The organism is Novosphingobium lindaniclasticum LE124, from assembly GCF_000445125.1.
Taxonomy (GTDB): domain Bacteria; phylum Pseudomonadota; class Alphaproteobacteria; order Sphingomonadales; family Sphingomonadaceae; genus Novosphingobium; species Novosphingobium lindaniclasticum.
On the sequence record NZ_ATHL01000034.1, the window covers coordinates 1 to 43101 of the forward strand.

The 43101-nt window shown below is 64.2% G+C and carries 38 protein-coding genes and 1 riboswitch; of the genes, 19 read left to right on the plus strand and 19 right to left on the minus strand.

Annotated features, from left to right (window positions below):
* Positions 1-59: 59 nt before the first annotated feature.
* The 4 genes from L284_RS28690 to L284_RS28705 all read right to left on the minus strand — a co-directional run bounded on the left by L284_RS28690 (position 60) and on the right by L284_RS28705 (position 3790).
* The gene (locus tag L284_RS28690) at positions 60-836 is read right to left on the minus strand and encodes an L-fucose dehydrogenase (RefSeq protein WP_021232732.1); all 777 of its coding nucleotides are present in this window, start codon (positions 834-836) and stop codon (positions 60-62) included.
* Positions 836-2107, minus strand: coding sequence for an L-fuconate dehydratase (locus L284_RS28695; protein ID WP_021232733.1), 1272 nt, complete (start codon positions 2105-2107; stop codon positions 836-838). The genes L284_RS28690 and L284_RS28695 overlap by 1 nt, the downstream gene beginning before the upstream one ends.
* Positions 2104-2847 carry an SDR family oxidoreductase gene (locus L284_RS28700; RefSeq protein WP_031341515.1) on the minus strand — a complete coding sequence of 248 codons (744 nt, stop codon included), beginning with the start codon at positions 2845-2847 and terminating at the stop codon, positions 2104-2106. Before L284_RS28700 ends, L284_RS28695 begins: the two co-directional genes overlap by 4 nt.
* 64 nt (positions 2848-2911) lie before the next feature.
* On the minus strand, positions 2912-3790 hold the full coding sequence (locus L284_RS28705) for an amidohydrolase family protein (protein ID WP_021232735.1): 879 nt from the start codon (positions 3788-3790) through the stop codon (positions 2912-2914).
* Between the two features lie 236 nt (positions 3791-4026).
* On the opposite strand from L284_RS28705, the gene fucP reads away from it, so the two are divergent.
* Positions 4027-5286 (plus strand): L-fucose:H+ symporter permease, encoded by a 1260-nt coding sequence (gene fucP, locus L284_RS28710; RefSeq protein ID WP_021232736.1) that lies wholly within the window; start codon positions 4027-4029, stop codon positions 5284-5286.
* Positions 5287-5476: 190 nt separating this feature from the next.
* Here fucP and L284_RS28715 read toward each other — a convergent pair whose 3' ends face one another.
* The 3 genes from L284_RS28715 to L284_RS28725 all read right to left on the minus strand — a co-directional run bounded on the left by L284_RS28715 (position 5477) and on the right by L284_RS28725 (position 8724).
* Positions 5477-6298, minus strand: a complete 822-nt coding sequence (locus L284_RS28715; protein WP_235054300.1) for a glycosyltransferase — start codon at positions 6296-6298, stop codon at positions 5477-5479.
* A gap of 246 nt (positions 6299-6544) precedes the next feature.
* A complete protein-coding gene (locus tag L284_RS49000; protein WP_031341517.1) occupies positions 6545-7054 on the minus strand; it encodes an acyltransferase in 510 nt (169 codons plus the stop codon).
* Between the two features lie 164 nt (positions 7055-7218).
* The gene (locus L284_RS28725) at positions 7219-8724 is read right to left on the minus strand and encodes a TolC family outer membrane protein (RefSeq protein WP_021232739.1); all 1506 of its coding nucleotides are present in this window, start codon (positions 8722-8724) and stop codon (positions 7219-7221) included.
* Positions 8725-8957: 233 nt separating this feature from the next.
* Between L284_RS28725 and L284_RS28730 the strand changes: the two genes are divergently transcribed.
* The 7 genes from L284_RS28730 to L284_RS28760 all read left to right on the plus strand — a co-directional run bounded on the left by L284_RS28730 (position 8958) and on the right by L284_RS28760 (position 18889).
* On the plus strand, positions 8958-10790 hold the full coding sequence (locus tag L284_RS28730) for a type I secretion system permease/ATPase (protein ID WP_021232740.1): 1833 nt from the start codon (positions 8958-8960) through the stop codon (positions 10788-10790).
* Entirely contained in the window at positions 10787-12145 is a 1359-nt protein-coding gene (locus L284_RS28735) for an HlyD family type I secretion periplasmic adaptor subunit (protein WP_235054297.1), read from the plus strand. The genes L284_RS28730 and L284_RS28735 overlap by 4 nt, the downstream gene beginning before the upstream one ends.
* Positions 12146-12336: 191 nt before the next feature.
* Positions 12337-13614: an outer membrane beta-barrel protein gene (locus L284_RS28740; RefSeq protein ID WP_021232742.1), complete on the plus strand. Its 1278-nt coding sequence runs from the start codon at positions 12337-12339 to the stop codon at positions 13612-13614.
* Positions 13547-15877: a GumC family protein gene (locus tag L284_RS28745; RefSeq protein ID WP_081673888.1), complete on the plus strand. Its 2331-nt coding sequence runs from the start codon at positions 13547-13549 to the stop codon at positions 15875-15877. Before L284_RS28740 ends, L284_RS28745 begins: the two co-directional genes overlap by 68 nt.
* 56 nt (positions 15878-15933) lie before the next feature.
* The gene (locus L284_RS28750; RefSeq protein ID WP_327194200.1) at positions 15934-17001 is read left to right on the plus strand and encodes a glycosyltransferase; all 1068 of its coding nucleotides are present in this window, start codon (positions 15934-15936) and stop codon (positions 16999-17001) included.
* 32 nt (positions 17002-17033) lie between these two features.
* Positions 17034-17582: a polysaccharide biosynthesis/export family protein gene (locus L284_RS28755; protein WP_021232745.1), complete on the plus strand. Its 549-nt coding sequence runs from the start codon at positions 17034-17036 to the stop codon at positions 17580-17582.
* An 11-nt stretch (positions 17583-17593) separates the two neighbouring features.
* On the plus strand, positions 17594-18889 hold the full coding sequence (locus L284_RS28760) for a glycosyltransferase family 4 protein (RefSeq protein ID WP_021232746.1): 1296 nt from the start codon (positions 17594-17596) through the stop codon (positions 18887-18889).
* A 21-nt stretch (positions 18890-18910) separates the two neighbouring features.
* Here L284_RS28760 and pnuC read toward each other — a convergent pair whose 3' ends face one another.
* From pnuC to L284_RS28775, 3 genes are all read right to left on the minus strand, one after another.
* On the minus strand, positions 18911-19471 hold the full coding sequence (gene pnuC, locus L284_RS28765; RefSeq protein WP_021232747.1) for a nicotinamide riboside transporter PnuC: 561 nt from the start codon (positions 19469-19471) through the stop codon (positions 18911-18913).
* Positions 19471-20565 (minus strand): phosphotransferase enzyme family protein, encoded by a 1095-nt coding sequence (locus L284_RS28770; RefSeq protein WP_031341524.1) that lies wholly within the window; start codon positions 20563-20565, stop codon positions 19471-19473. The genes pnuC and L284_RS28770 overlap by 1 nt, the downstream gene beginning before the upstream one ends.
* 80 nt (positions 20566-20645) lie before the next feature.
* Entirely contained in the window at positions 20646-22928 is a 2283-nt protein-coding gene (locus tag L284_RS28775; RefSeq protein WP_040712505.1) for a TonB-dependent receptor, read from the minus strand.
* Positions 22929-22995: 67 nt separating this feature from the next.
* Positions 22996-23105: riboswitch (TPP riboswitch) on the minus strand.
* A gap of 395 nt (positions 23106-23500) precedes the next feature.
* Between L284_RS28775 and epsC the strand changes: the two genes are divergently transcribed.
* Entirely contained in the window at positions 23501-24463 is a 963-nt protein-coding gene (epsC, locus tag L284_RS28780; RefSeq protein WP_052018320.1) for a serine O-acetyltransferase EpsC, read from the plus strand.
* A gap of 279 nt (positions 24464-24742) precedes the next feature.
* Positions 24743-25453 (plus strand): prephenate dehydrogenase/arogenate dehydrogenase family protein, encoded by a 711-nt coding sequence (locus tag L284_RS28785; protein WP_021232751.1) that lies wholly within the window; start codon positions 24743-24745, stop codon positions 25451-25453.
* Here the strand turns inward: L284_RS28785 and L284_RS28790 are convergent.
* Genes L284_RS28790 through L284_RS28800 form a run of 3 tightly spaced genes read right to left on the minus strand, consistent with a single transcriptional unit; the run spans position 25443 to position 28614 of the window.
* Positions 25443-26333 carry an exonuclease domain-containing protein gene (locus L284_RS28790; protein WP_021232752.1) on the minus strand — a complete coding sequence of 297 codons (891 nt, stop codon included), beginning with the start codon at positions 26331-26333 and terminating at the stop codon, positions 25443-25445. The two genes, L284_RS28785 and L284_RS28790, sit on opposite strands and share 11 nt — an antisense overlap.
* Positions 26334-26390: 57 nt before the next feature.
* Entirely contained in the window at positions 26391-27167 is a 777-nt protein-coding gene (locus tag L284_RS28795; RefSeq protein ID WP_031341529.1) for a ThuA domain-containing protein, read from the minus strand.
* A 4-nt stretch (positions 27168-27171) separates the two neighbouring features.
* Positions 27172-28614: an aromatic ring-hydroxylating oxygenase subunit alpha gene (locus tag L284_RS28800; RefSeq protein ID WP_021232754.1), complete on the minus strand. Its 1443-nt coding sequence runs from the start codon at positions 28612-28614 to the stop codon at positions 27172-27174.
* Between the two features lie 149 nt (positions 28615-28763).
* Between L284_RS28800 and L284_RS28805 the strand changes: the two genes are divergently transcribed.
* From L284_RS28805 to L284_RS28830, 6 genes are all read left to right on the plus strand, one after another.
* Positions 28764-29543, plus strand: a complete 780-nt coding sequence (locus L284_RS28805) for an SDR family NAD(P)-dependent oxidoreductase (protein ID WP_021232755.1) — start codon at positions 28764-28766, stop codon at positions 29541-29543.
* Positions 29540-30358 carry a glucose 1-dehydrogenase gene (locus L284_RS28810; RefSeq protein WP_021232756.1) on the plus strand — a complete coding sequence of 273 codons (819 nt, stop codon included), beginning with the start codon at positions 29540-29542 and terminating at the stop codon, positions 30356-30358. Before L284_RS28805 ends, L284_RS28810 begins: the two co-directional genes overlap by 4 nt.
* Before the next feature lie 25 nt (positions 30359-30383).
* Entirely contained in the window at positions 30384-31175 is a 792-nt protein-coding gene (locus L284_RS28815) for an SDR family NAD(P)-dependent oxidoreductase (protein WP_021232757.1), read from the plus strand.
* Between the two features lie 68 nt (positions 31176-31243).
* Positions 31244-32905: an FAD-dependent oxidoreductase gene (locus tag L284_RS28820; protein ID WP_021232758.1), complete on the plus strand. Its 1662-nt coding sequence runs from the start codon at positions 31244-31246 to the stop codon at positions 32903-32905.
* A 178-nt stretch (positions 32906-33083) separates the two neighbouring features.
* On the plus strand, positions 33084-33593 hold the full coding sequence (locus tag L284_RS28825; protein WP_031341530.1) for a VOC family protein: 510 nt from the start codon (positions 33084-33086) through the stop codon (positions 33591-33593).
* Between the two features lie 12 nt (positions 33594-33605).
* Entirely contained in the window at positions 33606-33977 is a 372-nt protein-coding gene (locus L284_RS28830; RefSeq protein ID WP_021232760.1) for a putative quinol monooxygenase, read from the plus strand.
* Here L284_RS28830 and L284_RS28835 read toward each other — a convergent pair.
* The 3 genes from L284_RS28835 to L284_RS28845 are packed head-to-tail and all read right to left on the minus strand — an operon-like array spanning position 33958 to position 36253.
* Positions 33958-34386 carry a nuclear transport factor 2 family protein gene (locus L284_RS28835; RefSeq protein ID WP_021232761.1) on the minus strand — a complete coding sequence of 143 codons (429 nt, stop codon included), beginning with the start codon at positions 34384-34386 and terminating at the stop codon, positions 33958-33960. The genes L284_RS28830 and L284_RS28835 overlap by 20 nt on opposite strands.
* On the minus strand, positions 34383-35699 hold the full coding sequence (locus tag L284_RS28840; RefSeq protein ID WP_021232762.1) for an aromatic ring-hydroxylating oxygenase subunit alpha: 1317 nt from the start codon (positions 35697-35699) through the stop codon (positions 34383-34385). Before L284_RS28840 ends, L284_RS28835 begins: the two co-directional genes overlap by 4 nt.
* Positions 35696-36253, minus strand: coding sequence for a nuclear transport factor 2 family protein (locus tag L284_RS28845; protein ID WP_021232763.1), 558 nt, complete (start codon positions 36251-36253; stop codon positions 35696-35698). Before L284_RS28845 ends, L284_RS28840 begins: the two co-directional genes overlap by 4 nt.
* Before the next feature lie 356 nt (positions 36254-36609).
* On the opposite strand from L284_RS28845, the gene L284_RS28850 reads away from it, so the two are divergent.
* Positions 36610-37296, plus strand: a complete 687-nt coding sequence (locus L284_RS28850; RefSeq protein ID WP_021232764.1) for an SDR family oxidoreductase — start codon at positions 36610-36612, stop codon at positions 37294-37296.
* Between the two features lie 6 nt (positions 37297-37302).
* On the opposite strand, the gene L284_RS28855 is transcribed toward L284_RS28850, so the two are convergent.
* Positions 37303-38097, minus strand: coding sequence for a sugar phosphate isomerase/epimerase family protein (locus L284_RS28855; RefSeq protein WP_021232765.1), 795 nt, complete (start codon positions 38095-38097; stop codon positions 37303-37305).
* A gap of 14 nt (positions 38098-38111) precedes the next feature.
* Positions 38112-39290, minus strand: a complete 1179-nt coding sequence (locus L284_RS28860) for an aromatic ring-hydroxylating oxygenase subunit alpha (RefSeq protein ID WP_021232766.1) — start codon at positions 39288-39290, stop codon at positions 38112-38114.
* Between the two features lie 143 nt (positions 39291-39433).
* On the opposite strand from L284_RS28860, the gene L284_RS28865 reads away from it, so the two are divergent.
* On the plus strand, positions 39434-41050 hold the full coding sequence (locus tag L284_RS28865; protein WP_021232767.1) for an AMP-binding protein: 1617 nt from the start codon (positions 39434-39436) through the stop codon (positions 41048-41050).
* Positions 41051-41195: 145 nt separating this feature from the next.
* Here the strand turns inward: L284_RS28865 and L284_RS28870 are convergent, their stop codons facing one another.
* Positions 41196-41990, minus strand: a complete 795-nt coding sequence (locus tag L284_RS28870; RefSeq protein WP_021232768.1) for an SDR family NAD(P)-dependent oxidoreductase — start codon at positions 41988-41990, stop codon at positions 41196-41198.
* 142 nt (positions 41991-42132) lie between these two features.
* On the opposite strand from L284_RS28870, the gene L284_RS28875 reads away from it, so the two are divergent.
* Entirely contained in the window at positions 42133-42891 is a 759-nt protein-coding gene (locus tag L284_RS28875; RefSeq protein WP_031341534.1) for an SDR family NAD(P)-dependent oxidoreductase, read from the plus strand.
* The last annotated feature ends 210 nt before the right edge of the window (positions 42892-43101 follow it).

The following is a 43101-nucleotide window of genomic DNA, read 5'->3' on the forward strand; positions in this document are numbered from 1 at the left end:
TTGTCGCACACACAACATACAATGAAGCTTACTTTAGTTCCAGATGACTAGAACCGCAATCAGCCGAGCGAACGGTCAAGATGGGTATAGCCGCCGTCGGGGAACACCCATTGTCCTGTGGTATGGCTCGATCTTGCCGAGAGCAGGAACAGCACGGTATCGGCAATCTCGCGATCAGTCGTCATGCGCCGCCCCAGCGGAATGCGGCGCGAGATTTCCGCCAGCTTGGCCTCGGGATCGTCGAAACGGTCGATCCAACGCGCGTAAAGCGGCGTCATGACTTCCGCCGGCACGACCGCATTCACGCGGATGCCGTCCGCCACCAGTGCCGCCGCCCATTCGCGAGTCAGGCCAAGCTGTGCGGCCTTCGAGGCGACATAGCCGCTGGTCCCCCCCTGCCCGGTCACCGCCGTTTTCGAAGAGACGTTCACGATCGCGCCTTTGCTGGCGCGCAAGTGAGGCAGGCAGTGATGGGCCATGCCGTAGTAATGCGCGAGATTGGCCTGGACGGAAGCCATGAACGCCGCCGTCCCCGCTTCCAGGCCCACGCCGTCGTTGGCGCCGGCATTGTTGACCAGGCCGTGAATGCCGCCCCTCGCTTCGGCGATCCGCGTCACGGCGGCGGCGCAGGCCGCGTCGTCGGTGAGATCGACCTGCAGGAAGATCGTTTCGGGCTGGAGCGCGCGGACCCGTTCCTCGAACTCCGGCTTCAGCGAACTGCGTCCGAGGATGGCCGGGATCGCGCCTTCGGCCGCCAAGCCCAGGGACACCGCCCCGCCGATACCGGCACCGCCCCCGGTCACCGCCACGACTTTGCCTTGCAGTTCCAGGTCCATCAGTCCACCCGATAATGCGCGATGGATTGCGGCTTCATCTCGATCGAGAAGCCCGGCCGCTGCGGCGGCATGTAGGCGGCATCGCGGATCACGCAGGGATCGACGAAGTGTTCGTGCAGATGATCGACATATTCGATGACTCGGTCCTCCATCGTGCCTGAGAAGCACAGATAGTCGATCATCGACAAGTGCTGCACATATTCGCAGAGGCCGACGCCGCCGGCATGGGGGCAGACCGGCAAGTCGTATTTGGCGGCCATGAGCAGGACCGCCAGGATTTCGTTGACGCCGCCGATGCGGCAACTGTCGATCTGCACCACGTCGATGGCGCCGCGCATGATGAACTGCTTGAACAGCACCCGGTTCTGGCACATTTCGCCCGACGCCACGCGGATCGGGTGGATCGCCCGGCGAATGGCGCGGTGCGCTTCGACATCGTCCGGGCTGGTCGGTTCCTCGATGAACCACGGTTCCGCAAAGGAGAGCGCCTTGACCCAGTCGATCGCCTCATCCGTTTCCCAGATCTGGTTGGCATCGATCATCAGCCGGCAGTCCGGCCCGACGGCCTCTCGGGCGATGCGCAGCCGGCGGATGTCGTCCTCCAGATCGCGACCGACCTTGAGCTTGACGTGACGAAACCCGGCATCCACCGCATCGCGGGCGAGACGGCGCAGCTTGTCGTCGGAATAGCCCAGCCACCCCGCGGACGTCGTGTAGCAGGGATAGCCTTGCGCCATCAGCCGCTCCCGGCGCCCGGCCTTCCCCTCGGCACGCGCGGTCAACAATTCGCGCGCTTCTTCCGGCGTGATGCAGTCGGTGATGTAGCGGAAATCGATGCAGCGCACGATCTCTTCGGGGCTCATCTCGCCCACGAGCTGCCACACCGGTTTGCCCTCGGCCTTCGCCCAGAGATCCCACACGGCGTTCACCACCGCGCCGGTGGCCAGGTGCATCGCGCCTTTGTCGGGACCGATCCAGCGCAGCTGGCTGTCGCCGGTCACATGGCGCCAGAAGCCGGCGGGATCCTCTCGCACCCCGTCGAGATCGAGGCCGACGACGAGCGGCTGCAGGGCCTCGATCGCCGCGACGCAGATCTCGTTGCCGCGGCCGATCGTGAAAGTGAGGCCATGGCCTTCCAAGCCGTCGTCAGTTTCGAGGACGACATAAGCGGCGGAATAGTCGGGATCGGGATTCATGGCATCCGACCCGTCCAGCGCATGGCTGGTCGGGAAACGGACGTCCGCCGTGCGCAAGCCGATGATGCGGGTCATTCTACCGTCCATCCCCCGTCGATCACGGCCGTCGTACCGGTCGTGAAGGCGCTTTCGTCCGATGCCAGGTGGAGCGCAAGCGCGGCGATCTCCTCCGGGCGCCCAAGGCGGCCGATCGGCTGCCTGCGCGCGAAAGCGGCCCGGGTGTCCGCAAAGCTTGCGCCGTCGGCCTGGGCCTGCGCCTGCATGCGTGCGCGCAGCGAAGGGCTCTCGACCGTGCCGGGGCAGATCGCGTTGCAGCGTACTCCCTCCGCCACGAAATCGGCGGCGACCGACTTGGTAAGGCCGATCACCGCCGCCTTGCTCGCCCCATATGCGAAACGATTGCGGACGCCGATGATCGAAGAGGCCACGGAGGATATGTTCACGATCGAACCCGAGCGCCGCGCCGTCATCCCCGGCAGATAAGCCTTGACCATGCGGAACATCGCCGTGGCATTGAGATCGAGCGAGGCCGCCCACTGTGTCTCGGTGCATTCGAGCACGGTACCGGAGAAGACGATCCCGGCGCAGTTCACCAGGACGTCGCAGTCCCCCGTGCTCTCCGCCAGCGCCGGGATCGCCGCAGGATCGGTGAGGTCCGCCAGATGGCAGATCGCCTCCACCAGGGTGGCAAGGCCATCGGGGTCGCGGTCCACTGCGTGAACTTCGGCACCTTCGGCCACGAAGCGCTCCGCGATGGCCCGGCCGATCCCCGCCGCGGCGGCCGTGACCACAGCCTTCTTTCCGGCAAGTCTCATGATGGTTCCTTTGTGCGGCACGCTTGGCTGGGGCAGACGCAGAGCATCGGGACGAACGCGCTGATCATGGGACGGCCTCTCCCTGGTCCTGCAGGGCAAGGCGCCGGTAGGCGCGCCGGGCGTTGCCGCCCCAGATCGCCGCCTGCTCCTCGGCCGAGAGTTGCGCGACCGCCTGTTCGACCAGCGCATGCACACGGGCATAAGGGGCGGCGAGTTGGCACACCGGCCAATCTGAACCGAAGATCAGCCGGTCGGCACCGAAACGGTCGAGAAGATGGTCCATGTACCGCAGCACATCCCGTTCCGACCAATCCGCATGGCACGCTTCGGTAACCAGGCCGGAGAGCTTGCAGAACACCGGATAGTCCCGCGCGACGGCGGCGATGCGGCCCGCCCACGGCTCCCATTCCGCTTCGGCAATGGCGGGCTTGGCGCCATGGTCGATGACGATCGCCCCTTCGCCCACCGTAAGGACCGCATCGAGGAAGGCGGGAAGGTGTTCCAGCTGCGGCGCGCGGATCAGCAGGTCGTACGTCAGGCCTGCCGCCAGTACCGCGCCTATGCCGCGCTGGAAATCGGCGCGCAGCAGGTAGAGCGGGTCCGGCTCCGCCTGCACGAAATGGCGAAAACCCAGGAGCTTCGGCGCCGCCGCCAAGGCCGCGATGCGATTCGCCGCGCGATCCGCCGTGAGATCCGTCCAGCCGATCACACCGGCGATCCAGGGGTGGGTCTGGGCAAGCTCGAGCAGCCAGAGCGTTTCCTCCTCGCTCTCACGAGCCTGCACGGCGATCGAGCCTGCCAAGCCCGCAGCGCGCAACGCCTTTTCGAGGTCTTGCGGGCCGTAGTCCCGCGCCAGCACCGAAGCGGGGTCGATCCAGGCATGGTCTTCCGGCGCGTATCGCCAGAAATGCTGATGCGCATCGATGCGTCCGTCGATCCCCACAATACCGCTCCCACCAGCCGCTATCGCATTTGACAGCGTATTCTATATGTGAAAACTAACGTCAGATTTGAAAAGAACAAGCCTGAAAAAGGCCGGGCCGTGTAGCGAGGCAGCGCCCGCTGAAAGACGTTGTTGGAGGCCGAAGTCCGCGACACAATGGGCAAAAGCCCGACACGGCAAACGGAGAGGAACGCTGGATGGGAATGACTATGCCTGCACCAGGAATTCCCGCGGACATGGCGGAGGAGCCGCAGGGAGGGCGCTTCGTCACGCCGGGATTCATGGCCGGTTTCGCGCTGGTCACGGCGGTGTTCTTCGCCTGGGCTCTCGCGAACAACCTCAACGACATCCTCATCCGGCAATTTCAGAAAGCCCTGGCACTCTCCCGCACCGAAGCCGGGTTCATCCAGTTCGTTTTCTATCTGGCCTATTTCCTATGGGCCGTTCCCGCAGGACTCCTGCTGCGACGCTTCGGCTACCGCGCGGGCCTGCTCCTGGGGCTGGGGCTCTATGCCGCCGGAGCGCTGCTGTTCTATCCGGCTGCCGAACTGCACCGTTACGGCGCTTTCCTGCTGGCGCTGTTCGTACTGGCTTCCGGCGCCGCATTCCTGGAAACCGCCGCCAATCCCTTCATCGCCCGCTTCGGCTCTCCCGAGCGCGCTTCGCAGCGGCTGACGCTGGCGCAGGCCTTCAACGGCCTCGGCGCGGTGATGGCGCCGCTGGTGGGAGGAATCTTCATCTTCTCGGGCGTCGAGCACAGCCCCGACCAGATCGCCGCGATGTCCGAGGCTCAGCTCCAGCTCTACCGCGCGTCGGAGGCCGCGATGGTCCAGGGACCGTACCTGGTCCTGGCCCTGCTCGTCATTCTCCTGGGCCTGGCCCTGGCCAAAGTGCGCCTGCCCACCGTCGCGCAGGACACCGGCCTCACGGAAGGCGGAGGGCATCTCCGGGCAGTGGTGCGCAACGGCCAGCTAAGGGCCGCGGTGGTCGCGCAATTCTTCTACGTCGGGGCGCAAGTGGGGATCTGGAGCTACTTCGTCGATTTCGTCAAGCATCTCATGCCCGACACCCCGGAGAAAACGGCCGCGTTCTACCTCTCCGGCAGCCTGCTGCTGTTCATGGTCGGCCGCTTCGTCGGCGCCGGGCTGATGCACCGGATACGGCCGACACGGCTCCTGGGGGTGTTCGCGCTCTGCAATGCGGGGCTGATGGTCCTGGCCATGACATTGGGGGGCGGCGCGGCGGTGGCCGCTCTGGGACTGGCCAGCTTCTTCATGTCCATCATGTTCCCGACGATATTCGCCCTGGGCATCCGCGACCTGGACGAAGGCACTGCATTGGGATCCTCGCTGATCATTATGGCGATCATAGGCGGAGCGGTCTTCCCCCCGCTCATGGGCCTGGTCAGCGAGCGATCCGACCTGCAGATCGCGCTGGTCCTACCCCTGCTCTGCTTCGCCGCCGTCGCCATTTTCGCAAAGGCAGCGCGGGATTGAAGGCTGTTGAACACTACGACGCTATGTGGCTTTCCTGCGGTCGCCGCCTTGTCGATCCGAAGCGACAAGGCGTGCGGACCAGCCAAACACGAGGATCGTTGAATGTCGACGGCTTTGCAGTCACTGCCTCGGACCCGATTTCCTCACCCGGATAGATCTTGGCTGAACCCTATTCGGCGCACTCCACGACTTACAGAGCTTCGATCCGTTCCGGCAGTACCCGTCCAAGCAAGATGTCGCGAGCGGCAATCCAGTTGCCTTTCGTGCGTCCAGCTCGATCGATCCAAGGCTCAGGCCTGAGCGCCCGGGCATGATTTGCCAGGACATTGCGAACGATCAGTCGCGCTGCGAAGCCGATCGACATAGTGCCCTTGCGAACAAGATAGATCGGGTTGACCACCTGGGAATAGCCTAGCCGCACTCCGGAGGTACGGCCATACTTGACCCCTTGGTGAACCCCGGAAAAGGCGAAAGTCTTGACGATCCTTCCTCGGGCCGACAGCGAAGACGCGAAGTCTATATCTTCCTGCCATCCATAAAGACGCAGCCGCTCGTCGAACCGGCATTCTCCGATAGCGGAAGCACGATAGGCCATGTTGCAGCCGTAGAGCCCTTCAAGGCTGGTAACGATGCAGTTCGGGCTGAAATCCTTCTTTTCGTGCTTTGCGAGTAGGTCTCGAGCTACATCAAGGGGAATGCCCGGTCCTTTTATGCCATCGCGAATGACATTGCCCGTGGCTCCGACCACATCCGGGTGAGCGGCGAAGAACCGTTTGATACGGTCGATGCTGTCCTTGGACGGAACGAAATCGTCATCGTAAAAGACGATGAGATCGTAGCGATCGCCAAGGTGATCCAGGCCGCGATTGCGTTGCGCACAGAGGCCCTTGTCGCCGCGCAGCACCTGGACATCGGGTTGGTCCTGGTAGCCTGCCGGAATGTCGGCATCGCTGACGACGGAAAAGACCAGCAGATCGGGGCGGCAGGTCTGCTCCTGCATGAGATGGTGCATCTGCGCCACGAGTTGCGGCCGACCGAGGCTGGCCACGACCACGGCGACACGGAAATGGCTGCCGTCAGGGATAGCGTTCATAAAAAAGCCTTTGGTCGCCGGTCAATCGCTCGTTCTGGAAACCTGCAAAAATGCGCGAAGCCATTGATCGGGTCATTGACCGGGAAGGGCTGCAATCCCGCTGACCCGAGCATAGTCGTGCGCGCAAGGGGCGCTTCATCCGCGACCCTGCAACTCCAGCGCCGTTCATGGAACACGCTCTGAAATGTCGCGCAAGAACCGAGCCGGAACGCCGCCCACCAAAGTTTTTGGCGGCACGTCCTGTGTCACTATGGCGCCGGCAGCGACCACGGCGCCGCGGCCGATGGTAACTCCCGGTAGAATGATCGCGCCTGCACCGATCCAGACATGGTCCTGCAGGACGACCGGTGCCGTCACCGTTGCACGGCTGCGACCGTGTTCGAATGTGAGTTCATGCGAACTCGTCTCGAAAGCGACCCCGGGTGCGATCTGCGCGAAGCGGCCGATGGTGATCCCCCCTTCCCCGCCAAACCGGACGTTGGCATTCAGGAACGATCGCGACCCGATGGCGATACGTCCTCCGGAACCGGGCGGGGTTATAGTGACGGGCCCCATGACTATGACTTTGGAAGACAGCCTCAGCCCGGCCCACCGCAGCGCCTCATGGCGCGCCCGCGTACCGATCCGCCCTTTCGGCAGATGGTTCGCAATCCACAGGAACAGTGCTTCCCTCATCATAGACGACCTTGCGGTGGAGTTGGATCGCCGCGGAGCGCGGATCGGACGGCTCCACCCTGTCGATTCAGCCGTCCAGCAGCAAGACGTCGATGGATCCGGATTCGCGCCTTCTCGGCATGAACTGGTCCACATTGGAGGACAAGCTGGTGCATTCCACCTGTTCACTGCGCCGATTCAGTTAAGGGACCATTCGATACCGGCTGGAGAGGCACCTCCTTACCCTTCAGCCCCTCGAATTCAAGGGCGTACTCGAGTTGCACCCTGGCTTTGGGCACCGAGGCGGTCTGGGCAAGGCGGTCCAAGGGCTCAAGCAGGGGCCGTAACGGCAAGCCCGCGGCCTTGCTCTGCCCGCGCGGCCGCATGTTGGGATCGTCAGCACGGTCACGTGAAAACATGTCGATCCGCAGAATACCCGCGTCTCGCAAAACGGCGACGTGCAGAGCATAGGCATCCGATCGGGCCTGAACGGCGGCCGTCCGCGCCGAGAGCAGATCGTTGGTGACGTCCAGAACGTCGCGCAGCGTTCGAATTCCCGCAGTCTCCTGACGCTCGACACCGTCCAGCGCACGCTCGGCCGCGGCGACCGCCGCGTCGAACCGGGGCAAGGATCCTCCGATCGCTTCAAGCCTCGACCAATCTGCCGCCAGGCGTTCGCGCATCTCGCGCCGGGCCTGCTCCACGAACTGCTGATCCGCAAGGTTGCGGTCCTTCGCCGCGCGCAAGGCCGAAGACATTTGCCCCCCCGTGTAAAGCGGCATGTTCATTCTCACTCCGACCGACACCGATTCCTGCCGGTACCTGTTCTGGTAGGGCGTTATCGGTGCCCGCAGGGCCGAAGCATAACCGCTCACCTGCGGCATCATCTCCGCCCGCGCGGTAGCGACAGCCGCGCGTGACCCGGTCTCGGCGAACCTGGAAGCCGCGAGCGTGGGATTGTACGTTTCCGCTTGCGCGTAGAGCGTCTCCAACACCGGCAGATGCGGCAGCGCCGGCAAAGGCGAGAGACTATCGGGATAGCGTCCGACGAGGTTGCGATACCGCGCCGCGCTTACCAGGACGTCGGCCCGTGATGAAATCACACGGCCCGCCGCCAATTCAAGGCGGTTCAAAGTCTGGTCCACATCAGGCGCAGTCGAATCGCGCAGGCGATAGCGTGAAAGGGTCTGATCCCGTTGCCTTAGCAACAATTGATAGATCTCTGAAGCCACGGCATAAAGTTCGATATCCCTTTGCAGGAAGACATAGGCCGTCACCACGTCGGAAATCATCTGCTGGTTCGCCTCTTCCAGCTTCGCGCGAACGGCCAGGCTGTTTGCCGTTGCGGCATCGACAGCCGCGGAAAGCCGGCCAGAGGTAAAGAGAGGCTGCGAAAGCGCCAATTCCGCCGTTGTGCCAAAGCCTTCGTCCTGTGAGGATGTGAGGCCGCCGCGGATCCGGGCGTCTGTATATTCGTGCTGAGCGGAAAGGCTCAAGGTGGGGCCATAGGCGCCTCGGGTCTGGACCACGCCTTCGTCCGCGGCGCGGCTCAAGTCGCGCGCGCCTTCCAGCGAGGGATTGTTCCGATAGGCAGCGGTCAGCGCGTCCTCCAGCGTCTCGGCATGTCCCGCGGAACTGACGAGAACGAAGGTCAGCAGGCATCCGCCTCTAATTCGGCGCCATTGCGACAAGTATTTCCCCTTAGATTGCTGTCACGACTGGAATTCACCGCCAGGCTGAACGCGCCAAAACTGATCTAATCGCGCTAGAGGTCTATCTGCGCAGGTGGTCTAATGCAGCGGGAGATTGTTCCAGACAGGACGTATTCGGGGGAACCGCGAAACTGCCCCGAGCAAGTCTGACGGGAACGAATCCTCCATGCTTAGCCAAAAGCAGAAACGTCCTGCGATCTACCGAGGGAGCCATGACCATCTTCGCCCTTCGCCTGTCTTCCGAACTCAAGGCGGCCATTTCGCCGCTAAGGCGAGCGCTGGCGCCCGTCCTTGTCATCAGCAGCGTCTATAACCTTCTGCTGCTGTCGGGCTCGTTCTTCATGCTGCTCGTCTACGACGACGTTCTGCCCAGCCGAAGCGTGCCTTCGCTCGTCAGCCTGCTGGTTCTCGTGATCGTCGCCTACGGGTTCCAAGCTCTGCTGGACGTGACCCGCGGGCGCATCATGGTCCATCTTGGATCCTTCTTCATGAAATCCGTGAGCGAGCGCGTCCTCGACGTGATCTCGCGCTATGAACTGGCGCGCGGCCCGATGCCCCAGGGTACGCAGATCGTTCGCGACGCGGAGACGGTACGCAGCTACCTTTCAGGGCCCGGTCCGCTGGCGATCCTCGATCTGCCATGGATCGTCGTCTATCTTCTGGTGCTGAGCATTTTCCATTGGAGCATCGGCCTTCTGTCGCTGCTCGGCGTTGCCGTCCTCGTGATTCTCATGCTCGTCAACAACCGGGTCACGGCCCCCTTGGCGCAGGCTACGATGCGCACCTCCGCCAGCCGTTATGCCCTCGCCGAAACGACCCGGCGCAATGCCGAAACGCTCAAGGCCCTGGGGATGGACAGCGCAAGGCGACGCCAGTGGGACAGACTCGAAAGCGAATATCTTCAGGCCAACGAACGGTTCTCGTACATCTCCAGCACCCTGAGCGGGGTCACGAAATCGTTTCGCATGTTGCTGCAATCGGCGACGCTTGCGCTGGGCGCCTTTCTCGTCATCGAAGGCAGCGCCACGGGGGGGGTGATCATTGCAGGGTCGATCCTCTCGGCCCGCGCGCTTGCACCGGTCGAGCAGGTCATCTCCAACTGGAAAGCCATGATCGCCGCACGGCTCGCCCTGTCCCGCATGAAGGACTTGCTCGATGCTCTCCCCCGGAGGATCGCCCCCATGGGCCTGGAGCCGCCTTGCCGCAGCTTGGAGGTGCGCGCAGTTGCTGCCGCGCCGCCGGGCACGCAGCGGGTCACTCTGGCGGATGTGACGTTCGCCCTGGCGAGCGGAGACGCTTTGGCCGTCGTTGGGCGTAGCGGATCCGGCAAAACCGCGCTGGCGCGGGTGCTTTGCGGCGTGTGGCCCGTGCTTCGCGGATCGGTGCGGCTCGACGGGGCGACGCTGGACCAGTGGCCTGCCGATCAGATCGCGGATATCGTCGGATATGTGCCCCAGTCGATCGAGCTTCTGGAAGGCACGATTGCCCAGAACATCGCCCGCTTTCGCGAACCACCAGACAGGGACGCGATCATCCGTGCGGCGCAAGCAGCCGACTGCCACGAGTTGATCGTCAGGCTGGCGGGCGGCTACGACTATCTCATCGGTGCTCAGGGCGCAGGACTTTCCGCCGGTCAGCAGCAGCGGATCGCCTTGGCCCGCGCGCTGCACGGCAACCCTTTCCTCGTCATCCTCGACGAACCGAACAGCAACCTCGACCATGAAGGCGAGGCGGCGTTAGGCAAGGCGATCATGGCGGTTCGAGAGCGTGGCGGGATCGTCGTCGTCATCGCTCATCGCCCGAACGTGATCGCCAACGTCAGCCATATCATGGTCATGAACAGCGGCCGTATCGAACGTTTCGAGACGCGCGCGCAATTCGAAGATCGTGTGCGCCCGCTTCGCCCGGCCGAGCAGCGCAAGGAGGCGGCCACAAGGGACACCGGTGCGCAGGGTCCGGAAGCTCTTCAAACAGGCAAAGACGAAGCAAGGCCGGGCAAAGCCCTGCCCGAAAGCGCAGATGCCGGTGCGGGATACAAAGATTGAACCACGCAATGCACTTGTCCCGCCCTGCCATACAGGCTGCCGCAATCCCGCAACCCTTATTTCCCGACCGGGACGCCGGACTGTCGCGCCTGTTCAAGTTGGGGCTTTCTTCTGTTGCCATATTGGTCGTGGGAACCGGTTGCCTGATCGGCTTCCTGCCGATGGCAGGGGCCGTCATCTCTCCCGGAGAAGTCACGGTCGAGAGCCATATCAAAGAGATATCGCACCCATTCGGCGGCGTGGCCGCTGCAATACTGGTCAGGGACGGCGATACCGTTCGCCGAGGACAGCCACTCATCCGGCTTGACGGCCGCGTTTCCGGCGCGGTGGATCAGTATACGGGCTTGGGCCTGAGCCAACTCCTTGCCAAGGCGGCAAGACTGCGCGCCGTTCAGGCCGGGGCGACGGCGGTCGATTTCCCAGCGGAACTGCAAGCTCGCCAGCAAAGCGATCGCTCGGTCGGCATCATCATGGCAGATGAACGCCGCAGCTTCAGGCTGGCCAGCGAAGCAAGAGCGCTTCAGGTCCGGCAACTTCGTGCGCGCATTGCCCAATCGGAAGCGGAAATCGCCTCGTTCAACGGCCAGGAGAGCGCCTATAAACGGCAGTCGTCTCTCGTTCGCCAGGAACTGCAACAGACCCGCGAGCTCTATAACAGCAGGCTGACCACGCTCGACCGTCTCAATGCCCTCGAGCGGGCAGCGGTCGGCGTGGAGGCACAAAGATCGACGGCAGGATCGAGCGTCGCCGGCGCTCTGGCGCGCATCGCCGAACTTCGTTCGCAGATCGCTTCCGTGGAAAGCAATGCCAGAAATGAAGCCGCCCTGGAATTGGCCCAGGTCGAAAGTGCCGTTTCGGAGCTGCGCAAGGAAAGCGCTGTGGCAAGCGACCAGAACGATCGCACCGTCATCCGGTCTCCGCAGGACGGGATAGTCGACAAGCTTCTGACAAGAACCTTAGGCAGCGCAGTGCGCGCGAACGAGACGCTGATGGAGATCGTCCCATTGCGCGATCGTCTGGTCGTTCGCGCGCATGTCCGTGTGACGGACATCGACAAAGTCTCTCAAGGTCAAACCGCGCATCTGCGCTTCACCGCTCTCAATGCCCGCACAACGCCCGAACTTGCCGGCACCGTCCTGCAAGTCGCGGCCGATCGTACCGTCGATAAAGCCACGAACGAGGCCTACTATCCGGTGACAATCGCCATTTCGGATGCAGAATTGTCAAAGCTGGAAAACGCCCGGCTTTCCGTGGGAATGCCGGTAGAAGTGTTCATCCAGACAGAGCAGCGAACGATCCTGCAATATATAGTTCGTCCCCTTTCGGATCAAATCAGACGCGCACTTCGCGAGTAATCCGATATGAAGGGACCAACGAATTTCAGTAGAGCTCCGATATGTAGATCTTCTTGAACAATTACCTATCGGTGCTGTCTCGACCAAGCCAGGATCATCGTCGACCGGCACCCACTCCTCCTGAAACGCGACCTTTAAAAAGCGGCTTGTCCGGCTTTCCTTTACGCCCGCATGATTGAGAGGCCGTGTTGATGCGCTACATGATTGGAGGGCTGATGACGTGCGGCATGGTCATGGGGTCAAGCAGTTCGCTCGCGCAAGCCGTAGGGTCCGGCACATCGATCATCATCTCGCCGCAGCTGGAACGCAGCGATGTGGCCGGCGCGCGTATCGAACCGGACTTTCGATCCCAACCTGTCCGTATCGGCATCCTGGCCGTGCAGCCCGCTCTGTCGGTGCTCGGCGGATATTCCACCAACGTCTTCAACCGGCCCGAGGCCAGATCCGATGCGATGCTTTTCGTCATGCCCGCGCTGCAAATGACAGCGGATTTCTCGCCCCATCGGCTCGACCTCGGCGCCCGTGGCACACTGCGCCGTTTTGCAACCTTCAAGTCCGAAGACAGCAAGGAGTTCGACATGACTGCGGACGGTGATGTGGAATTATCGACCATCGGCCGGCTGACCGCAACGGCCGGTTTCGCAAACCTCATCGAACCGCGCAGCAGCGTCGGCACCGTCGCCGATGCCGCGGAACCGGTCAGCTACCAAAGGCTCAACGGCACCTTTGGCGTGGAGATGGACCTCGGCCGCGTGCGCATCGCTCCGTCCGTCAACTACCAAGAGCTTCATTACGCGCCATTATCCCTGGCGAGCGGTTCGCAAGTCGGCCAGTCCTTCAGGAACACGCAAGCCACTCGCGCCAATGTGCGGATCAGCTACGACTTCTCCGGCATGGTCGCCGGTTTCGCCTCCGGCTCTCTTTCCAACATCCATTCGACCTCCGCGCCCCGCAGTATCCGCCGCGACGCGCGCGGCGCGGCCGTCATGGTGGGTTTCAAGGGATCTTTGACGCCTCTGCTCACTGGCGAGATCGGAGTCGGCTACCAGTCGCTCAGCTACGAACTGCCGATCTACCGCGACTTTTCCGGGGGGACTTTCGCAGCGGATCTGCAATGGTTCGTCACCCCGTTGATGACGCTGCGTCTCCAGGCCAACCGCTCGTTTCAGAACAGCGGCTTTCGGGAGGTCGCGGGCATCCTGACCGATCGGGCAACGCTTACGGGTTACTACGACCCTCTTCGAAATTTGCGCCTGAGCCTCTCGGCTTTTTACGAAAACGGACGATATCGAGAGGTGGACACGAGAACGCGCCGACAGAGCGTCAAGCTGAACGCAGAATATCGGATGTCCCCGCTGCTCTCCATCGGCGGATACCTCGAGTTCATCCACCAGAACGTCGATGGAACGCCGCTTGTCGGCGCCTTCACTTCCGCAAGTGCGGGCATCGGCATCTCCGTCACCCCATGACCTATTATCGCAGCAAGGAGTGCATCGCTTGAACCTACCCGCGATCTATGAAGAGGCCGGTGCGGTTCCGCAGGTCATCGGGGGAAGCGCCGAAGCCTATCGGTACTCCGAGGACCAAATAACCCTGCGCTATCTCTTCGCCATGATGCGGCGAAGGAGAGAGGCCTTCTTCCTCACTTTGGCAATATGTGTCCTGGTGGCGCTGCTTTGGACTACGGCCTTGCCGCGCATATACTCGTCGACTGCGGACGTCGTGATGATCACGGCGCCGACGCAGGTCGTGCCGCTCGAAGAAGACGGCGGCGTTCCGGCCCCGGTTCGATCGGAAGATGTCGAAACTCAGATCCAGTTGATCACCTCACGGCAGATGGCGGCGCAGGTTCTCGACGCTACGGGTTTGACCGCCGACCGTGCATTCGTCGCGGATGTGGCTGCGCCGCGATCCGCCATGGACAATCTGCTGGCATCCATGGCGATCGGGCGAGGCGATCGGGCCCAGCGCGTACGCGTCGATCCTGCGGCTTTGCGCGAGAAATCGATCAGCTATCTGCTGAAACGGTTGAGCGTTGCTCGCATCGGCGAGTCGTACAACCTGCGCATCTCCTATACGGATGAGGATGCCCTGAGGACCGCGAAAGTCGCGAACGCCTTCGCCCGGCTCTATACGACGGACGACGCGCGCGAGCTTGGCAGAAACAATGCCACCGCAGCGCGGGTTCTGAAAAGCCGGGTCGACGAACTGCGCAAATCTGCGAATGACGCCTTCGCGGCAGTGCAAAGCTATCGCATCCGCACCGGCCTGCTCAGTTCGGCGGCTACCAGCTTGAGCGAGCAGGAAATATCCACCTACAATCAACAGATCGCGCAGGCCCGCGCGGAATCGGCGCGAGACGGAGCGGCACTTTCCAGGGCGCGCCGACAGTTGCACTCCGGCGGCGCCAACGGCGTAGGGCAGGGCGTAACATCCTCGGTCGTGACCTCGCTTCGTAGCGAACGGGCGCAGTTGGTCCTAAAGGAGCGCGATCTTTCTCAGCGCTACTTCGACAACAATCCCGACCTGATCACCGTTCGCCAGCAGATCGCCGACATAGACCGTCAGATCGCCGCCGAAGTCACGCGATCGATCAAGGCGCTGGAAAGCACGGCGGACACATCGGCGCAGCGCCTTTCTTCACTGCTTGCCAGCCGCAGCGGCACCCGCTCGCAACTAAGCTCGGACAACACGGCATTGGTGACACTGGCCGATCTGGAAAAACAGGCCGAGGCTACGCAGGCTCTCTATCAATCCTATCTCCAACGTTACAATTCCGTGGTCGCCGGCACCGGATCCGAGCAACCGACGGCGCGCCTGGTTTCTGCCGCCAATGTACCGATACTCCCGATTTCTCCGAAGCTTCCGATCAATCTCGCTCTGGGTTTCGTGGTCGGAGTGCTTCTGGGCGCTATGATCGCGGTCTTGTCCGAATTGTCGTACCATGGCTTTACCACGCTCGACGATATCGAGAGCCGGCTGGGCTTCCGCGCCTTGGGTTTCATCCCCTCCCACCGCTCGGTAGAGCCGCACTCGGCAACGCCGCTGGATACCGTTCGCGACCACTCCAACGGTGCATTCTCGGAAGCCTTGCGCAATGTCATCGTTTCCATTCGCCAGTCGGGCGCGCGATCGAGCAAAGTCATCGCCATAACTTCGGCCTTGCCGGGGGAAGGGAAATCGACGATCGCGGCCTGCCTCGCCCGGTCGCTGGCCCTTGCGAACGAGCGCGTGATCGTGATCGACTGCGACGTGATCCGGGCACAATTGAGCGATCGGTTCGGCCTGATCGACGGCGGGCCCGGCCTTTACGAGGCGCTTCACTCGGAAAGCAGAGACATTGCTCATTATCCGGATGAGCAATCGTCCTTGCGCATACTCCCTATCACCCGGCCCTTTCCAAAAGGTGAGCGACTGACAGAACAAGGCCGATTACACCGCGTAATCGCCCGCCTGCGCGAGGAGTTCGATGTGGTGGTGCTTGACTGCCCGCCCATCCTGCCGATCGCGGAATCGCGTGAGATCGTGTCGCGGACCGACAGTGTCGTCCTAGTCGTGCATTGGCGCAAGACGATGGACCGCGTGGTCAAGGCGGCTATCCGGCAATTGCCTCCCCGAGCTTTGAAAGGGCTGGGGATCGTGCTCAACAAAGTGGACATGAAAAAGCAGGTTCGCTTCGGCGGGAGCGATATATCCAGCTTTTACAAGAATTATCGCGGGTACTATTCATGACGCGCGTCGCTCCGCACTTTCGGCGCGTAGCCCTGGTCCACTACTGGTTGGTATCCATGCGCGGAGGAGAGCGCGTGCTGGAGCGTCTCCTGGATTTGTTTCCCCACGCAGATATTTTTACCCATGTCTATGTGCCGGAGCGCGTATCTCAGAAGATCCGCTCCGCGAACGTTCGCCAGACATTCATCGGTACCTTGCCGGGCGCGCGAAAGCATTATCAGAAGTACCTGCCCTTCATGCCTATGGCGCTGGAGGAACTCGATCTGCGGGACTACGATCTCATCATCAGCAGCGAGTCAGGCCCGGCAAAAGGCGTCATTGCAAATCCAGATGCGCTGCATCTTTGCTACTGTCACTCGCCCATGCGGTACTTGTGGGATCACTATCACGACTACAAGTCATCCGCCGGCAATCTCGGCAGACTGATGATGCCGTCCCTGTTCCACCGCCTTCGACAATGGGATGTCAATTCGGCCCGACGGATCGACGGTATCCTCGCGAACAGTTCGTTCGTTCAGCGCCGCATCCGCAAGACATGGGGGCGCGATGCCGCCGTGGTTCATCCGCCGGTCGCGGTCGATTCCTTTCGCCCGTCTTCCCAGCTCAGCGACCGCTATCTCTGGGTCAGCCAAATGACGCCGTACAAGCGCGCGGACATCGCCCTGGAAGCCTTCAATCGGCTGGGAGTGCCCGCGTTGATGGTGGGGGACGGCGAGATGTACAAGACCATCGCCGCAGGAGCGGGACGGAATGTCGAAGTTCGCAAACACTTGTCCTTCGACGAACTGAAGCAGGCCTATGCAACAGCCAAGGCTCTGGTGTTTACGCCGGAGGAGGATTTCGGGATCGTTCCCGTCGAGGCCAACGCCTCCGGGCGGCCGGTGATCGCGTTCGGTCGAGGCGGCGTTACGGACTCCATCGTCGATGGGCAGACGGGCCTATTTTACCGTGACCAGACGGTTGAGGCCCTTTGCGACGCTATCCGCCGGTTCGAAGGATGGCTTCCTTGCTTCCAACCCGAAGTGGCGACGGCCAACGCACGCCGGTTTGCACCCGAAGTGTTCGATAGCGGCATCATCGATGCACTCAAAGGTCTTCGTGCTTCCATCGGACGTGTCGCCTGATGACGCGCGCATTTTCTTTTGCAGGAGATTTGATGGTGAAACGATCCCTGGTGCTCGCTTTGGGCTGTCTGATCTCGGCTTGCGCATCGCCGCCGAAGACCGAACTGCCCCGTGTCGGCCTGGTTCAACAGACGCTGGCACCGGGCGACCGGCTCAAGCTCGATGTCTATCGCGAGGAAAACCTCTCCGGGGAATATGTCGTCAATGATGAAGGCAATCTGGTGCTGCCGCTTGCCGGGACGATCAAGGCCGCCGGCAAGACCTTGCCTGACATGCGGCGGGAACTGACGGCCTTGCTCAGCGAAGGCTATGTGCGCGATGCAAGGATCACCCTGGATATCGTCACGTACCGCCCCATCTACATCCTGGGAGAGGTCCAGAAGCCTGGCGAATACACGTTTGCGGAAGGCATGTCGGTTTTCGCGCTGGTCGCCAAGGCCGGAGGCTTTACATATCGCGCGAACCGGAACGTGGCCTACGTAAGGCATTCGAAGGATGGTCAGGAACAAGCATACCGACTAGACAGCGGAGCCGCGGTTCTCCCGGGCGATACCATCCGCATCGGTCCGCGCTTCTTTTGACGGCGCGGTCGATGACGCAGCCCCGTATAGATCGGGTCGTGCTGCTGCACGACTATAGCCAAGCGCTGGGGGGGGCTTCGCATCTGGTCCAGATTCTTCTGGACGGGCTGCGAGCGCGCGATCTGCCCGTCACTTTCCTTGCAGGCGATGACGGCCGAAATTTTCACCGGGGTGACGTGGAGTTCATCCCGCTTCACGGCAAGGCACTGCTGGAACGATCCAGCCTGGGTGCGTTTACGTCAGGGTTCATCAACCCACCCTCGTTCCTGCGCCTGCGCCGATGGATTACACGGCACGATACCCCCGGCACGGTCTACCACCTTCATGGCTGGTCGAAGATATTGACCCCTGCAATATTCGGCGCGCTGCGCCAGGTATCGCAGCGCACGATCCTGCACGCGCATGACTATTTCAACGGTTGTCCCAATGGCGCCTTCTTCGACTATGCCAGAGAGGAAGACTGTGCCTTGCCTCCCCTCTCCCGGTCCTGTCTGACTCGTCAGTGCGACAAGGCTTCCTATGCGCAGAAACTCTGGCGGTCGGCCCGTGAAACGGCGCGGCGGATTGCTCTGCCCGGCGGCACCAACGTCAATCGCATGCTGCTGATCCATCCCGGTCAAGCCGACGCGTTCAAGCTGGCGGATTGGCCTTCCGACAAGCTGGCCGCGGTGCGCAATCCGGTCACGCCGCTCACGGCCCACCGCGTTCGGGCGGAAGGAAACTTCGGCGTTCTGTTCATCGGCAGAATATCGAAGGAAAAAGGAGCGGACCTGGCTGCTGCCGCTGCCGCGCGCGCCGGCATTCCGATTACCTTCGTGGGTGACGGCAGCGAAATGGATCTCGTCAGGAAGCTCAATCCCGCTGCGGTGCTTCTCGGGCGGCAGGATCGCCAAGGCATGGCGCAGGCCATCTCCACAGCGCGGGTGGCGGTCATGCCCAGCCGATGGGCGGAACCGTTCGGTCTGGTCGCGCTGGAGGCGATCGGCTCAGGCGCGCCGGCCATCATCAACCACCGCGCGCTGATCGCAAGCGAAGTGGCGCAGCGCGGCTTCGGACTTTCCATCGACACTGGCGATGTTGACAGGTTCGCGCAGGCGCTGCTCGATCTTCATGGGGACGACGATCGCATCAGCCGGATGTCTCATGCCGGTCACGCCGGATACCTGAGCCTTTGCAATACGCCGGATGATTGGGTTGCCCGCATTGTTGATCACTACCGAGCGGTTCTCGCTGGACCCGCCGTTCAGAAATGCCATGAAGCTGCCGGTACAACGCCATGCTCACCGCCTTCCGGGCACGGTGCGTGAGTGGACCGCCGTCTGGTCGCATCAGCTTTCCCTGCGCGACCGCTGCCAGCGACGATACCCCGTCACGGCAAGGCCGACCATGGCGGCGTAAAGGCCGGCCGTAAGCCACAGTTCCTTGATGACGAACATGCCCACATAGAGCACGTCCACCACGATCCACAGCAGCCAGCTGGCCGCATGGCGCCGTGCCGTCCAATATTGCGCCACCAGGCTGAAACTGCTGAGCGCGGAATCCATCCAGGGCAGCGCAGCGTCGGTGTAACGGCTGGTCGTCCAGCCGATCGCGAGGGCTCCCGCCGTGCCCGCGGCGAGACCTGCAACGGCGCGCATGGGCGGCATTGGATTGACGACCACTTCCCCTATGGCGTTCCGCCCCCGCGCCCAGACGCTCCAGCCATAAAGGATGGCAAGGCCGAACAGCGCTTGCAGCACCATGTCCGAGTAGAGCCGCACATCGAGAAACAGCTTGAAATAGAGCGCACAGGCCGCAAGATTGACCGGCCAGCAGAGCAGTTGGCGCCGTGCCGTCAACCAGATGCCGAGAAAGCTCACGGCAACGGCGATGATCTCCAGCCACGACATCATGCCGCTGTTCGGCCTCCCAGCTCTCGCAAGAAACTCTGCCCGGTGGGAGAGAGGAACCATTCGGCATGACCTATGAGATAGGACTGCCAGGCCAGTTCGGCCTGATCCCTGTCGCCGAGTATCCCGGCGAAGTAGTCGATCTCCGACAGCGCGAATTCGACATGGACAAGCGGCAGCACGGCGACGAGATCGGCTATGTCCACGCGCGACAGCGGAAGGACCGATCCATAGCCCGCCAGCAAGGCGTTCGCCGCTGCCGCGTCGGGCACGGGGTCGCCGTCCAGCCACGGAATGGCCGTTCGCTCGATCGCGGTGGCAAGATCGTGCAGTGCGCAGGTCTTCGTGGCCAATCCGAAATCGAATACCGCGCTTACGGCACCTTGGGCCGACCAGAGCAAGTTGGAAGGATGCCAATCGCCATGGCTCCACAAGGGAGGCTGGCAAGCAAGCCGCGCCGCCAGTCCTGTGCCGAGCGCCGCGAAAAGGCGGGACAGTTCCTGAAGCCAGGACCCGCCGGCCAGGAAGGCGGAGAGCGCCGGGCGAGCCGCGACATAGGCCTGTGCCGCTGCCTGGGGATCGGACGAGGGCAGAATCGAGAAGCTGGCAACCAGCGGATGCGCGCCTCGCGCCGGGGCTGCGAAGTTGCCGGCCGCGCGGTGCAGCCGGGCGAGCGCGGCGCCTGCCTCATAGGCATGGCCATGCGACAAGAACGGCGTCCAGGATTGCCGGTCACGGTAGAGGTCGCGGCCGGATGCCCGGGCATGCAGTTCGTAGACCTGATCGCCGCATGTGACGGAATGGGAGCCGTCCCGCGCCGCGATCACTTCCGGCACCGGCTGGCCTGCCGCGCGAAGGTGGGCCATGAACGCATGTTCCTCTGCCAGCGCCGCAGGGCTGCGCAGCCGGTGATGGTGCCGCTTCAGGAAGAACGTGCCGCGATCGGTCTCGACGAGCGTCGCGGCCGAGAAGGGGCGCGGCGAATGCCAGCGCAGCGCCGCCAGGTGCCCGGCGCCGACAAAGCGCGCCAGCACGGCTTCGGCCTCCTCGTCCGTGATTGCCGGCCAGGCGGGCGCCTCCAGCGCCGTGCCCATTCCGTGCACGAGGTGGCCGTGCACGAGATGGCCGTGCACGGGATCGCCCTGCGCAGGGTGCGCCGCCGCGCCGCTCACGATCAGAAAGCGCGGCTGAGCGTTGCCACGAACGCGCGCCCGCTTCCCACGTAGTAGGTCGGCGCTGCCCCGGAAATCAAGATGCCCCCGCGGCCGATGGTGTCCCTTGCGTTGGTGCCGACTGCCTGCACGCCCGACAGCACGCGCGGGTTCGTGAGGTTGATGGCATTGAGGCGCAAGTCCATGCGCTGGGCGTCGATCAATCCGGCGAGATGGACGCCGATCGACAGATCCAGCGTGGCATAGCCCTTGATGCTTTCGTCATTCATGAACGTGGCATATTGGCGGCCGACGTATTTCAGTGCGGTGCTGCCGAACAGCCGGCCATCGTCGTAAGTGCTGCCCATGGCGAACTGGAAGCTGGGTGCAGATACCGCGCGTTTGCCTTTGGTCGGCAGAACGTCTGCCCCCACGGCCAGATCGTCGTCGAGCCTTGCATGCAGATACTCGCCTGAAAGATAGACGCTCATGCCTTTGGCGGGGCGGTAGTCGATCTCGGCATCGAGGCCGTAGGAAGTCTGGCTGCCGCCGTTGATGGTCGAGTTGACCAGCGCGCCGCCGCTGTTCACCACGGTCGCGACCTGGCGGTTGCGGAAGTGGTAGTGGAAGCCCGTCACGGAAAACGACAGGCTCGGCCCGATGTACCGATAACCCAGCTCCTGCGAGACGGAGTATTCGTTCTTGAGGTTCGTGGTGCCCGCGCCGACGATCTCGCCGCCGTAATAGCTGTTGTAGAGTGCGAATTCGTTGGGTGTGCGGAAGCTGGTGGTGATGTTCGCGAAAAGCTGCTGGCGATCGTCCAGCCGGTAGTGGACGGCGGCGCGCGGCAGCGCGGCGAAGCTGTTGGTCCGCACCGTCTGCTGCGGTCCCGGCAGGAAGTTGCGGCCTTTGCGCAGCACGCCCACGCCCTTGAACCCGAGATCGACCACCAGGCGCGGTGTGAGGGTCACGCTGTCGGCCAGGAAGAACGCCTTGGTCACGGTTTTCGTGCGCGCGTTCTCGTATGCGAGCAGGCGGCCATCGGCCGTACGGATCGCCCTGCGCTGATAACCCCATTGGTCCAGCGGACGCCCTCCGGCATCGATCGAAGTGTAGGACTGCGTCACGCGGTCGGTGCCGTAGTCGAACCAGAGCCCCGCCGTGATCCGGTGCGCCCCCGCCTCGAACGTCAGCTTGCCGACATCGCCGACGCGGAATTGCTTGCCGGTCCAGTTGCCCAGCACCGTCGCCGTTCCATCCATCGCACCGGGAAGCGCGACCGGTTGCGTCAGTTCCTCGGTACCGAGGAAATTGCCGGTCTCGGTCAGCTCGGTGCCGTAGGGAGCATTGCCATGGCCGAACTGGAGGTAGGCACTGCTGTCGAAGGCCAGCCCGTCGCCGAGCTTCAGGTGGAGCGGCGCGGCGACATAGAAGTTGCGGAACGGCGCGCGGTAGAGACGCCAGTAGTTGGTGCCATTCTCAGGGTCGTAGCGAGCGTCGTGGTTGAAGCCGCGCCCCTGCGCGTCCCAGTCGGCCAGGGTCGGGCTGGGATAGGCCGACGTCTTGGCATCGTTGTACGAGAAGGCCACGCTGGCCCGGTTGCCGTCGCCCCATTCGCCCAGCAGCTTTGCGTCGACATGCTGGCGCAAATCGTAGCCGGGACCGCGCCAGTTGTCCGCACGATTGTTGGAATAGGACACGAAGGCCTTGAGGCCGCTCGCGCCCAGGGTGCCGGTATCAAAGCGCACGAAGGCCCGGCGCTGATCGTAGGAGCCGACCGAAAGATTGATCAAGCCGCCCATGTCCGGCCGGGGATCGTCGAGCGAAAGCGAGAGCAACCCGCCCGCCGCTGCGACGACAGGCGCATCGATATCGGCGGCACCTTGAGCCAGGGCGATCTGGCGCACGTTCTCGGCATCGGCGAACTGCGAGGGATAGGCATAGAAGTAGCCGATGTCGTTCTGCGGCGCGCCTTCCATGACCACGCCGATCTGGTCCTGCCCGAGGCCCCGCAAGGTCAGGCTGGAACTGGTGGAAAGGCCATAGGGATCGCCCGAGGAGACGTTCGCGCCCGGCAGGAGGTTGACCAGCTGGAAGGCGTTGAGCGTTGGCGCCTGCTTGACGATGAAGTCGCTGGAAATCGCGCTGACGGCCTTCGGCGCGGTCTGGTCAGGCAACAGGCCTTCGGGATCGGGATGGCCGATCACCTCGATCCTGTCCGCCGTTTCCGCTGCCCGCTCGGCTGCTGGCGCCTCCTTGGCTTCTGCCAGAGCGGCCGGCGCAAGAAGCAGAGCCGGGATCGCCATCGCGGCGCTGCTCAGATAACGGAAATCGGTTTTCTTGGTCACGCGTCCACTCCACTCGGAGGGACAACGGGTCTGCCGCGGCCCTCCCTACGCCGGTGTCAACCGGATCAGGTTCAGCGGGTCGTGGTCTGCTGACCACCTCTCAGCCGCGCATCAGCGGCCCCCCGGGGATGAGCGGCCTCTAGGCTCTTGGGCGCCTCGTGGGAAGTGCCAATCGCGCGATGCCTGTGAAAGCGCAACCTGGCGTTTCGGCGGATCCAGATTTTCTATCACCTGTGACGATGCCGCTTTCTTGACGGGCGGTGCGTCTGTCCGAATAAGCGACAGGCGGACATCCGGTCGACGATGCCCGTCTGCGAACCTTGTCGGCCCGCGGCTTTTGATCGGGATGCAGCTTGCTCCGCGTAATCAACCGCTAAAGCGCGCGATGCTGGGGCGACAACGCCAAGCGTCGTGATCCCTCAGGACGAGGTGAAAACGATGCCTATACGAACGGCCGGCCCACTCGGCGCTTCCATCCCCTCGGCGCCCATCCTCCCCACGCAGGACCGGAGTGCACCGTCATGAGCGCGATGCCTGACGCAGCCGGGGTTCCCGGTCCTGACGAAGACTTCTGGAACGTCGAAGGCCTGGTCGCGGAACTGGCGCAGATCCGGCGGACATGGCGCTCGGCGCATAGCCAGCATGTCGAATACGGCGTCGAGGGATTCCCATCGCGGGTGCGCCTGGCGAAAGTCGCGGAGGAACTTTGCGGGGCGCTGTTTCCGCTCAGGCTCGGCCCCGATTTCGTGCGGCTGCACAACGAACAGACTTTCGTCACGCAGTCGCTGCAGATCGCTCTGAGCCGCCTGCAAGCGCAGATCCGGCTGGAACTGCACTATGCGGCGGCTGAAAAGCAGGAAGCGGAGCAGCGTGCCAACGCCATCGTCCTGGCTTTCTCCCGCCAATTGCCGGAGATCCGCCGTTCGCTGGATCTCGACATCGATGCCGCCTATCGCGGCGATCCGGCGGCGCGCAGCCTCGATGAAGTGCTCATCTGCTATCCCGGCTTGCTGGCCATCATCCATTACCGGCTGGCACATGCCCTGTACAACCTGGGCGCTCCGCTGGTGGCGCGTATCCTCTCGGAAATCGCCCATGGCGGGACCGGGATCGATATCCATCCCGCCGCACGGATCGGAAAGGGCTTCTTCATCGACCACGGCACCGGAGTCGTGGTTGGCGAAACGGCGATCGTGGGCGACAACGTGCGCCTCTACCAAGGCGTCACATTGGGCGCCAAGGACTTCGCTTCGGAGAGTTCCGGCGCGCTTGTGCGGGCTCAACCCCGCCATCCGATCGTAGAGGACGACGTGGTGATCTATGCCGCTGCGACGATCCTCGGGCGCGTGACCATCGGCAAGGGATCGGAGATCGGCGGCAATGTATGGCTGACGCACAGCGTACCGCCTTACAGCCGCGTATCGCAGGCGCGCGCCGTGGTCACCAGCAGCCAGACCGGCAATGCCGTGCCGCCGCCGGGACCGCTCAATTGAAAGGTGATGCGTCCCCTCCTGGCGCGCTCTGACCGGCATTGACAGGCCCGCGCCGAACGCTTAGCCGCAGCGCCATGACAAGGCCGCTCGCCATCGTGGGATCCTATTACTACCGCTGATCGGCGGTGAGCATCTTGTCGTTCTCAACCGCTGCGTAACCAGCGGTTGAACCTTTCCAGTCAGACCCACGGTTGCGTAGCCCAGATCGGAGCTACCCAGGTCGTGACAATCGTGGATTGTAGTCCGCCGCGGCATCGCCGTCCCTCTAGCCGCCCCACCTTGGGCATCATCGGATTCGGCGCCTTCGGACAGCTTACCGCGCGCTATCTGCTGCCCTACTTCCGCGTCCTCGCAACCGATCCCAGCCCGAATGGAGACACGGTGGGCGGCGTGATCATGACCGATCCGGCGAAAGTCTGCCGCTGCGATGTCGTCGTGATCGCGGTTCCCCTGTCGGCGCTTGCGGACGTTTGCCGCGCCATCGCGCCGCTGCTGCGGCCCGGTACCCTCGTCCTCGACGTCTGCTCGACCAAGATGCGGCCCGCCGAGATCCTGCTTGCCGAACTGCCGCCGCATGTCGATCTCGCGGCCACGCACCCGATGTTCGGCCCCCAGAGCATTCGGGCGGGCACGCGTGGGTTGAAGATGGTGATCTGCCCCCTGCGCGGCCGCTCCCCGCGGCGCATCGCCGCATTCCTGCGCAAGCGCTTCGGGCTGGCGATCGTCATGGTCTCCCCCGAGGAGCATGACCGCGAGGCAGCCTTCACACAGGGTCTCACGCATCTGATCGCCAGGATCCTGCTTCGCATGGAGCATCTGCCCGACCGGATCACCACCCGCAGCTTCGATCTGATCCGGCAGGCGGTCGAGATGGTGCGCCACGATGCCCCGGGCGTCAGCCAGGCCATCGAATCCAACCCTTATGCAGAGCAGGCGCGCGGCCTGTTCTTCGCGGAGATGGACGCCGTGCGCCGCGAATTCAGGCCCTGACCGGCCCGCGCCCGTCCGCGCCAAGGCGAGTGCGCAGTTCCGCTTCGGTGACGATGGCGACGCCGAGCTGCTCGGCCTTGCGATGCTGCGCCTCGGCCGTCACCCAGCGCCCGTAAGGCTGGCGCGCACTGATCACCAGCAGGGTAGTGGTCGCACCAACGGAGGTAAGCACGCGCGCGCCTGCTCCGGCCAAGAACTGCGCCAGCGCGCCGTCACGCGGTTCGCCCAGGATGGCCACGCGCTCACCCTTCAGCGGCCCCTCGTCTGCGGCGGACGGCGCCTTGCCGGGTTTGCCCGGCCTGGCCATCCAGCCTTGCAGGTCGATGCCCGTCTCCTCCATAGCCCGGACGATCACCATGCCCGCCGCCCGCGCGTCGCTGAGCGCGTCGTGATGCCGATGGCGAATGCCGAGATGGCGCGACAGCACGTTGAGGCGGTGGCTGGAAAGCTGCGGCCATGCGCGCTTCGCCACGCGAACGCTGTCGAGCCATGTGGTCTCGATCAGATCCAGTGCACCCAAGCGACACGCCGCCGACAGGGCGCCCTTGTCGAAATTGGAATGGGCGACCGTCACGCGGCCCGTCAGATGCCTGGAGATCACCCCATGGATGTCGCCGAAGGTCGGTTTGCCCGCCACATGCTCGGGCGAGATGCCATGGATGCGGATGTTGAACGTGGAAAATTCGTCACGAGGATCGACCAGCGTCTCAAAGGCGAAGATCTCGCGCCCCTGACGGAAGCCGACGATGCCGATCTGGCAGATGCTGCTGACCCGCGCGCAGGCGGTCTCGACGTCGACCACCACGAAATCGGGTTCTTCGGGATCAACGGTGCTGGCAGGAGCGGGAGCGAGAAGCGTATCCGAAGCCGGGAAGATCATCACCCCGCCTTAGCAGTTCGGGGCGGATAGCGCGAGAGCGTCGCGCAAAGAGCGGCTCTACGCCTCGCGTTGCTTGAGCCAGCCAATGCCCCGCCGCAGCAATTCGTAGAACACGGGAAGATCCCAGGCGCAGCGATCCACCGTCGGCCACCAGTCCAGCATGGGCTGCAGGTCGTAATGCCCCCGGCAGTGCCCCAGCGTGTTGTAGAGCACGGCGCCCCGGCCGTGCGCCTTGATATACATCACCGGGTGGGTGCCGATGGCGCCTGCCGCCTCGACGAAGCCGGTGCCTTCCTCGGTACATTCGGTTTCCAGCAGAACGTGCAGATCGCCGTGGCGCTCCATGTGGTAGAGTTCGTCGGTGGTGGCGAACGGCGCGATCCCCTGCACCAGCGGATGGCCGGGATCGGCCACGGTGACGGTATAAGGCGCGATCGGCGGATGGCTGATGAACTGGCTGCCCAGCAGGTCCATGAACAGCGGCGCCCAGCGCGGCGCGTCCCACAGGCCCGCGTCGCGGCCTTCCGCCAGCAGCCGCAGCACCGAATTGGTGCCGTGGAGCGCATACCAGCGCCCGCCCGCCGCCAACCAGTCCCGCAGCACCTCCTGCGCCGTCAGCGAGGGGGTGACGTCGCAGGTATAGGTGATCAGCACATGGGCGGATCGGATCGCGTCGAGGTTTTCGTAGTCTTCGAACACGCGGGTCCGCACTGCCGGATCCTCGGCCAGCAGCTTGAGCAGTTCCAGCCGGGCGAAGTCCATGTCGTGCCACACGCCGCCGCAGATCAACACGCAGTCGATACGCGGCGGGCGGGTCTCAGCGGTTTCGCTCATGCGGTCAGGCCATCCCTTCGGGCGTTGTCCGGCCCAGTTCGCCATGAATATATTTCATCAAGGTATCCTGGAACTGGCGGATGCGGATTTCCTGATAGTTGCCCAGGTTCACCTTGCCGGTCTTCGAGGCATGGAGACCCTCCTGCACGTAAGGCAGGTTGTCCATGTCCTGCTCGAACACGTCACCCAGGATGCCCAGTTCGGGGGCCTCGGTCCACTTCTGGTCCAGCCGCAGCATCTTGAGCGGCGCACCGCGCGGGATCGGCTGGCCTTTGGGTATGCGGGCCAGCACGCGCACTTCCATCACGCAGGTGTCCGGCGTCTTGCCGGGCAGCCAGTTGTAGACGATGTTCGGCATATAGCCGCCCCAGGGCGCGAAGTTGGGGAAGACGTTGTAGACCAGCGCGTCGAGCAGTTCGGCATCAGTGGCGTCGCCGTGGTCGTAGCCGGTGCTCTCGGTATAGGCCGCGCGCATCGCCGCGCCCAAGGCCGCGCGCGCGGTCACGCCTTCCGGCACCTGGATCGCCATGGGATTGGCGGAGGCTTCGCCTTCGTAGTTGTCGCCCGAACGGCCATTGTACTTGATGAACTCGTCGACGATCCACTGCTCGCCCTGGCCCTCTTGGATATGCGGGCTCATCACGCCGAACGGAACGAGGTTGACGTTCACGTTGTCGCCCCAGGTCCAGTAGGCGGCGTTGGAATCGCCGGTGAACGGCAGGAGCTGCGGGTGCGTGACGATGGTGTGCCAGGCCTCCATGAAGGCCTCCATCACCACCTTCCAGTTGGCCGGCACCTCCTTGGCCACGCGCATGACGCTGGCGCATTCCTCATGCCGCCAGCGCTTGAAGTGCTCGGGCAGCGGGGCCAGAAATTCCTCCAGGCTCGGCCCGCCCTTCTCTTCGCGAAGGAAGACGTAGCCCGCCCAGCGGCCCACTTCGGCTTCGGGCAAGTCGAGGTTCTGCTCCGAAAGGTGCGGGAAGTCCCACTGGCAAGGCATGGAGTCGAAACTGCCGTCCTTCTTCCACGCGAAGCCGTGGAACGGGCAGACGAACTTGTCGGCATGGCCTTCCTCGGTTCGCAGCTTGCGGCCGCGATGGAGGCAGACGTTGTGCATGGCCCGGATCGAACCATCGTCCTGCCGGCTGACGAGGTAGGAGCGCCCCGCGTTCTCGTAGACGATGAAGTCGCCGGGGTCGGGCAGATCTTCCTCCCGCGCCACGAACTGCCAGACGTAAGGCCACATGCGGTCGCGCTCCAGCTGCGCGAATTCGGCGCTGATGTAGCGTTCGGCAGGGATCGGGTCCGAGCCGCGATACGTGTAGCTCTCCTGCGTCAGGATCGCGGGGGCAGCCCGCGAATCCCGTGCCATGAGTTCGGCCCAGCTGATGCCCTCGCTGCGGTCTTCTCCCAGCGAAGCGCCCAATTCGGGGTCACGTTCGGCCATTGCTCCAAGGTCTCCCAACCGGTTTCGTTTTTCCCTGTTTGGGGCATGTCTGGACCGCTGGGAAGCCTGAGTCACCTTGCTCAAATCATAGGTTGCTCCGAAGCGAGGATCGGTCATGCTCTCCGCAACGAATATAACGGGAGAATGCCGTGAAGCGGCTGGAAGGCAAGGTGGCACTGGTCACCGGAGGAACCTCGGGCATCGGCGCGGGCGCGGTGCACAGGCTTCGCGCGGAAGGTGCGAAAGTGGTGTTCACCGGCTCCAACCGCAGTGCCGCGGACGAGGTCTGCGCCGCCACCGGGGCCGAATTCGTCAGCCACAACGTCCGCGACGGCGCCGCGTGGGATGCGCTCTCCGAACGGATCGAGCGCGATCACGGCCGCCTGGATTTCGCCTTCGCCAATGCCGGCACCGAGCACGGCGACGGCAGCGTCGAGGATATCACGCTGGACGGGTGGGAGAACGTCATCGGAGTCAACCAGACCGGCGCCATGCTCACCGTGCAGCACGCGATGCGCCTGATGTCCCGCAATCCGGGAGGGGCGGCCGGTTCGATCCTCGTCAACTCCTCGATGAATGCGCACCGGGCGATGGGCAATTTCGTGGCCTATTCGGTGTCCAAGGCGGCCGTCGTCGCGCTGGTGAAATCGGCGGCGGTCCATGCCGGCAATCGCAAGTACCGCATCCGCGTCAACGCCATCCTGCCCGGCGTGGTGGAGACGGCGCTGATCCGCAACCTGATCGACACCTCGGGCGATCCGACCGCCACCCGCGCCGCTTACGAGGGGCTCTCCCCGCTGGGCCGGATGGCGCGCGTGGAGGAGATCGCCGGACTGGTGGCCTGGTTCGCATCGGACGAATCGCAGTTCGTTTCGGGTAGCGAATACGTGATCGACGGGGCAAGCACGGCAGGGATGATGGGCGTATGAGCGATCTCGGTTCGCAGCGGCTGAAGGGCCGCGTGGCGCTGGTGTCCGGCGGCCTGCGCGGCATCGGCCTGGCCTGCGTGGAGCGCTTCCTGGCCGAAGGCGCGGAAGTGGTGCTGACCGATCTTGAGGCCGAAGACGGCACGCTCGTCGGCGAGACGCTGGGCAGGCTGGGACAGGCGGCCAGCTACGTGCGCGCCAACGTCACCAGCGAGGAAGACTGGGAGGCGGTGCTCGATGCCGTCACCCGGCGCCACGGCAAGCTGCATATCCTGGTGAACAACGCGGGTATCGACCTCACTGGTCCGATCGCCGAAACCTCGCTGGAGGGCTGGCGGCGGATCATGAGCATCAATGTCGACGGCGTGTTCCTCGGCGTGCGCACTTTCGTGCCGCTCATGGCCGCCAGCGGCGCGGAGGTCGCGGGCGGCGCCTCGATCATCAACGTCAGTTCGATCATGGGTCTCGTCGGCCTGAGCGAAGTCTCCGGCTACAACGCCAGCAAGGGCGCGGTGCGTCTGTTCACCAAGTCTATCGCGCTGGAGTTCGCCGAGAAGAAGATGCCGATCCGCGCCAACTCCCTGCATCCCGGCTTCGTGGTCACGCCCTTGCTCAAGGAAGGCTTCCAGCGCTGGGTGGACAAGGGCGTGGCGGAAAAACCGCAGGATCTGGTCGACCTGATGTCGAGCAGGACGCCGATCGGCCGCCTTGCCGATCCGTCCGAACTGGCCAGTGCCGCGTTTTTCCTGGCTTCGAGCGACAGCTCCTACATGACCGGCGCGGAACTGGTGATAGACGGCGGCTGGACGGCGCAATGACCTTGGAACGCGGAGAAACACGACCATGACCGCCCCCTCACCCGGCGCCCTTCCCGACACCATCGCCGTCGTCACCGGCGCGGCAGGCGGTATCGGCCGCGAGATCGTCAAGGCCATGAAGCTCGCCGGCGCCACCGTGATCGCCACCGACCTGAAGGACGGCGCGGAAGTCGACGGCGCCGACCATTACCTGAAGCACGACGTCACCGACGAAGCGGACTGGCGCGCGGTGGAGGCTCTGGTTCGCGAGAACTACGGCAGGCTCGACGTGCTGGTCAACAACGCCGGTTTCTCGATCGTCACCAAGTTCGAGGAAACGCCGCTTTCGGAGTTCCACCGGATCAACGCGATCAACGTCGATTCCGCGATCATCGGCACGCAGGTCCTGCTGGACCTGCTCAAGGCGGGTGGCAAGGCGCGAAAGGGCGGCGCTTCGGTGATCAACTTGTCCAGCGTCGGCGGCCTGCGCGGCGCGGCCTTCAATGCCGCCTATTGCGTCAGCAAGGCGGCGATCAAGATGCTGTCCAAGTGCCTCGGCGCGGAGTTCGCGGCGCTGAGGTACAACATCCGCGTCAATTCGGTGCACCCGGGCGGGATCGAGACGCCGATGCTGGCGTCGATAATGGACCGCTATGTCGAACTCGGCGCCTCGCCCTCGCGCGAGGCCTCGCTGGCCGCGATGAACACCACGCACCCGATCGGCCGCCTCGGCCGCGCGGAAGAGATGGCGGGGGGCGTCGTCTTCCTCGCCAGCGAGGCATCCAGCTTCATGACCTGCGACGAACTCGTGATGGACGGCGGGTTCAGTCAGGTATGATCCTGGCAGGTCTGATCCTGGCAGGTCTGATTTCATGAGGCCCTGAAGCGGCCATCGGGAGAGAGGCAATGACCAATACGGCATACGATCTCGTCGTGCTCGGTTCGGGCGCGGCGGGGCTGACGGCTGCACTGACGGCGGCCGAGCATGGCGCGAAAGTCCTCGTCGTCGAGAAGGGCGCGAAACTGGGGGGCACCTCGGCCTGGTCCGGCGGGCAGATCTGGATTCCCTGCAACCCGCACCAGCAGGCCTATGGCAAGGAAGACAGCCGCGACAAGGCGCTGACCTATCTCGCCTCCATGTCCAACGGATTGATCGAGCCGCAGATGGCAGAGGCCTACATCGACGGCGGGGTCGAGATGGTCGCCTTCCTCGAAGAACGCACGCCGGTGAAATTCATGGTGGTACCCGATTTCCCCGACTACCATCCCGAACAGCCCGGAGCGGCATCGCGCGGCGGCCGTACGCTGGAATGCGCCGTCTATCCCTATGGGGAGCTGGGAGAGTGGCGAGACCGGGTGGAAGTCTCCCCCTATTACTGGCCGCACGTCTACTTCACCGTGGGCGAGACCTCGTTGGCGCAGGCCGTGCCCGATCCGCTCGACCCGGCCGAGGCGAAGCGCCGCGCCGACAATGACGAGCGCGGGCTTGGCCATGCCCTCGTGGGCCGCCTGCTGCGCGGTTGCCTCGACCGGGGCGTGGAATTCCTGCTCGGCACTGGCGGCAAGGAGCTGCGGATCGAGCAAGGCGTCACTCGCGGCGTCGAACTGGACGACGGCACCGTGATCGACGCCCCGAACGTGATGCTGGCGACCGGCGGTTTCGAACACAATGAAGCCTTCAAGGCCGCCTTCCTGCGCGGCCCGCTGACCTCCCCCGTGTCGGTCGCCACCAATACCGGCGATGGCCTGCGCATGGCGATGAAAGCGGGAGCCATGCTTTCCTCGATGCGCGAGGCCTGGTGGATGCCGGTAGTGGAGGCCCCGCTCAACGCCATGGGGCGCATGCTCTTCACCGGCGAGCGGACTTTGCCCGGCACGATCATGGTCAACCGGACCGGCAAACGCTTCACCAACGAGGCCGCCAACTACAACGCCTTCGGCGCCGCGTTCCATGTGCAGGACCTCAATTCCTGCTCCTGGGCCAATCTCCCGGCCTGGTGCCTGTTCAACCAGGCATTCTACGACAAGTGGGGCTTCCTCGACACCCAGCTGATCGGCGTTGGCGACGGCGAGCACAAAAGAGAGCCGGCAGACTGGATCGCGCGGGGCGATACTCTGGCGCAGCTCGCCGAACAGCTCGGACTCCCGGCGGGCGCGCTGGAAGCCACGGTCGAGCGCTGGAACGCCATGGTGGAAAACGGCAAGGACGACGACTTCGGGCGGGGGGAGAGCTATTACGACCGCTATTGGGGCGACCCCGGGAACAAGGGGTGCAAGGAAGCTACCCTCGGCAAGATCGAGGGCGGGCCGTACTACGCCGCAGAGGTAAAGTCCGGCGCGCTCGGCACCAAGGGCGGCCCCAAGACCGACACGCTCGGCCGCGTGCTCGACGTGGACCTGAAGCCGATCGAGGGGCTTTACGCGGCGGGCAACGCCATGGGCTCGATGATGGGCATGACTTACGGCGGCGGCGGCGGCACGCTGGGACCGGGCATGGTCTTCGGCTATCTCGCGGGCCGGCACGCTGCCCAGCGCAACGTCCGCGCGGAAAGCACGGTAGCGGCATGAGCCCGCGCCCTCGTCACCACCTGCGTCGTCCCGGACTCGATCCGGGACCGCTGTCGGTCTTCAGGCGCACGCTGTCGAGACCCGCTTGGTCACGGTTGGCACTTGCCGGAAAACCGACGCGACCTTGCCAGCGGTCCCGGATCAAATCCTGGACGACGGCCTGCTGCGGAGCGATCCCATGACCAGCCCCCTGCCCGGCATCCTCGGCGTCCATCACATCGGCGTCTCCGTGCCCGACCTTGCCAAGGCGCGGCACTTCTACCTCGATATTCTCGGCGGCGTCGAGGAAGTGGAACCGCTGCGCTGGGCGGACAATCCCTTCATCGACGAGATCGTCGGTCTCGAAGGCAGCGCGGCGGAGCAGTTCTTCTGCCGCCTGGGCAACATGCAGATCGAAGTCTTCGAATATGCCGCGCCGAAGCAGAAGCAGAAGCAGGATCCGCGCCGGGGCGTCCACGAATATGGCTACACGCATATCGCACTGCAGGTGGAGGATCTGGCCGCCGTGCACGAGCGCATCGTGGCGGCGGGCCTGCCGGTTCACGCGCCGCCCGACCTGACGACGATCACGACCGACGCGGATGGCAGGAAGCACGGCTATTCGGGAACCTATTGCCGCGATTTCTTCGGCAACGTGTTCGAGATCCTGGAGATCCACGAGACCCCGGCGATCCGTCCGATCGCCTGAAAGGAACAGACCATGCGCATCATCGTAGCCGGAACCCTCCGCTTCGCCGGGGACGAAGTGCTTTGCTCCGAAATTATCCGCAGCGGCGCCGAGCACATCGTTTCCAGCCGAAAGGAGCAAGGCTGCGTTGCGTATAACTGGGCCGTCGATCCGCTCGATGCTGGCCTGATCCACGTCTACGAGGAATGGGAAAGCGAGCGAGCCCTGCTCGGCCACTTCGCGCACAGTTCCTATGCAGCGATGCGCGACCATCTCGGCCGCTACGAACTGACAGGCTTTGCTGTGCAGATCTATTCGGCCGCCGGTGTGGAACCGGTCTATGACGAAGACGGCTGGCCTCGAAGGGAAATCTTCGGCGTTAGCCTCAACCCTCCGGCGGGATGAGGAAATCCATCCTGTATTGCACGGCCTTCCAGCCCATCGCGGTACGCACCACGTCGAAGTAATAGCGCCCGTGCACCGTGATCCCGCCGCCGGCCTTGTACCGAGCCATGCCGGTCACATAGGCGCGGATCGAGGCCCGGTCGCCCGCATAGGCCGTAATCGCGAAGTTGCTCAGATAGTGCGCCTGGGCGGCGATGGCAGCGAAGGTGTCCTCGAAAAATCTCCGGATCGACGCGTGGCCCTGAAGCCTGGAGAATCCGACCCCGGAAAGGTCGAACACCGCATCCTCCACGAAAAGATCGAGAAGCGCGTCGACATTCTCCAGGCTATCCAACCCGTGGGCATAGGCCACGAGCAAATCCTGGATAGCCAGCCTGTCCTCCAGGGGGCACGGCGGCGTCAGGTTCACCCCTGCACCACATCGTTGAGCAGTTCGTGGAACCGCTGGACGCGCTTTTCCTGTCCCGGCAGGATGCAGCCCTTGAAGCCGCGCGAATTGAGGCCCTGCTGCTGGCTGGTGCCGATCGACAGGTCCTGATCGGCCACGAAGCCCACGGACACACCGTCGCCGTAGGTGGAATGGCGCGCGATGGCATCATGACGCAGGGGCACCGTGCCGAGCGGCGTCTCGACCTCGCGCATGCCGGCGATCGGCGGATAGAGGCACCAGTGCTGGAACACGCATTTCTCGGGATCGGTGGGATGCGGCTCGGTGCGCAGGACCTGCAACTGCTCCGGGCTCATGGTGAGCGTCAAGTTGGGGAACAGGGTGCAGTGGAAGTAGTCCACGAGTTGCTGGTCGCTCATCTGCGCGTAATTTGCGAAGCCCCGCTCCGGCCCCAGCCGGCGCTTGGCCTCGATCACGGCCGCGCGAAGGTCGCCCGTATGGCCGGCGTAATCGGCCGGGTCGATTCCCCAGGCGCGCGCCACCTGGTCGAGCGGCGCCGGGACCTCTGTCGTGTGATAATCCACGCGCGTCGTGGCCTGATGCCCCTTCATCCACATGGAGTTATGGCCGGAAGGGTACATCTCGAACAGCGTGTCCGGTAGTCCGTCGTTGATGAAAGTCGCCAGTTCCGGGTGGATCGTCGGCAGGTGGTAGCTCTCGTTGAAATTGTCGCGGATGATCTTCCAGTTGAACTCGCAGTCCGCCGATAGGTTGAGCACCCGCACCCAATTGTCGATGCCGTAGCCGGCCAGACGCTCCGGGAAGGGCGAGAGCCATTCGTGAAGCGGCGCCACGTCGTCGTCCATGCACCAGAACACGAACGGCCCCCAGGTCTCGCAGCGCAGTTCGGACAAGTGGACTTTGCCGCACGGACTGCCGCCCTCGAAATCGTCCGGGTCCTGCACTTTGATCAGAGTGCCGTCGAGATCGTAGGTCCAGTTGTGATAGCCGCAGGTTATGCGCGGCACGCTGGTGACGTCGGCCAGGATCAGCCGGTTTCCGCGATGCGGACAGGAATTGTAGAACGCGCGGATGGAATCGTCCTCCTGCCGCACCATGATCACCGATTCCTTGGCGAAATTGTGCCGGATCACGTCGCCCGGCTCCTCCAGGTCGGCCAGCACCCCGCCCAGGTGCCAGACCTTGGGCCAGAGATTCTTCATTTCGCCCGCCATCCATTCCTTCGAGATATAGCGGTCGGCCGTGATCGGATCGCCGCGCACCGGCGGATCGAATTCCTGCGAGTAGCGGGAAACCTTGCTCTGGAGGTTCATGATTTCAGTCCTGTCTGCCAAGCTTGGATATCGCTGGGATCCGCGCCGCGACGGCCGCCCCGCACGGCGCCGGGATTGGCGGCGAAGAAGTCGAGGGAGCCGGGATCGTCCTTGACCCAGTCGGTCACGAGCAGCCGCGCGGTGATACGCCACTCGCCGTCCCGGCAGGCATATTCATCGAGATAGCGCCCGGCGATGAAGAGGTCCCGCACGCCGCCCGCTTCGTCGCGCACGCCGTGCCAGGCCTGGAAATAGACCTCGCCCCGCGCGCTGTCGCCGGACACTTCGATGCGGTGCTGGCCGAGCAGGTGGTGGCTGGCCTCCATCGTGCCGAGGAAATCCTGGCAGAAGTCGACGAACTCGTCCGCCGTGCCTTTCATCAACCCGCAGTCGATCACGGCGTCGTCATGGAAAGCGCGGCGCTGGAGCGCCGCATCGAGCCGATCGAGCCCCCGCACGTAGCGCTGCGCCGCTTCGGCGATATCGCGCCGCGCGGCAAGATCGCGCAATTCTGCCGCGAAATCGGAGCCTTCCGCCGCCTGCGCCTCGGTCATGGTCTGCCTTCCTCTCCGCCCCGGCCTGCCTCCGCGGCAGATCTCGAGAGCTGTGCGATCGGTTCGAACCGACTCCCTTGACGGTTCTATGGTCCGGCGGCCCGGCTTCTCACCTGCCACTTCAGCTAGGCCGAGCAGAAAGGTCCGGGTTCGCAGCATCTTGCAGCCTGTGGTCATTGCAAGATCGCCGGCCGACGGGCATGAAAGCGGGCACCTTGCGCAATGTCCGCGCGCGGCGGCCGGTTTTCGCAGCCCTGACCCAATGGACAGGTCAGAGCGGCGGAAGCCTTTGATAGGCTTACGCGTACCGATCGATCCAAGGCCTCACCAAAGACCGTCTACAGAGAAGGAAGCGCATGGCGAACGTGGCAATTACCGGAGCAGGGCGCGGGATCGCGCTGGAACTCGTCAAGCTGCATCTGGCGAAAGGCGACCATGTGCATGCCCTTCTTCGCGACCCTGACGGCGCCGCAGAGCTGAACAAGCTCGCAGCCGAGTCCGGAGGACTCGTCACGCTCCACGCGATGGACGTGGCCGACGACGCTTCGGTCAAGGCCGGTGCCGCCCAGACCGGCGAGGGGGCGATCGATGTGCTCTACAATGTCGCGGGCGTTTCCGGCAACACCGAGACGGAGTTGGAAAGCGCCGACTTCGCCGATTGGCTGGAAGTCTTCAACACCAACGTCAATGGACCCATGCGCGTGTTCCAGGCTTTCCTGCCGCGCCTTGGATCGGGGGCGAAAGTCGTGAGCTTCGGCAGCCAGGTCGGCGCTTCGACATGGCCCTATCCGGGTTACGAGGTCTATGCGGCGTCGAAGGCCGCATTGCACCGGCTGATGCTGTCGATCGCGTTGGGCACCAAGGATCGGGGGATCATCGCGATCAGCGTCCATCCCGGCTGGGTCCAGACCCAGATGGGCGGCCCACAGGCCGACCTCACGCCGCGGGAAAGCGCCGAAGGCATCGCCGCGCTGACGAGCAGCCTGACGCCGGAAATGTCCGGCGGCTTCTACAAGTGGAACGGCGAACCCCACGCCTGGTAGGGCGGACTAAGCCAGCGTCTCCAGCCAGCCCCGCGTGGCATCGAGCACGGCTTTGGCGCGCAAGGCGGGCTGGCTGAACGCCTCCCGCAGCGCGGCGGAGCGCAGTTCGATAGAGAGCGGGATGTCCGGCGGCAAAACCCCTAGCAGTGCTGCGAGCGGCAGAGCGCCCTCTCCGCATTGCTCGCGCAAGTCCACGGCATCGGCGATCACTGCAGCGAAGTCGGCAGGATCGGGACGCAAGGCGCCAGCGTCGCAGAACTGGGCATAGGGCAGCAGAGCCCGGTCGATCGCCGCCACTTCGGCAACGGTAGTGCCGGAGCGATCGACATGGATCGGATCGACCAGTACCGCTGCCAGCGGATGGTCCACCTGTCCGATCACCCCCAGCGCTTGCTGAAGGTTTCGTACTTCGGTGAAGATGCCGAACTCCAGCGCCACCCGCATCCCCGAACCCTCGGCATGATGGCAAAGCACCGCGAGCGTTTCGGCCGTAACGCCGGGGTCGGGATGGGACGACACGCAAAGCACGTTCGCCGCGCCCAGTTCCGCGCCCACGTCGATTACCTTGCGATGATCGTCGAGCCCGGCATCGGGCTTGATCCAGACGACCTCGACATCGAGCACCGGCATCCCGGTGCGCGTCAGTGCGGCGAGAGTCTCGCGCGTGGATTGCGGCGTCCATTCCGCCGGATCGATCCAAAGGCCGACCGCATCGAACCCGGTCGCGGCTCCGGCCTCCACCACGTCCACCGCACCGAACTCGGGCAAAACCCCCGAGGCAAGCGAGAGCTTGCGCATCATGCGTCCTTTCCGCCTTACATCTGCGGTTCGGGCAGCGAGGCGTCGTCCTGCAAGTACCAGTTCAGCCATTCGTGGAAATACTGGTTGCCCCTTTCGTTGCGACCGAAGGTAAGCTCGTCATGCGCCCCGGATTCAAGGCCTTTCTGGATTTCCAGCCCGATGACGTAGTCCTCCTGGTAGGTCACGTCGCGGAAGAAGTTCATCGCCGCTTCCGCCTTTTCCCGGTCCGCTTCGTCCCGTACCGGTTCGCGCCGCAAATAGTTCAGCACCGTGCGGTTGCGATCGGGCGTCGGTCCCGGAAAAAGCTGCGCGACCTGGGTGATTTCCGGGGCGATGAAGATCGAGACGTTGGGGAAGAAGATGCGGACGAAATCGTAGCCGTAGTTCTCCTTGTTGCCCCATTCCTCGCGCGGCACATCCTTCAGCTGCTCGGCAATCGAATGCTGCGGGAAACCGATGCGGATATTGGGGCCGAAGCCCTCGTAATGCGTGCAGTTGGACGGTGTGCGCGGAAAGATCGTCTCGGGATGGAGCGACTGGAAGTGGTAGCCTTCCAGATAACCGTCGAAGGCGATCTTCCAGTTCGCCCCCTCGATGGTGCGGTTGCCCAGATAGGTCCAGTCCGCGAAGTCCAGCGCCTCGAAATCCTCCAGGAAGCCCCGAAAATGGTTGTCGAGGTCCATCGGTGCATTCGGCGTGAGGCAGACGAAGATCATGCCCGCCCGCTCCTCGCAGGGAAGCTCGCGCAGGCCCATCTCGGCCTTGTCCACTTGCCCGAAGGTGCTGGCCTCGGAAATGCCGAGCAGGCGGCCGTCCGCCGCATATGTCCAGGCATGGTACTTGCAGGTGAAGCGCGCGCAGTTGCCATGGCCCTCTGCCGCCACGGGCGCGCCGCGATGCGAGCAGACGTTGAGGAAGGCGCGGACCTGGCCTTGCCTGTCGCGGGTGATCAGCACCGGCAGGCCGACCGCCTCCATCGCCTTGTAGTCACCGGGGCCAGGCATTTCCGCCGTGAACGCCAGCATCAGCGGCACGCGCTTGAACACCAGCTCCATCTCGGCGTTGAACTGATCCTTGTCGGTGTAGCTGGCCGTGGAGACTTTGTAGGTCCGGTCCGTCTGGAAGGTCTTTCTGTTCTCGACATAGCCGAGCATGATCTCGGCGACATCGCCAATCTGCTTCACGCGGTCCACTCGGTCCTCTCCCGCATCGTTATCGCCGGCGATCCTGTGCCCCCGCGCCCATGGCGGCAACCTGCGCAAGGTGATAGGTCGGTGCAAAAGCCTTGGCACTTTGGCCAGTTGGCCACGATCCTTCGCAAGGGCAGTCACACGTTATGGAGAGGAAAGACAGTCCCTGGGCCTGGCTCGAAACGCCGCCCCCGCATCTTGCCGCCTATGCCGGAACCGGCGCCTGGGACGAGCGCACGATCGCCCAGCAGGCAGAGGCGCTGGCCGAGGCCGATCCCGACTTCGTGGCACTGATCGACGGCGCGTTCCCCGTCACCCGCGCGCAGGCACTAGCCGATGCCGAGGCGCTTTCGGCCGCCTTGCACCGTCGCGGACTGCGCGCGGGCGACGTCCTGGCCTTCCAGGTGCCGAACTGGCGCGAGGCGATGGTCATCAACCTGGCCGCCGCGATGTCCGGCTTCGTGGTCAATCCGATCGTGCCGATCTACCGCGATCACGAAGTCACGCAAATGCTGGCGGACTGCCGCGCCGCCGCGCTCTTCACGCCGTCCGTGTTCCGCAAGTTCGACTACACGGCGATGGCCGCGCGCATCGCCGCAGACCTGCCGAACCTGCGCCATGTCTTCACGGTGCGCGGAGACGGCGCCGACGACTACGCCGCGCTCGTGGAAGAAGGACGGAGCGTCCCCTTCTCCCGCCCGCGAGTCGATCCGCTGGGCGTGAAGATGGTGCTCTATACCTCCGGCACCACGGGCAGGCCGAAGGGCGTGCTGCACAGCCACGTCTCGATCGCACGGATCCTGCGCGAAAGCGGCAGGCACTGGGGCCTGAAAGCTGGTGAAGGCACGCTGATGCCCTCCCCCGTCACCCATGTCTCGGGCTATGCCAATGGGCTGGAGGCACCCTTCATCTGCGGCACCCGCACGGTGCTGATGGAAAGCTGGCATGCCGAAGCGGCGCTGGCCCTGATCGATCGGTACGCGCTGGTCGGCACGGTGGCGGCAACGCCGTTCCTGGTCGAACTGGCCGCGGCAGCGCGGGCTGCGGGCAATCCGCTACCCTCGTTCCGCTTCTTCGCCTGCGGCGGCGCGGCGGTTCCGGCCGACCTGATCCCCGCTGCCAATGCCGCCTTCGCCCGATGCCGCGCGTTCCGCGTCTTCGGCGCGTCCGAAGTGCCGCTCGTCACCTTCGGCTGGCCGCAGGACGAGGCGCTGGCCGCTGCCACCGACGGCGAAGTGGTCGATTACGAAGTCCGGATCGTCGATGACGAGGATCGCGACCTGCCGGACGGGCGGGAAGGCGAAATCCTCGCCCGCGGACCGGGCATGCTGCTGGGCTATGCCGACGCGGCGCAGACGGCCGAGGCGATCACGGCGGGAGGCTTCTTCCGTACCGGCGACCTTGGCGTGCGCTCGGCGGAAGGCGCGATCACCGTGACGGGGCGGAAAAAGGATCTGATCATCCGGGGCGGCGAGAACATCTCCGCCAAGGAGATCGAAGACGTGCTGCACAGCCACCCGCTGGTGCGAGAGGCAGCGGTCGTCGCCATGCCCCACGAGAGACTGGGTGAAGGGGTATGCGCTTACGTGATTGCGACCGAAGCGGTTTCGGAAGCGGACCTGTCCGCGCATGTCGCGGCGAGCGGCCTGGCGCGTCAGAAGATACCGGAGCGCTTCGAGTTCCGGGAGGAGCTTCCCCGCACTGCCTCCGGAAAAGTGCGCAAGGACCTGCTGCGCGAGGATGCGAGGGAAACGCGAGTGTGATAGAAACGAACGTGAAAGGCAAATCGTCCCGGACTTGATCCGGGATCGCTGCCGGTTCTTCAGGCGATAGCTCGCGGGAAGGCGCCTAGCCGAGGGTACAGCTGTGCACCGCCAGCGGTCCCATCAGGTCCGGGACGACGTATAACTAGGCCGCCGCCACCGCAGCGTCGATCTCGCTCTTCGTCGGATTGCGCCGCAAGGTCAGCCCGCCATTTACCTGAAGGTTCTCGCCGGTCATGAAGCACTCGTCGCTGGCGAGCCAGACGGCGGCGGCGGCGATGTCGTCCGAGGTGCCGATGCGGCCCAGCGGGTAGCCGGCCAGGAAAGCGTCGAACAGCCCCGGCACCTGCCTGGCCTCTGCCGTCATCGGCGTATCGGTGAGCCCCGGCGAGATCGAGTTGGCCCGCACGCCCTCGCGCCCGAACTCGTTGGCGACACAGCGGATCACATGGTCGGTGCCTGCCTTGGTGCCCATGTAGGCGGCGTGATCGTCGAGCATGATCGTGGCCGTGGCCGAGCTGATCTGGATGATCGACCCGCCGGTGCCGCCGTGGCTGCGTGCCATGCGGCGCAGCATCGACTGGAAGAAATGGAACGGCCCGACATATTGGAGCATGGTCATCGCCATCACCTCCTCATGCGTCGTGTCGAGGAAGGGCTTGAGCAGCCCCCAGCCCGTGGCGTTGAGCGCGATGTCGATGCCGCCAAGTTTCGACGCGGCGCTCTCCGCCAGCGCCTCGACGCTGGTTTCGTCGGTCAGATCGCAGGCCGCCCAGGCGCAGCCGTTGTGCGCAGCAAAGTCCTCAAGGACCGCCGTCGTGCGCCCCGAGACAAGCACGCTTGCACCTTCCGCCAGAAAGCGCCGGGCGATGTGCTGGCCCATGTTGCCTGCGCTGCTTGCACCCAGAATCACGGCGCGCTTGCCTTGCAGTCGTCCCATCGTACTCTCCCAATGCTTGGGCGGATGGCCTACCATGCCGGGGGCATGCTCGTTCCTGACCAAAATAGGAGTGGCCCCTCGCCCGCCGAGCAGCGACAACCCCTGCACAAAACAACGCGCGAAGGCAGAGGAACAGGCAGCCATGGATCTGGGACTGAAGGGCAAGAAGGTCATTCTCACCGGCGGGAGCCGCGGCATCGGCCGCGCCGCGCTGGAAATCTTCGCCGAAGAGGGCTGCGACATCGCATTCTTCTCACGCAATGCCGAGCAGGTGCGCGAAACCGCCGAGACGCTTTCCCGCCACGGCGGCACCGTGATCGGTGAGGCGCTCGACATGCTGGACCACGGCGCCTACGTCGATTGGCTCAAGTCCGCCGCCGAGCGCCTGGGGGGCTGCGACGTCTTCGTTCCCGGCGCCAGTGCGTCGGGCTCGGGTGCCACCGGCGATTGGGAAGCCTGCTTCGCCGCCGATATCAAGGGCACGGTGCTCGGCTGCGAGACCTTGCAGCCCTGGTTGGAGAAGTCCGGCACGGGCGCCATCGTCATCATGGCTTCCACCGCCGGAACCGAGACCTTCATCGTGCCCCAGGCCTATAATGCGATGAAGGCGGCGCTGATCGCGTACTCCGGCCAATTCAGCCAGATGGTCGGCCCGCTCGGCATTCGCGTGAACTGCGTCTCGCCCGGTCCGATCAAGTTCCCCGGCGGCAATTGGGAAGCCATCGGAGAGGCGATGCCGGAACTCTACCAGGCAACCGAAGCCGCCTTCGCGCTCGGCCGCTGGGGCGGACCGGAAGAAGTCGCCCGGACGATCGTCTTTCTGGCGAGCCCGGCCTCGTCCTACACCACCGGCACCAATGTCGTCGTGGACGGCGGCTATACCAAGCGAGTGCAGTTCTGATCTTCGGCGGAACCTTCTGACGGTGCCTGGCGGCGGTTCTCCCAAGAGCCGCCGTCTTTTTTCGTCATAAGCTCGGACGGAAGAACACCTTTATCTTCAATCTCGTCACCCTGAACGCGCTTCAGGGTGACGGAAAACAAAGCGGGGCGGCGCAGTCACCTAGTCATCTGAATCTAAAGTTCGCCACATAATGTGCGTTCTGCGGTCTGG

Bases quoted from the DNA above. Each gene is read 5' to 3' on its own strand.
- L284_RS28820 (WP_021232758.1), top strand. From the start codon at position 31,244: ATGACCAATACGGCATACGATCTCGTCGTGCTCGGTTCGGGCGCGGCG.
- L284_RS28715 (WP_235054300.1), bottom strand. From the start codon at position 6,298: ATGCACCATCTCATGCAGGAGCAGACCTGCCGCCCCGATCTGCTGGTC.
- L284_RS28855 (WP_021232765.1), bottom strand. From the start codon at position 38,097: ATGATGCGCAAGCTCTCGCTTGCCTCGGGGGTTTTGCCCGAGTTCGGT.
- L284_RS28840 (WP_021232762.1), bottom strand. From the start codon at position 35,699: ATGAACCTCCAGAGCAAGGTTTCCCGCTACTCGCAGGAATTCGATCCG.
- L284_RS49000 (WP_031341517.1), bottom strand. From the start codon at position 7,054: ATGAGGGAAGCACTGTTCCTGTGGATTGCGAACCATCTGCCGAAAGGG.
- L284_RS28755 (WP_021232745.1), top strand. From the start codon at position 17,034: ATGGTGAAACGATCCCTGGTGCTCGCTTTGGGCTGTCTGATCTCGGCT.
- fucP (WP_021232736.1), top strand. From the start codon at position 4,027: ATGGCGGAGGAGCCGCAGGGAGGGCGCTTCGTCACGCCGGGATTCATG.
- L284_RS28830 (WP_021232760.1), top strand. From the start codon at position 33,606: ATGCGCATCATCGTAGCCGGAACCCTCCGCTTCGCCGGGGACGAAGTG.
- L284_RS28775 (WP_040712505.1), bottom strand. From the start codon at position 22,928: ATGGCGATCCCGGCTCTGCTTCTTGCGCCGGCCGCTCTGGCAGAAGCC.
- L284_RS28800 (WP_021232754.1), bottom strand. From the start codon at position 28,614: ATGGCCGAACGTGACCCCGAATTGGGCGCTTCGCTGGGAGAAGACCGC.
- L284_RS28870 (WP_021232768.1), bottom strand. From the start codon at position 41,990: ATGGGACGACTGCAAGGCAAGCGCGCCGTGATTCTGGGTGCAAGCAGC.
- L284_RS28850 (WP_021232764.1), top strand. From the start codon at position 36,610: ATGGCGAACGTGGCAATTACCGGAGCAGGGCGCGGGATCGCGCTGGAA.
- L284_RS28700 (WP_031341515.1), bottom strand. From the start codon at position 2,847: ATGAGACTTGCCGGAAAGAAGGCTGTGGTCACGGCCGCCGCGGCGGGG.
- L284_RS28865 (WP_021232767.1), top strand. From the start codon at position 39,434: ATGGAGAGGAAAGACAGTCCCTGGGCCTGGCTCGAAACGCCGCCCCCG.
- L284_RS28815 (WP_021232757.1), top strand. From the start codon at position 30,384: ATGACCGCCCCCTCACCCGGCGCCCTTCCCGACACCATCGCCGTCGTC.
- epsC (WP_052018320.1), top strand. From the start codon at position 23,501: ATGCCTGACGCAGCCGGGGTTCCCGGTCCTGACGAAGACTTCTGGAAC.
- L284_RS28750 (WP_327194200.1), top strand. From the start codon at position 15,934: ATGCGCGGAGGAGAGCGCGTGCTGGAGCGTCTCCTGGATTTGTTTCCC.
- L284_RS28790 (WP_021232752.1), bottom strand. From the start codon at position 26,333: ATGATCTTCCCGGCTTCGGATACGCTTCTCGCTCCCGCTCCTGCCAGC.
- L284_RS28810 (WP_021232756.1), top strand. From the start codon at position 29,540: ATGAGCGATCTCGGTTCGCAGCGGCTGAAGGGCCGCGTGGCGCTGGTG.
- L284_RS28770 (WP_031341524.1), bottom strand. From the start codon at position 20,565: ATGGGCACGGCGCTGGAGGCGCCCGCCTGGCCGGCAATCACGGACGAG.
- L284_RS28745 (WP_081673888.1), top strand. From the start codon at position 13,547: ATGGAACGCCGCTTGTCGGCGCCTTCACTTCCGCAAGTGCGGGCATCG.
- L284_RS28760 (WP_021232746.1), top strand. From the start codon at position 17,594: ATGACGCAGCCCCGTATAGATCGGGTCGTGCTGCTGCACGACTATAGC.
- pnuC (WP_021232747.1), bottom strand. From the start codon at position 19,471: ATGTCGTGGCTGGAGATCATCGCCGTTGCCGTGAGCTTTCTCGGCATC.
- L284_RS28730 (WP_021232740.1), top strand. From the start codon at position 8,958: ATGACCATCTTCGCCCTTCGCCTGTCTTCCGAACTCAAGGCGGCCATT.
- L284_RS28825 (WP_031341530.1), top strand. From the start codon at position 33,084: ATGACCAGCCCCCTGCCCGGCATCCTCGGCGTCCATCACATCGGCGTC.
- L284_RS28695 (WP_021232733.1), bottom strand. From the start codon at position 2,107: ATGACCCGCATCATCGGCTTGCGCACGGCGGACGTCCGTTTCCCGACC.
- L284_RS28795 (WP_031341529.1), bottom strand. From the start codon at position 27,167: ATGAGCGAAACCGCTGAGACCCGCCCGCCGCGTATCGACTGCGTGTTG.
- L284_RS28875 (WP_031341534.1), top strand. From the start codon at position 42,133: ATGGATCTGGGACTGAAGGGCAAGAAGGTCATTCTCACCGGCGGGAGC.
- L284_RS28690 (WP_021232732.1), bottom strand. From the start codon at position 836: ATGGACCTGGAACTGCAAGGCAAAGTCGTGGCGGTGACCGGGGGCGGT.
- L284_RS28845 (WP_021232763.1), bottom strand. From the start codon at position 36,253: ATGACCGAGGCGCAGGCGGCGGAAGGCTCCGATTTCGCGGCAGAATTG.
- L284_RS28740 (WP_021232742.1), top strand. From the start codon at position 12,337: ATGCGCTACATGATTGGAGGGCTGATGACGTGCGGCATGGTCATGGGG.